The sequence below is a fragment of the Acaryochloris marina MBIC11017 genome (genome assembly GCF_000018105.1).
In the GTDB taxonomy this organism is placed as follows: domain Bacteria; phylum Cyanobacteriota; class Cyanobacteriia; order Thermosynechococcales; family Thermosynechococcaceae; genus Acaryochloris; species Acaryochloris marina.
In genome coordinates, this window is the sequence record NC_009925.1 from 4,324,938 (window position 1) to 4,382,608 (window position 57,671).

Below are 57,671 nucleotides of genomic sequence, written 5' to 3' on the forward strand. Positions count from 1 at the left end.
ACCCCGTTTGAAGGGATAACAGCTCAGGTCTATGCCGTGCCGAAACGGACCCCCAATGAAGTGATTATTGGCCTCAATGACCGTAATCCACAGGTCCATGATGTCTATCGTCTCAATCTCACCACGGGAGAGCGGACCCTCCTGATCCAAAACGATCAGAATATTGCGGGCTGGGTCACGGACTTAGATGGAACAGTTCGCCTGGCGGCCCGCCAAACCCTTGAGAAAGGCAATGAACTGCTCAAGGTTGAAAACGGCAAGCTCACCCCCCTGTATTCCTGCAAGGTTGAGGAGACCTGTGCCCCGATTCGCTTTCACCCAGACGGTCAGCGGGTTTATCTGCGCACCAACCGAGACGTGAATTTTACCCGGCTGGAACTGCTCAATGTGGACACTCAGCAGAGCCAACCCGTTGAATCCGATCCTGAAAATCAGGTGGACTTTGGAGGTGCATTATTTTCCCAGGCCACGGATGAATTGGTTGCCACCTATTACGTGGGCGATCGCCGTCGCGTCTATCCCAAAACCGATCAGCTCACTGCGGATTTGAAGTTTTTGCGCCAGCAGCTTCCTAAGCTGGAGCTGTCCATTGGGTCGGTCACTCGGGATGATCGATTGGCATTGATTAATGCCCAAAGTGATGTAAATCCTGGAGCCACCTACCTATTTGATCGCCAGGCTCAAACTCTGAAAAAGCTCTATGATGTGCGCCCAGAGCTACCCAGTCAACACTTGGCCCCTCGCCAACCGATTCGCTACCGAGGTCGCGATGGCCAAGAAATTCCAGCCTATCTGACCTTACCCAAAGGCGTTGAGCCCAAGAATCTCCCAGTGATTGTGTTTCCCCACGGTGGCCCTTGGGCGCGGGATTACTGGGGCTATGACGGTGCCGCCCAGTTCTTGGCCAATCGAGGCTATGCCATTTTGCAGCCCAACTTTCGCGGGTCGACGGGCTATGGAAAGGCGTTTCTCAATGCGGGAAATGAGCAATGGGGAACCGGCATTATGCAGCATGATGTGACGGATGGCGTCCAGTATCTCATTGACCAGGGTATTGCGGATCCTAAGCGGGTCGGCATTACCGGGATTTCCTATGGTGGCTATGCGACCTTGGCTGGGTTGGCCTTTACTCCTGAACTGTATGCAGCGGGGGCTTCGGTGGTGGGTCCCTCCAATATTATGACCCTGCTCAATTCTATTCCCCCCTACTGGGTACCGATGAAATCCATGTTTGCCCTCCGGGTCGGCGACCCAAAGGATCCAGCCGATCAGGACCGTTTGAAAGCTCAGTCGCCGCTATTCTCGGCCCAGAATATTCAAGCGCCGTTGCTGGTGATTCAAGGTGCCAATGACCCTCGGGTGAAACAGGCCGAGTCAGATCAGATCGTAGCGGCCTTAAGAGACCTCGGTCGCCCCGTGGACTATCTGATTGCCCCAGATGAAGGTCATGGCTTTCGGAAAGAGATCAATCTGTTAACCATGACTGCCTCTCTGGAACGCTTTTTTGCCCAGCATCTCGGCGGCCGCTATCAAAAGGAGTTGTCCCCTGAGCTGCAAACCAACATTGAAGCTCTGACGGTGGATATCAAGACGGTGCAGTAGGAGCCATCCATATTAGGGGTGAGACCGATTCAGTGTATTGCCCCGCAGTTTTTTGAATGTAGGTTATGGAGAAGATGGTTAACCACGCTGATAAAAAGTTGGGGTACAGGGTTGCCCGGTGTTTGGCGATCGCAAGTCTATCTGTAACCGCCATCCCCTGGGGCGAACTATCTGTTGCAGCCACTCCCCAATTGGCTCAGCAGACGGTTTCCCTGGCCCAGCCTTTTCAAGATCTCAAGGTCAACGGCTCGATTTTGATTTACGACCTCAAACGCAACCGCACCTATCAGCACAATCCGGCTCGCAATACCCAGCCGTTTTTACCTGCATCCACCTTTAAGATCCTCAACTCCCTGATTGCCCTAGAAACAGGGGTGATTGCTAATGACCTTGCTATTCTGACCTGGGATGGGGTGGAACGCAGTTTCCCCACTTGGAATCGAGACCTGAATTTGCAAACCGCGTTTAAGGTATCGGCAGTCTGGTTCTACCAGGTATTAGCGCGTCGCATTGGCTTTCAGCGGATGCAGCAATGGGTGACTAAAGTCGGCTACGGCAATCAATCCATTGGCAAGGCCGATGAGATAGATACCTTTTGGCTGACGGGAGATTTACGGATTTCACCGACGGAACAGATTCAGTTCCTCCAGCGGTTGTATCGCAATGAACTCCCTTTTTCAGAATCTGCGATCGCAACGGTGAAACAGATCATGATTGTGGAGCAAACACCTGAGTACACCATCCGAGCGAAGACGGGTTGGGCACTTCAGCCTGGCATTGGTTGGTATGTGGGTTATGTCGAGCAAAATGACAATGTCTATTTCTTTGCCACCAATCTCGATATCGGTGATCAGAAAGATTTACCCGCTCGGGCAGAAGTAACGCGTCGCAGTTTGAAAGCTTTAAATCTGTTGTAGATGAATTGTCATTCGTTTGATCCGATCCATCCTGTGTTGTCATCAGCATTAATCGTGAGAGTTTAAAGCTAGCAATTAGTCTGTATTGTCCACGAGAACGTCAATCGCAAATTCTAAAACTGCAGGCAATACTATTGGAGGGCCTCATAGATGGCTACGATTTTCGAATGCGCGACAGCGAGATCATGCTGCCATTCTGCGTTAGATGGATCGGCTGAAGTCAGGTTCTGACAGATAGAGAGGTATTCATTGAATGCTTGGAGTGCATCATCCAGTCGTCCTTTAGTTTGGTAGATGTCTCCGGTCTTCGAATACGCGACAGCGAGATCACTCTGCCATTCTGCGTTAGACGGATCGGCTGAAGTCAGATTCTGACAGATAGAGAGGTCTTCATTGAATGCTTGGAGTGCATCATCCAGTCGTCCTTTGGTTTGGTAGATGTCTCCGGTCCTCGAATATGCGACACCGAGTTCACGCTGCCATTCTGCGTTAGACGGATCGGCTGAAGTCAGATTCTGACAGATAGAGAGGTATTCATTGAATGCTTGGAGCGCATCATCCAGTCGTCCTTTAGTTTGGTAGATGTCTCCGATCTTCGAATACGCGATGCCGAGTTCACGCTGCCATGCTGCGTTAGACGGATCGGCCGAAGTCAGATTCTGACAGATAGAGAGGTATTCATTGAATGCTTGGAGTGCATCATCTAGTCGTCCTTTAGTTTGGTAGATGTCTCCGGTCCTCGAATATGCGATGCCGAGTTCACGTTGCCATGCTGCGTTAGATGGATCGGCTGAAGTCAGGTTCTGACAGATAGAGAGGTATTCATTGAATGCTTGGAGCGCATCATCCAGTCGTCTTTTGGTTTGGTAGATGTCTCCGATCTTCGAATATGCGACACCGAGTTCACGCTGCCATTCTGCGTTAGACGGATCGGCTGAAGTCAGGTTCTGAAAGATAGAGAGGTATTCATTGAATGCTTGGAGTGCATCATCTAGTCGTCCTTTGGTTTGGTAGATGTCTCCGGTCCTCGCATGCGCGACAGCGAGATCACTTTGCCATGCTGCGTTAGACGGATCGGCTGAAGTCAGGTTCTGACAGATAGAGAGGTCTTCATTGAATGCTTGGAGTGCATCATCCAGTCGTCCTTTGGTTTGGTAAATGTCTCCGGTCCTCGAATATGCGACACCGAGTTCACGCTGCCATGCTGCGTTAGACGGATCGGCTGAAGTCAGATTCTGACAGATAGAGAGGTCTTCATTGAATGCTTGGAGTGCATCATCCAGTCGTCCTTTAGTTTGGTAGATGTCTCCAGTCCTCGAATACGCGATGCCGAGTTCACGTTGCCATGCTGCGTTAGACGGATCGGCTGAAGTCAGGTTCTGACAGATAGAGAGGTATTCATTGAATGCTTGGAGTGCATCATCCAGTCGTCCTTTGGTTTGGTAGATGTCTCCGGTCTTCGAATATGCGACACCGAGTTCACGCTGCCATGCTGCGTTAGACGGATCGGCTGAAGTCAGATTCTGACAGATAAAGAGGTATTCATTGAATGCTTGGAGTGCATCATCCAGTCGTCCTTTGGTTTGGTAGATGTCTCCGGTCCTCGCATGTGCGACAGCGAGATCACTTTGCCATGCTGCGTTAGATGGATCGGCTGAAGTCAGGTTCTGACAGATAGAGAGGTATTCATTGAATGCTTGGAGTGCATCATCCAGTCGTCCTTTAGTTTGGTAGATGTCTCCTAGAAGGCGCTGTGCCCGGGCAATCCCCGATTGATGGGATGCTGCATGAGCAAGATTCACAACTTGAAGCGCTTGATCCTCAAGTTGGGCGGTGTCCCCGCGCAAACTGCGAACTTCAAAAGTAGCTAGTAGTGCTTCCACTCGGGCTTTTCCTTTGAGCCAGCCGGCATTAGCTAGTTCCTCCAGAGCTAGGGAGAGTGCAGTAGTATTCTCAGGCTGCATAGAGCATGTGATTTCCTGAGTTAGCAGTTCGCATTCGGCTGCAGCAGCTATTTGATCGGTTGCAAACAAGTGGTAGAGTGCTTCGATCCGAGCATGAACTTCTGTACGCTCGTTTAAGTAATTCCGAGCATTGGTGGACAACAAAAGCCAGCGAGCGGGATCTGTCTTCCGCAAATAATCCCGCAAGGTAAGGCGAGCAGACTCGTGGACATTCACGGCTTTCTCGCCCCGGGCAGGAAAGGGTTCAATAACAGTGAGTTTGCGCAAAGAATTGAATAAGATGTCTCCCTGATCGGGTGTTGTGTCCAGCACAGCCACAAGGAGGTCGCAATCGCACCAGTGTGGTATGGCAGCAGCGATTAATGCCTTTTTAATTGATAGGCGCCGTGATTCAGAAAGCGGGGAATGGGCTAAATCGACACTAGCAAGAACAAGGGCTGCTGGGTCACCTTTTGCGTTTTGGAGAATACGGAGTCGTTCAGTGAAATCCATTGGCTTTAATCCGAAGGCCCTAACAGTTGGGCAAGTGTTGTACTCTTGCCTTTAGAGTACTGATGGGCTGTGCGAACAAACTCAAGCTGGAGGCCCGGTTCGTAGGTCTGACCGTACTCAAACCATTCTTCAGGTGTAGGTAAGCTGAGCTCTATGGGTGAGATACTTGCTTCATCCCACGGTTCTCCGTGCACCTTCAGTGTATGTTGACCAACTACGATAACACGTAGCCAAGTTTCGCGAATGATCGAAAGGAGTAGACTTTGTTGCATCCAGGCCTCTGCTTCGCCAGCCATCTCAAACGTGTCGAAAATAAGGAGGGTGGGACGCGCAATCTTTTGGAGGGAAGTAAAAATTTGAGAAAGTTGACTAACAACCCTACCAGATGGGGCCTCAATCTTGAGGTTCTGAGCAAAAATCCGCAGTTCCGTGTCTATGTCTGTAGAACCTTTGAAGTCTAGACGTCCGCAAGTTAATCCCGGAATTTTAAATGCATTTCGGAGAAACTGCTTTGTTAAGTGGGTCTTACCTATTTCTGTCGGACCGTAGATTGGAAGTATTCTGAATGGTGCTCTATGCGTAATTAGCTTTGCAAAAGCAAGCTTCGCTTCACGATGATTTGCCACAGGCCAGTCAAGCGTAGGGGTGATATCAGGCCAACCCAGATCTTTAGAGTTTGTCGAAAGATAGTACTCCTTCTTACGCCCTTCATTAATCGCAAGGCGACTGAGAATAAGTACAGCTGTTTCTTCAGGTGTCTTATCATCCAGATCAACAAAACCTGCAAGACCAAACAATCCTGTAGGTTCGCAGTTGCCAAAGCGTAAGAGCATAACTTCTTCATTTTTACGCTGCATGAGAACACTATAAATAGCATTCCACTCAAGGCCGCACCACTTTTTCTCGTTGTAGTTATTGCATAGGATAGCAACGACCAGATCGGCTTCCTTCTCATAAAGCGAGGGAAGATAAAAGGCAAGATCGCTACGGGCAAATTCTCCCTCGTGAAATTTATCGTAAAGAAGTTGTTCTTTGCTGAAGCGATCTGCAAGAAAGTTTGCTATTCGGGCAACAAAATCTCTGTTTTCTCCTGCAAATGAAAATGCGATGCGAAAACGTTTTTGCATTTTAACTGAACTCTAATTGGTGTCGGTGCATAACGATGGCGTCCCAGTTTTTAGAATAATGCAGCATTTTGACTTGCCTTTTCCACTTCGAATAAGTTTAACTCGGTTGAGGTAGGTTAAGTAACTGTATCTGTCAGCCAAAAACGGCATGGAGTTGTAGTTGTAGTTCTCACCTTAATAGCTGTGGTTTCTGGAGATGCAATTAATTCACCTACTCATCAAATATTGTTATACATTCACATACGCAGATAAAGACTTGCAAGAGAATCGAGATATTCCTTTGGGAGAAAATCAGGGATTGCCCGAGATTAATTTTTGGAAATGGATCAATAATTCTGGAGTGTACGCAACAGCTATTACTTGGAAAAGTGAAATCGTCTCTGAATCAGTTTGCGGTAGACAGCAAATAACAGCAGTGAACTCATAATCAATAGGTGAACCTGAAAGGCAGCATTGGCAATATTCCAGACGGGAATCGAGGGTAGAACCAATAGCACGCTGAGGAGACTGGCAAAAAACATCGCGCCTGTCTCGGTATCTGGATATTTCCAGGTTTTAATTAAGGTGGGAAAAGAGGCAAAAATATCGCCGATGATGGCACAGAGGATGGCTAGTTGCGGAGATGCGATCGCAGCCCATAAAATCACCGCCAGTAACGAGAACGCCCCACAGCTCAAGTCAAAGACTCCCATTTTCCAGTAGCTGCGTTTATTGACAAATGAGGCGAAAAAAATTAGGAGTGGCAATAAACCCGCAATAAAAACGCGCAAAGTAGGCCAACCAGCTGCCCCTGCTGAGAGTGCAGCTGCGGTACTAATCAAGGGGGATAAGGCCCACATAGACCAAGACACCCGGTTTGGCTTGGTCTTACCCGCCAGGGTATCGCGAATATAGGCGAAGGCCCCAGCTGCACTAATCAGTACACTGAGGATAACTAACCAATGGATCAGCGATATACCTAGCATGTAGTCCTATTACCTCTAGCAATCAAGTCTGTTTATCGCCGTCTGTGATCATGCTGATTCCCAATGGCATCTTGTGAGCATTAGGGTTTGGTTTGCCCAGATTTTGGGTTTTGAAACTGAGTCAAAAAGTTTACGAACCTGGCATCGTAAAAAACGTTATGCAACCGCCTACAGGATCAGTTACCACAAATTCTTTCGGTCCCCAGGGTTTTTGTGCCAATTTTTCTTGGACAATGCTGTCGTCTTTGGCTTCATATTCAGCAAACAGTTGGTCAATCTCGTTGACCTGAATACGGATGCTGGTGGGACTGCCCAAATTTTGGTAGCTGTTTTTGCACAGATAGATCACGGCCATATCTCGCTGGACAATCGCCAACCTGAGCGGATCTCCTTCTCGGTGGATAACCTTGAATCCGAGTTTTTGTTCGTAAAATGCGATCGCAGGTTCCAGATCTTCCCCAGCGGGGACAAGGGGATGGATAGGACCTAAAGTTGGGGACGCACTCATCAGGAATGACCTCACTGGAATCTAGGACAATGGGGATCAAAGCAGATTAAGTATTATTGCCTAGCTCTTGCAATTCGCCGCATCGATCTCCTAAACATGATAGAACGGGGGACATGCTAAGTCTTAACGCCCTTCTCGACTTTTCCCGATGCAACTGCGTTGGCATTTGTGCATCCCTAGTCCCCATCAATATCCTGTCTACTGCCTTAACGGTTTATAAAGTCAGTCGAGATCATTCCCCTCGATCCATCCGCGCCAGTATCGGTTTCTCTAGCCTAGCGGCAGTTCTGCTAGCGCTCCACGATCTGTCCTGGCTGATCATCGGCGTGATTATGGCTCCTACCTATATTCTGTTCACCATTGCCGTGGTGTGTTTGAGCTTCAATGCTTGGGCGGGTTTCCATCCTCGCAGCATGAGACAAACCGTCTTGGCTATCGTGAGCTATTGTTGGCAGGGCCTGATGATGTTGAGGCCCTCTAAAGCAGACCCTCTACTGAACCTCGATCCCATCCCCCTCAATAGCACTGTAGATATCCGGCGATACCAACCCCAACCAGGGATCAGAACTCGGCGTTAGAAATAAGTCGGCATACACCTTCTCATTCAGCTGATATATCGTTCCGGTTTGGTTGCGTTCTACAAACCACTGGTGGATGCGCGAATGGAGAAGGTACTCGTTGCGGACCGTATCAATGGCCATAGCCTGTTCAAAGCTTTTGACGGTTTTGGCCAGCGTTTCAGGAGCATGGTAAGCGCGATGCTTACTTCGCATCAAGGACTTGCTATTCTCATCTAGCCTCGCTCTATCTGCCTGAAATTCAGCTAATTTCCCCCAGGTCTGAGGCTGGGTGGCTTCGTTGAGTTGATCGCGGTTTTGGTTGGCCAAAGTCGATAGACTCATGGACGAAGACACCAAGGGGATCTCCACCAGGGATTTGGTAACCGCAATGGGTGCAGCATCTACTGCATTGGGCTTCGTGGCATCAGGTAGTGCCTGCAGTACAGGAACATCCTTGATCCCTGCCGTTTGTAAGTCTTGAGTCCAATTCGTTTGAATGGCTTCTAGTCTTTGCTGATGATAGGTTTGCAGGGCTTGTTGGTATTCGCCTTCTTGTAGGCTAGCCGTTTGCTTCCAGAGTGCCTCGGCTCGCTGTAAATGCTGGAGAAAAGCTTGAGGGCCATAAAGTCCAGGCAATGCCTCAAAGGGACGGCCCTTAGCATCCAGAATATAGTGGATACTGTTGCCCGTGACGGTGCGCTTGAGCTGGCGACCATCGCCAAAATCAATAGTCATAACGGGGGCAGGACGCACGGACTCCCAGTGCAAAACATACCGTTCGCGTAAATATTGAGACACCTCGGCATTGGGATAGAGGGCGACTCGGAAGAATCGACTATTGGCACAGCTCAGCTCTTCATCTAAGTTGCCCAATAACCGTAAAGACAAAATGGGCTTATTGCTGGCTTGGGCTTCTGCTTGCGCCTTCGCTAAATCCGTATGCCAATACAGCTGAGAGGCGTGACAATCTCGCTGCTTACAGAGTGCATCCAGTTGAGTCCTTAGGTGTGGATCAGGCAGCGCGGTGGACTGTAGTGCCTGGGCATGGTCCTTTAAAAAACGTTCCAGTCCAGCAGGACCTTGGGCTCTCAGTTGGGTGATGCCCGGATTAGCCGTTTGCTGCACGGCCGATCCATTGGCGATAGCAGACTCAGCTGCAACCGATTGTGCCCCTAGCACAATGCCAATCCCAACCCATAGCCACTGAACTTTTAGACGCATACAGGAGACTCCAAAGCCCGACTCTCAGCACCATCTTGGCACGTCTCTGGGCCAACGTCATGGTTGGGATCACATCCAGGGGCAAGATGGGCTGATATAACGGTTGCCTGAGCGAAGTCCCTAAGCGGCTTCAAAAAACATCAAATGTTGCTGGGGCAATAGGTTTTTGGTTTCTTTCCAGACCAATCCGACTTTGAGCATCTCTTTGCGGACCTGCTTTTGGGTCATCTTGTGTAAGGGTTTAATCATCACCAGCGGGTTCTCAGCCCGATACTCGGCTAAAACAACTCTGCCACCGGGCTTGAGAGCTTTAACGATGCCCGTCATCATTTCGTTGGGAAACTCAAACTCGTGGTAAGCATCCACCATCAACACCAAGTCCACACTTTGCTCAGGTAAGTTAGGGCTCTGTTCATTGCCTAAAATTGCGTCTAAATTATCAACCTGGCGTTCTTCTTTGAAATAATTGAGGATTTCCACCATCTCAGGCTGAATATCGACCGCTAAAACCTTTCCTTCAGGTAGGAAGGGCGTCATCCGAAAGCTCATATACCCCGTCCCCGCTCCAATATCAGCGACGACGTCCGTCGGGCTTAAGTTGAGGGCTTCCACCAATCGCCGAGGTTGCTCACTGCTAGCCCGTCCCGAGCGCTCTAGCCATCCTGCCCCCTGATGTCCCATAACCTGGGCGATTTCTCTGCCCATGTAGACTTTGCCGATCCCATCTAGGCTATATCCTGATTTCTCTTGGTAAAGGGCGGAATCTGTAAAGCCTACCCCTGCTAGGGCTTCCGCATTGATGCCAATCGGACTCCATAGGACAGTACCGAGAACCCATAGCCCTGCTAATACCGTTGCGAGACGAGAGATTCGAGATCGCCATGCAAAGGGTGAGAGAACGTTAGAAAAAACGTTAGGTTTCGCTGCCATGAGGTCTCCAAAATATCCGGTGCTGATACTGCTATAGCCTAACGTGGCAATGTTGAACCTGTCTGTGAACTCGATGGCGATTCAATTTTTTCGACAGGAGTAAATCTTGAGTCTCAAATATTTTAATTTCTAGACAGAAAGAACGGGGTATATTTATTCGCTAATTTCTCTGTATGACGGGCCATTTGGGCGAATCGGTCTTTATAATTAATGGGTATTAACAGGTGAGCTTTATAACTAACCATTGAAGGACTGCTTGATCTCTAGTCTGGGTGTTATCCCGCTATTTTGTAGTCAGTAACAGCTAAAGACTACGATGCTTAATCTAGCAGTGAACGATTGGTTGTACTCTGCATTATTTTCCCTTGTGTGATTGCTGTAAATCGGAAAAGTTTGGTGTCATCACTGAGCTGAGGTTTGTCTTTGCTATCTCTGCAGGCTGAACTTTTGGGGGCTTGTCTAATTTGCAGCGATTTCGAAAGCTAACACTTTGGTTGTATCAACGGATAGCACTGATCCTGGTGCTGCTGCTTTGTATGGGTACGGGGGTTGCCCTCTCGGGCACCTTTGAGTTATCGGCAGATTTAGTGGATGCCCAAGCACTTCAACATGCGCGGGTTTCTGTGAATACGGTTAAGGAAGCTTGGCTCCTTTATAGCCAGTCTGTGGTGGGGCGCCTGGATGATGTAGATAATGTGACGGCAAGTCCTGAATACCATCAAATGGCAGGTGGTGTTCCAGTGCCTGCGACTTTCACAATTGAGTTGGGAGAACGGGTCAGCCAATCGGAAAGTGGTCTATCTTTTCGCTTGTTTAGTAACTACCCCTTTCCCAATCGCCAAGGGTCAGGGGGACCCCAAAATATATTTGAACAGAAGGCGCTGAAGTATTTACAGCGAAACCCGACTGGCTTCTACTACCAAAAAGCGAAAGAGAAGGATCACCTTTTGTTTCGCTATGCCGAAGCCGTCCAAATGGAACCGAGCTGTGTCAAGTGTCATAACACTTGGCCAGGGAGTCCTAAAACCGATTGGCAGGTGGGCGATGTACGAGGAGTTCTAGAAATCACTCAGCCCATTGATGCCTTTGTGGCTCAGGCGCAAGAGGGGTTAAAGAGTATCTGGACCACATTGATTGTGATTGGCTGTCTGGCGGTCACCAGCCTGATCCTAGTGATTAGCTACTTACAGAATAGTAATCAAATTTTGCAGGCTAAGGTTGAGGCAAAGACCGCTGCCCTAAATCGACTGGCCCATCTGGATGGCTTGACTGAACTGGCTAATCGGCGGTGTTTTGATCAGGTATTGGAGCAAGAATGGCGACGTATGCAGCGCCAACAGAAGCCTTTGGCTTTGATTATGTGTGATGCTGATTATTTCAAACGCTTTAATGATGCCTATGGTCATCAAGCAGGGGATCACTGTCTCCAAAAGATTGCTTGTGTCATCAACGCCAACGTCAGGCGGACGGGAGATTTAGCGACTCGTTATGGGGGCGAAGAGTTTGCAGTGATCATGCCCAATACCGATCATAAGCAGGCCTGTCTGGTGGCGGAAAAAATCCAGCGGGCGATGCTTGATTTGCGAATTGAGCATTTGCAGTCTGAGGTGGCCGATCATGTCACTTTGAGTATTGGGATTGCGAGCACTGTGCCCCAACCTATTTATCACCCCACTCACTTGGTGGCGGTTGCGGATGCAGCTCTGTATGAGGCCAAGGTCAATGGCCGCAATCAAATTATTGTTAAACTTCCTGAGATAGTGGCAAGTCGGCGGACTTAGCTTCTGAGGCTCACCTTGAACTGCTTTTCTAGGGCGTTACGCACCTTTTGGTGGATGGGGTTGACCTCTTCGTCCGTGAGGGTGCGATCGCACGCCTGATACAGCAATCGAAACGCCAAACTCCGCTGCCCTTCCGGCACATGTTCCCCTTGGTATTCATCAAACAGCTCAATGGCCGTCAGCAGGGATTGCTTACGACCGCCTGCTGCCTTGCGAATCACTTTTTCGATTTCGGCAACAGTTACCTCCGTAGGAATAAAGAAAGCCAAATCGCGATCAGCAGCTGGATAGGTGGAATAGGTAGAAAATAACGTTGCCTTCGTCTGCAAGCGGGCGAGCTGTTCTAGCAGTAAGTCTAAATTCAGCTCAAAGACATAGACCGTCGGCAAGTCTCGCTCCTGCTGCACTTGAGGATGGATCTGGCCGAAATAGCCAAGCTTCGCTCCCTGAGAAATCAGGGCCGCCGTGCATCCCGGATGGAGCCGCTGATCAGGACAATCGGATTGAAACGTCACTGACAATCCCAACTGGCTTAGGACTCGCTCCAATAATCCCTTGGCTTCGAACCAGGTCATGGCATAGTCTTGATTGGCGGTGCGCATCCATTTGCCTTGGGCGGGGTCGCCCCCCAGAATGCCTGCAATGGCCCGAGCCTCTTTTAGTTTCTCGCCCTCTTTCCAGAACACTTGGCCGATTTCAAAGCCATTGAGCGCTCCATTCCCCTGTTCCCAGTTGCGTTGACAGGCATTCAGCAAGCTGGTCAGCATTTCCGTGCGCAGAGCAGAGAACTCCACCAATAAGGGATTCACCACGACCACTTGGTCATCCCCCCCAGGTTTGACCCAGGAATAGTGGATTAGCTCAGTTAACCCCACTGCCCGGAAGGCTTCTCTGAGTTTACGGGCCAAAGCATCCTGACTGGATAGGGTGCCTAACTCGGTCTTAGCAGGTAAAGTCTCACAGAAATTGTCATAGCCATACAGTCGAGCAATTTCCTCTACCAAGTCGATTTCGCGTTCAATATCGCTATGGCGATGGGGCGGCACCTTGACAGTCCAGGTCTCAGGCCGATTGGTGGGGGTCGTGTCAAAACTGAGAGATTTTAAAATCGGCAGGATATCTTTGGCGGTTAAGTCTGTTGGCTCACCTTTCTTACCTTTGACTTTACCCAACACATGATTCACTCGATCCAAACGCAGCTCAATCGACCGTTCCAAAGACTTGCGATGGTCGGCTCGCTGTTGAGCAACCACCTTGGCCCCTGTCAAATCCACCAACAGCTGCAAGGCATGCAGGCAAGCAGTTTCTAATTGAGATTCATTGACCCCACGCTCGTAGCGGGCCGAGGCTTCACTGCGGAGGCTTTGACTACGGGCTGAGCGTCGAATGGTCAGAGAGTTGAATAGCGCAGCTTCCAGGACTAAGCGAGTACTCGTGTCTTTAACTTCAGTCTCCTCACCTCCCATTACGCCCCCTAAGGCCACTGGCTGATCATTAGCGGTAATCACCAGGGTTTGTTCCTGCAGCTTGCGCTTTTGGCTATCCAGGGTTGTGAGGGTTTCACCAGATTTGGCGAGACGTACGCCTAAGGTCAGGGGCTTTTTCTTTGCTAAAGTCTCCAAGGAATCAGCATCAAAGGCATGGAGGGGCTGTCCCCATTCCAGCAGGATGTAGTTGGTAATATCCACCACATTATTAATGGGGCGAGTGCCAGCGGCGATTAGTCGCTGCTGCAGCCAGCCTGGAGAAGGGGCGATGGTGACATTTTCTAGTACCGTGGCGATATAGGCAGGGCAGGCTTCTGCGTCAGACAAGTCCACTTTGACGTCCTTGCCGGAGGGAATCTCCAATTTGGGGGTAGCAGGAAGTTTTAGCTTTGCCCCTGTCAGTGCCGTGACTTCACGAGCCACTCCGACCATGCTGAGAGCATCGGCACGGTTCGCGGTGGAGGTCAGATCTAAGATGACGTCATCTAATCCTAAGAGGGGGCGGACATCATTTCCAACTGCTACCCCATCCGTTTCAAAGCTATGGATGCCATCAATCTCGCTTTCTAAGCCCAGCTCGGTAAGGGAGCAAATCATTCCGGCAGAAGGTACACCTCGGAGTTTAGCTTTTTTGATTTTTAAGTCCGGTGTGGGTAAGTAGGTGCCTAAGGTAGCGACAGGTACATATAGTCCGGCTTTGACGTTGGGGGCACCACAGACAATTTGAGATGGCTCTGCTTCACCAATATCAACGGTACAAACGCGTAGTTTATCGGCATTGGGATGGGACTCACAGGTCAGCACTTTCCCCACCACAACGCCATCCGCCCAAGTGCGCAAATCTTCAATATCCTCAACCTCAAACCCAGCCAGAGTCAGTTGTTCTGCCAAATCTTCGGGTGACAGATCGATATCGACTAGATTTTTAAGCCAATTGAGAGAGATACGCATAAATTTGGTGCTAGTTGAATTAAGAGTGAGATAGTTCGAATCAAGGTCCAGCCTAGTGTACGGGCTGAGATGATCAACTACAGAGCAAAAAAAGAAGCTGATTGAAATCTACATCGCAGGGATTCCATCAGCATGACGTTTGTCACAGTCTCTATTGTGCGGTAATCGAATCACAGAGTGCAAACATTCTTGTTTTTCAATGAAATGGTTATTTGCCATAACCATCAAATGATGGCTATGGAGCCTGTGTTATGCCAGATGTTCTGAAGCCACTTGAATGGACTAGTCTTTAGCTAGAATAAGAAAATTATCATTAGCCCAATCTTCAGGGTAAAGAGGTAATGGGCAAAGATGCCCAAAAAGATCAAAGATTTGAAGCGGCTGTTGCAAAAGGCAGGGTTTGTATTGCTGCCCAAGCGGGGTAAAGGAAGTCACTCTTACTGGATTCATGAACTCTTGCCTAAGCCAGTTGTTTTGTCTGGCAAGGATGGTGGAGATGCAAAGCCCTACCAAGAGAAGCGAGTAGATGAAGCATTAAAGACGGTAGAACGGTTACAAGGTGAAGAAGATAAATGAAAGACGGTAGAACGGTTACAAGGTGAAGAAGATAAATGAAATACAGCATTCTTATTCAGTGGTCTGATTCTGATCAGTCTTATATTGCAAGCTTGCCAGAGTGGGGAAGATTCGCATCAACCCACGGTGACACCTATGAAGAAGCTTTGGAAAATGCCAGAGAAGTTTTAGAGGATCTCATCTACGCCTATGGGCAAATGGGGAGGCCCTTACCTTTACCAAAAGTTCTACAGGTTGCGTAATCTTTAGATTGGGTATTTTAGTGTTCAAAGTACTTGTAACTAATCAAAACTAAACTATCCCAGACTTGGGACTAACGGCTGAACAAGTGCTGAAGGCAGGGCGTTGACATTGCTTTAACTCAGACACCCTCATAAATATGAGATCGAATGGTTGTTATTGGACGAGCCACATAATCCGTTTTATTTCAATACAATTCCACAGAAAGTTGTAGTGTCTAATTTCGTAGGAAAGTGTCCATATTGTTCTCATCGAATTAAGGCTTGGACAGATACCCCACACGGCTCAGAGTATAACTGTCCTCGATGTTCCAGGACCTTCGATGTCTTGCTGACAGACTTCAACAATCATTCTCCACACGAAATTAGTGAGCACTTCCCTTGCTTAGTGTTCAAGATGGGGGAACTTACAGCTTTTACGGTGAGAAAAGAACAGAGATTTTGTGAAGTGTGTGGAACTTTCTATAGGCAAGACGAGAATGTGTGTCCCAATCTACTTGAGGAGATTGTGTATTGGTACCACCACCCCGAAGTGATTTCCAACAAGACAGACGAACTAGACCCAGATTTAGTACAGGGAGAAATCAAAGTGTATCTTGCCGCTAATTTTAAAGACAGAGTTGTACGTAGAATCATTAACGGAAACTTGAAAAAGAAGAAAGAGTAGAGCGCCTTGTCAGGAAACAGTTAACGTCAGAGCCGTTTCAAGTTCTTGAGAGCAAATCTGAAGCGGGTATTATTTCTCAAATGCTCTTTGTATCTAAAGAATCTTAGTTTTCCTGAATAAGCTCTGGTGAGCTGGGAAAGGCCCCATATTTATTTAGGTGCAAAAAGCAGAATTAATAGGTGCAAAAATCAGCGATAGATGCTGATTCAACTCATCATATTAAAGTCCCATTTCTGCAAGAGCTAGTACCGATGCGGGAAGCCTGAGGTTATGTCAGCTAACAACGATATGTTTGAGCAATCCCATCGCCAGGCCGGAGATCTTATCGCGGAGCGATACCGCCTCCTTTCTGTACTCGGTAAAGGAGGGGCTGGCATTACCTATGCCGCAGAAGATATTTATACCCAACAGGAGTTTGCCCTCAAAGAACTATCCCTAAAGGGCATGGGGGATTGGAAACAGCTAGAACTGTTTGAACGCGAAGCCAAGGTTTTGTCTCAACTCAATCATCCAGCCATCCCCAACTATATCGACTACTTTCAAACCGATACTGAAGAAGATCGGTGGTTCTATATCGTTCAGGAATTAGCCCCCGGTCAGTCCCTAGCCGACTTGGTGAAAGAAGGATGGCGGGCTAGCCAAGCTGAAGTGCGTCAGTTAGCCTTACAAATTCTGGACATTCTGAAATACTTACATGAGCTAACCCCACCGATTATTCATCGGGATATTAAGCCACAAAATATTATCCGCAGTGAAGAGGGTCAGATTTACCTGGTGGACTTCGGTGCTGTCCAAAATGTCTATCACAACACGATGGTGGGCAGTACAGTGGTGGGGACCTACGGCTATATGGCCCCTGAGCATTTCCGGGGGAAAGCGGTTCCCGCCACCGACTTGTACTCTCTCGGAGCAACGCTGCTGTTTTTGCTCACCCACTGTTCCCCTGCTGACTTGCCGCAAAAGCGACTCAAGATAGATTTTCGTGCTGCGGTGCAGCTCAAGCCAGACTTTGCGGACTGGCTCGATCAACTGCTGGAACCTGCCGTGGAGGATCGGTTGGCCTCGGCCCAAGACGCGATTGACGCGCTTAAAGCACCGCCACGACGGGCGCAGTCTACATCTATTACCCCACCCAAAGCCAAAGCCCTGCAGCGAAAACCGATGGGCAGTAAGGTAAATCTACAACGCACAAGGACCCATCTAAACATTGACATTCCCCCCATTGGCTTACGGGGAGAAACTTTGGGGATTGGCTGTTTTGCTGTGTTTTGGAATGGGTTTATTTTTGTGTGGACTGCGGGTGCGCTTGCGGCTGGCGCTCCTTTTATCTTTCCCTTATTTTCCATTCCGTTTTGGATTGTTGGTCTTGGTATGGCGGGAGCGGCCATCTTTGGGATGGCTGGACGAACGCACCTAGAAATTAATCCGCAAACCTTTGAGTTAGTTTGGCAAGTCAAGTCTTTAGGATTCCGATATCGTCGCAGTGGACGCACAGAAGATATTGAAGGCATTAAGCTCACGGTTGCCTATACCAGTAATGATCGCCCGGTTAAGGGCTGTACCCTATTGGAAGGCGTTAACACCCATCGATTTGGTACCATGCTCAGCCCTAGTGAAAAAGGATGGTTAGTGGATGAAATTGGTGATTTTTTAATGTCACAGCAACACTGAGCTGTTGCTTAGGAACTGCTAACCGACCCAGGCCACTATTCTCTCAATCAAGGTAAGACACAATGGAGATATCTCGTTTAGGACAAGTAACTCCATGCTTGAGCCGATGTCTCACCAAATTGGAGATCTGATTGCTGGAAGGTATCGCGTGCAATCCATCTTGGGACAGGGTGGTACGGGTATAACCTTTGCTGTGAAAAATGTTTACAATTACCAGCATTATGCACTCAAAGCATTGTCTCTTAAAGGAATCCAAGAGTGGAAACAGTTAGAACTGTTTGAGCGAGAAGCTAAAGTTCTATCTCAACTGAATCATCCAGCGATTCCGAACTACATTGACTACTTCCAAATCGATATTGAAGCGGATCGGTGGTTTAATATTGTTCAAGAACTGGCACCAGGCAAATCTCTCGCAGATTGGGTGAAAGATGGATGGAACCCTAGCCAAGAAAAAGTGCGTTGTTTGGCATTTCAAATTCTGGATATCCTGAAATATCTACATGAACTAACACCACCGATTATTCATCGGGACATTAAACCGCAAAACATTATCCGCAGTGACAAAGGTCAGATTTACTTAGTGGACTTTGGTGCTGTGCAAAATGTCTATCAAAGCACGATGATGGGCAGTACGGTGGTGGGCACTTATGGTTACATGGCTCCTGAACATTCTCAAGGGAAAGTTGTGCCTGCCACCGACTTATATTCTCTAGGGGCAACGCTGTTATTTTTGCTCACCCATTGTTCCCCTACCGATTTACCTCAAAAAAGGTTGAAGATTGATTTTCGCTCTACTGTCCAACTTGAACCTCAGTTTGCTGATTGGCTCGACCTGATGCTAGAGCCTGCTATAGAAGATCGCTTAGACTCTGCTCAAGCAGCGATTGACGTTCTTCCAGTTCTACGACGCGTTTCTCCCTTATCAATTGCCCCACCCAAAGCCATCGCTCCTCCTCGGCAACCAATGGGGAGCAGGGTCAAGTTAAAAAGAACAAGAACCCACCTTGTACTTGAAATCCCCCCTGCAGGTTTAAAGTTTGAAACCGTTGGATTGGGCTGTTTTGCCCTATTTTGGAATGGGCTAATTCTTCTTTGGACTTTAGGTGCCGTGGCTGTTGGTGGTTCTTTCATTATTCCCTTATTGTCTATCCCGTTTGGACTTATGGGTATTGTGATGGCCGGAGCTGCACTCTATGGGATGGCAGGATGCGAACGTCTAGAAATTAGTCCCCAAACCTTTGAATTGGTCTGGCAAGTGGCGACATTCAGACTTCGATATCGTCGTAGTGGTCGAACAGCTGACATCGATGGTATTAAGCTGACAACGACCCATACCAGAAATAATCGCCCTGTTAAAGGCTGCACTTTGCTAGAAGGTGCTAACGCACACATATTTGGCATTATGCTCAGTCCTCGTGAAAAAGTATGGCTAGTTGCGGAAATTGGTGACTTTTTAACGTCACGGCAACAATAAATTAGGAAATCATGCAAACAGAGTTAGCATGATTTTGAACGGGCGAAGGTGAAGGTTAGGAGTAAGCCAGAATGATAGGGCACTTCTTTGATGACCTATTTCGTGTTTGAGAACCTACCTCACCAAGCTGGAGATTTAGTTGCAGAACGATATCGCTTAATATCTGTGCTGGGTCAAGGTGGATTTGGAGTAACTTACACAGCTGAAGATATTGATACTCACCAACAATTCGCTATCAAGCAAATGTCTTTAAAGGGCATGACCAATTGGAAGCAATTGGAATTATTTGAGCGAGAGGCACAAGTCTTATCTCAACTGGAACATCCAGCTATTCCCAATTACATTGATTATTTTCAAACCGATACTGAAGGAGATCGTTATTACTATATTGTTCAAGAGCTAGCGTCAGGTAAATCTCTGGCAGAATTAGTTGGTCAAGGCTGGCAAGCCACCCAAGTAGAAGTAAAACAGATAGCCTTGCAGGTTTTGGAAGTTTTGAAGTACCTGCACGCGTTAACACCCCCGATCATTCATCGAGACATTAAACCCCAAAATATCATTCGAAATGATGATGGCCAGATATATCTAGTTGATTTTGGTGCTGTGCAAAATGTCTATCACAGCACGATGATGGGTAGCACAGTGGTGGGTACTTATGGTTACATGGCGCCTGAACATTTCCAAGGGAAGGCTATCCCTGCGACCGACCTTTATTCTCTGGGGGCAACGTTGCTGTTTTTACTCACCCATTGCTCTCCTGCTGATTTACCTCGAAAACGTCTGAAAATTGATTTTGGCTCAGTTGTAAAGCTTGACCCTGCCTTTGCCGATTGGCTTGATCTTATGCTGGAGCCAGTGGTCGAGGATCGTTTCTGCTCAGCTCAGGACGCCATCTCAGTTCTATTACAGCCAACAGTCAGTCGCTCTCTTGCTGGTGATGTAGCACAAACCATTCAGCAGCCACCTGGCAGCAAAATTAATTTGTATAAGACGAAAACTTCGGTGACCATTCATATCCCACCAGTTGGCTTGCCCTGGAAATCTGTTCAACAAAAGTGTTTGAAGCTTTGGTTTGATTTGTTAATGCTAATTATCTTGTTAATGCTACTTGAACATATTATGCCCCCGCTTGTTTTAGGGGGTGTATCCATTATTAGCGGGATGATTTGGGTTGGAATGATGGCTTCTGTGTTGTTTGATATTGTTGGACATACTCATCTCAAGATTGATCCAAAGCATTTTCGTTTGCTCTGGAGGTTAAAGTTCCCAGGTCTTAAGTATGTTCGTGGAGGGCGCACTGCAGATTTGATAAGAGTTAAGTGTATAACGACCTCAAGAAGTAAGGCCAAATACTGCGCTCTTATCACTAAAGGTAATCAATATAATTTTGGAATGCAGCTTAGCTCTAGCGAAAAGAACTGGTTAGTGAAAGAAATAGGTGATTTTTTGATATCTCAACAGAACTGAACGATGGACTGGAGAACGGCTGATTGCTCTAGATTCTCCATCTATGCCAAGGTACAAGACACAGCAGAATTGCGTTTCTAATGTAGCGCTTCATGAGCATGAAGATTTCACATCCGATGGGTGACCTTATCGCTGAAAGGTATCGTGTGCGATCCGTTTTAGGGCAAGGTGGTGCTGGTATCACCTTTGCCGTGGAGGATGTTCATACTCACCAGTCTTATGCCCTTAAAGTCTTGTCTCTCAAAGGGATTCAGGATTGGAAACAGCTAGAACTGTTTGAACGAGAAGCCAAGACGCTATCACAGCTGGATCATCCGGCCATTCCCAATTACATTGATTACTTTCAAGCTGATACCGCAGGCAATCGGTGGTTTTATATTGTTCAAGAATTAGTTCCTGGCCACTCCCTCGCAGAACTTGTGCAGCAAGGATGGCGGGCAAACCAGACTGAAGTGCGTCAATTAGCTTTGCAGATTCTGGACATTCTGAAATATTTACATGAGCTGACCCCACCGATTATTCATCGAGATATTAAGCCGCAAAATATTATCCGTAATGGCGACGGCCAGATTTACTTGGTGGACTTTGGTGCTGTACAAAACGTCTATCACAACACGATGGTGGGCAGTACGGTGGTGGGCACCTATGGCTATATGGCTCCAGAGCATTTTCAAGGAAAGGCAGTGCCTGCGACCGACCTCTATTCTCTGGGGGCAACGCTGCTATTCTTGCTCACTCATTGTTCTCCCGCTGATTTACCTCAAAAACGTCTAAAAATTGACTTTCGCTCCGTCGTTCATCTTGAACCTGCTTTTGCGGATTGGCTGGATCAAATGTTGGAGCCTGCTCTAGAAGATCGGTTTGTTTCGGCCCGGGATGCGATGGATGGGCTTACTGCTCCACCCCGACGAGTGAAGCCACCTGCCAAGCCTCGCTCTCGGACTCCACGTCGGCAACCGAGGGGTAGTAAGGTTACCTTGAAACGGACAGAGACTCAGCTAATTGTTGATATTCCTCCCACTGGTTTGCGAGTACAAACGTTAGGGATGGGTTGCTTTGTGGTGTTTTGGAATGGGGGTGTTTTAGCTGGGACTTTCGCGTGTTTTGCAGTGGGTAATTTTGCCATTCTCCCTTTTTTCATTCCATTTTGGATTATGGGGAGTATTTTAGTTGGTCTGACCCTCTGTGGGATAGCTAGCAGTACCCATCTAGAAATTAATCCTCTAACCTTTGAATTAGTCTGGCAAATCAAGTCTTTAGGGCTTCGATATCGTCGTAGTGGACGCACGTTGGAGATCAAACAAGTAAAACGAACGGATGCCTACAACATTAATGATCGCCCTGTGCAGGGGTGCACTCTCTTGGAAGGTTCTAAAAAACATAAATTTGGGACCATGCTGAGCCCTAGTGAACAAGCATGGCTCATGGAAGAAATTAGTGACTTTTTGAGATTGCGAAACCGCTGACCAATTTGCTTGAAAAGGACTGATTGCGCCAGATCACCAACTTATTATTTGGGGCAAGACACAATGGAAGCATTGCGTTGTTACCCTAGCGCTTCATGATCACGCAAATTTCACACCAGATTGGCGACCTTATCGCTGAACGGTATCGTGTGCGATCCGTTTTGGGGCAAGGTAGCACTGGTATCACCTTTGCTGTGGAGGATGTTCAGACTCATCAGCAGTATGCCCTTAAAGCTTTGTCCCTCAAGGGAATTCAAGATTGGAAGCAGTTAGAACTGTTTGAGCGAGAAGCGAACGTTCTCTCGCAACTCGATCACCCATCAATTCCCCATTACATCGACTATTTCCAAACGGATACTGCAGAAGATCGGTGTTTTTATATTGTTCAAGAATTAGCACCAGGTAAATCTCTTGCCTGTCTGGTGGAGGATGGATGGCGAGCGAGTCAGGCGGAGGTCCGTCAACTCGCTTTGAAAATTTTAGAGACATTGCAATATCTTCATGAATTACACCCACCGATTATTCATCGGGATATTAAACCGCAAAATATTATCCGTAATGGCGACGGCCAGTTCTATTTAGTCGATTTTGGAGCAGTGCAAAATGTCTACTACAACACGATGATGGGCAGTACGGTTGTAGGCACTTATGGGTATATGGCTCCTGAACATTTCCAAGGTAAGGCTGTCCCTGCGACGGATCTCTATTCTTTGGGAGCAACGCTACTGGCGCTGCTCACCCATTGCTCTCCTGCTGAATTGCCCCGGAAACGTCTGAAAATTGACTTTCGCTCAGTCGTAAGGCTCGACCCTGCTTTTGCCAATTGGCTGGATCATCTCATCGAACCTGCGGTGGAAGATCGGTTTGTTTCGGCCCGGAATGCGATCGCAGCCCTAAGACAACCAGGCATCCCACGACAATCTTCTTTACCTCAAAAAGATAGATCTGCCCCGATTCAGCCAGTGGGCAGCAATATCCAATTACACAAAACGCAGACTACACTGACTGTTCATATTCCCCCCGTCGGTTGGCATTGGGAAACGTTGAAACAGGAGTGTCTACAACTTTGGGTTAATGTCTGTGTCCTCGTTGTATTTTTATGGGCCTTTAAAGCGGCCATGCCCCCACTAATATTTGGAGTTGCGGCCTGTCTCGGCGGCATGATTGGGATTGGAATGCTGAACTCTGTGGTGTTTGCCATTGGGGGCCATACGCATCTCAAAATCGCTCCTCAGGCTTTTCGGTTATCCTGGCGGGTTCATATACCTGGTCTACAATACTCTCGCAGAGGGCGCACTGTAGACTTGATCGGGATTAAGTTAACCACGTCTCCTAAGAGTAAAGTCAAATACTGCACCCTATTCACTACAGATCATCAATATAGTTTTGGAACACATCTAAGCCCTTCTGAGCAGGCTTGGTTAGTGGAGGTCATTGGTCATTTTTTGAGGCCAGAATAATCCTGGCTCGGCCCAGCGGGTTGTGCTAGATCACCCACCGCTCTTGTGGGGCAAGCCACAATAAAGACAGCCCATTACCTATAAGGCAGCTCATGCTTCAGCGGACCTCACACCAGATTGGCGACCTCATTGCTGAACGGTATTTAGTGCAATCCGTGTTGGGGCAAGGAAGCAGTGGCATGACCTTCGCAGTTGAAGATATTCAGACTCGTCAGCTGTATGCCCTTAAGGCTTTGTCCCTTAGAGATATTCAGGACTGGAAACAGCTTGAACTGTTTGAACGAGAAGCCCAGGTCTTATCCCAGCTCGATCATCCAGCAATTCCTCACTACATTGACTACTTTCAAGCGGATACTGACCAAGACCGATGGTTTTATATTGTCCAAGAATTAGCGTCCGGTCAATCCCTGTCAGACTGGGTTAAGGAGGGCTGGCGGGCCAGCCCGGCTGAAGTGCGTCAATTGGCAGTGCAGATTTTAGGCATTCTTCAATATCTCCATGCATTGAGTCCACCCATTATTCATCGGGATATCAAGCCCCAGAATATTATCCGTAGCGAAGATGGTCAAATTTATTTGGTGGATTTTGGAGCAGTCCAAAATATCTATCGCAATACGGCGGGCAGTACCGTTGTTGGTACCTATGGCTATATGGCTCCCGAGCATTTCCAGGGTCAAGCAGTCCCGGCGACGGATCTCTATTCTTTAGGGGCGACGCTTCTCTTTCTCCTGACCCATTGTTCTCCTGTTGATTTGCCCCAACAGCGGCTCAAGATCGATTTTCGCCAAGCCGTTCAACTCCAGCCAGGGTTCGCCGATTGGCTGGATTGTCTGCTCGAACCTGCTGTGGAAGATCGCTTGAGTTCGGCTCAGGAGGCATGGGATGCATTGGCAGCGTTAACTCGGCCCTCTGCCAAGCCGGTTCGTCCCAAATCCTTATCCCAACGGAAAGTAGAGGCATTGCGGCAACAGCCCAAAGGCAGTAAGGTGCGGCTTCAAAAAACATCGTCTCAACTGACCGTTGATATTCCTCCGAGTGGGTTGCGGGGCAAAATTCTAGGGATTGGCCTGTTTGCCTTGTTCTGTGAAGGGATTGCCTTTGCGATCGCAGCCAGTGTTGCCACCAGTCTATTCAACGGTCAAGTCCCTCCTCTGTTTGCGTTTGTCGCGATTCTACCCCTACTGATTTCAGGATCAGGGCTGTTGATAGCGGTCTTGTTCGGTATTGCCGGGAGTATCCAGTTACAGATCAACTCTCAAACCTTTCAACTGTGTTGGCAAATTCAGCGCTTGGGGCTGCGACATCAAATATCGGGCAGCACAGCAGCATTGGATGGGGTTAAACTAACGACGGCCTATAAAAGTAATGACCGACCCGTTGCCGCCTGCACCCTGATTGAAGGAGACAAACTCCATAAATTTGGTACTCTGCTTAGCCTGCCAGAAAAAGAATGGCTCGTTCGGGAAATTAGTGATTTTTTATGGTGTCAGCCACGCCAGAAACAGACCGTCTAAAAGGCTCAGCGGCTTCAGGTGTAGCGTGACCTGCTCAAAAATCCAAGATGTCAGAAGCTCAGCGCTATCTGTGCAACCTGAATTAAAGGGTTCAGGCGTCTGACTGATATAGATCTCCCTGATAGCGCTACCCTAGAGATCTCGCGAGGAGCGGTATTCTCCAGTCATTCCCTATGAACTCCGGTTTCCCTAACCCTTATGCCTTTGAACATTCTGATCCAGAGACCTTAGAAGCTGAACTGGATCAGACCATTCAGGACTTTGAGCAAATGCAGGCAGAATTGGGGTATCAGCAAGCCCATTCTGCTCTAGAGACCTTGGTGGATAAGCTGGATCTCTCTCCCCGAGAGCGAGCGGGACTAGAAACCGAAATCAATTCCCTGCAATCCATGCTCGACAAGCTAGAAAAACAGGTGGTTCATATCGCTGTGTTTGGCATGGTCAGTCGAGGCAAATCTTCCCTCCTCAATGCCTTGTTGGGACAGGCCGTGTTTGCCACCGGGCCGGTGCATGGGGTGACGCAACAGAGCCAGCAGGCCAGCTGGTTTGTGGATCAAGACTCTGGCGAAGAGGCCATTCGCGTCTCTTTGCAAGGGGTGGGGCAATCCCGGATTGAGCTGATAGACACCCCTGGGATTGATGAAGTCGATGGTGAGGTGCGAGAGCGGCTGGCCCGCCAAATTGCCCAGCAGGCCGATTTGATTTTATTTGTGATTGCGGGGGATATGACCAAAGTCGAGTTTGAGGCTCTATCGGAGTTGCGGCAGGCCAGTAAACCGATTCTGCTAGTGTTCAACAAAGTCGACCAATATCCCGAAGCAGATCGCAACGCCATTTACGAAAAAATTCGAGATGAGCGAGTGCGAGAGCTGCTGTCTGCCGATGAGATTGTCATGGCCTCGGCAGCCCCCCTGGTGGCCCAAGCCATCCAATATCCTGATGGGCGCTTGGGGGCAGAACTGGTGCCCGGCCCCCCCCAAGTCCAGGATCTAAAGTTGAAAATCCTAGAAGTGCTGGAGCGAGAAGGTAAGTCACTGGTGGCCCTGAATACCATGCTCTATGCCGATGATATTAACGAGCAGCTGATTGAGCGGAAGATGCGGATCCGCGATCGCAGTGCGAATCAGATTATTTGGCGCGGCGTCATGGCCAAAGCGGTCGCCATTGCCCTTAATCCCGTTACCGTTGTGGATGTGCTCAGCAGTGCCGCCATCGACATCGCCATGATTCTGACCCTTTCAAAGCTTTATGGCATTTCCATGACCCAAAAAGGAGCCGTCGATTTACTACGCAAAATTGCCTTAACAATGGGCGGCGTTGGTGCTACGGAACTATTAACCACTCTAGGGCTAAGTTCCCTCAAAGGACTCTTAAGCTTAGCGGCTCCAGCAACCGGGGGAGCCTCCCTGTTGCCCTACGTTTCTGTGGCCGTTTCTCAAGCAGCTGTGGCGGGGGTTTCTTCCTATGGCATTGGTGAAGTTACCAAACGGTACCTCGTCAATGGGGCCTCCTGGGGACCCAATGGGCCAAAAACCGTGGTTAATGAGATTCTCTCTTCCCTCGATCAGGCCACTATTTTGAACCGGATCAAAACCGAGCTGCAGGAAAAACTAGATATTGCTGATGACAGCACATCTATGGTGGAAGAGGGCTAACCCCTATTCTGGAGGAGTGGCCGCGTCTGCTCCTGTAATTTCGATGGTGTCATTAACTTGAAGTTTGCCCTGGTCATCAATGCTCCAAATGTCATAGCTTCCCGTGACGTCGCCTTGAGGGTTTAGATCAACGGTGCCGCTGGCCCCCTGATAGTTGATGGTTTTCCCTTCCCGTAATAAGGCTAAAGCTTCACAGACATCCGTCACTTCTTCGCCCGGGGCATTGGCGACTGCTTGTAGCTGTTCTCGGATGCCAGTACCGGTGGGCTCCTTGGCGGCCTCGGCAGCCAGAACTAGAAGGGCCGTCGCATCCCAAGTATTAGGGTCAAAGACACTGGGCTCTCGCTGAAACGCGTCTTGATACCGTTTTTGAAAGGCTACTAAGGCAGGGCCACCCGCACTGGGAGCCGTCCCCAGCATCCCGGACACTAAATATTCCCCTTGGGCATTTTTACCCACTAAATCGGCAAGACTGGTCTCTTTCATGCCATCAGTGGTGATTAATGCCGTGTTTCCATCTAAGAACCCGAGTTCTTGAGCAGATTTGAGGATTAAACTGCCCGTTTCTGGATAGGAAACCAGTAGTACTGCATCGGGTTGGCCCTTAAACACCTGATTCACTTCTGTATCAAAGGTGGAGGTATTCGGATCATAGAAGGTGGGCCGAGTTTCATTGACCACCGTCCCTCCCATCGCTTTAAATGCGGGGATAAAGGCAGACACTAAGCCATTGCCATAGTCATTATTGATGGCCAAAATAGCGACAGACTTGTACCCTTTCTGCTTGGCCAATTGGGCGAGGGCCTGACTCTGAAAGGTGTCAGGCGGTGCCGTTCGGGCCCAAAAGCCTTCAAATTCGCCTTTTTCGGCCCGTTCAGTAAACACAGGACTGGTACTGGCCGGAGAGATTTGGACAACTTGACCCCGAACTGCAATGGGAAGTGCCGCGCTAGATGATGCACTAGAGGCTGCTCCCACCACTCCCACGACCTGATCAGCCTCAACGAGTTTAGTCATGGCTTGGGTGCCTTGGGCGGGATCCGTTTGAGTATCCGCACTGATAAGGGTGACCGGTTTCCCCAACACTCCATCACAGGCATTCACGGTTTTGATTAACAAGTTGGCCGTTTCTTGCATCGGTGTGCCATATTGCGCCAAGTCGCCGGTAATCGGCAATAGCGTGCCTAGTTTGAGGCCGTCTCCGGTCGAGTCAGGGGCGGATAATTGACATCCTGAGATGGCAGCACAACAAAGCCCTAAAGCTGCCCCTGAAACTAAACGTTGACGAAGCATGACCAACCTCCCGAGCACCGAATATCAACCATGAGTTGATGAGACCAGAAAATTCAATCACCAGCTTAGTCGACTCACTTCCGCTTCTCCTAGTCCTGCTACAAAGCTTTAATTTGCCCTAGCTTGACGAGAGGCGCTTGGAGACCCGCATGGCCCCAAATTGCGACCATTCACCATATTTTCACTGGGGGTTTGTATCGTAATACACAGTTTTGATTTGGGATATCCCCCGGAGGATCAGCATGAAAATAAAAGCGCTTGCCGCTATGAGTCTGGGCCTGTGTTTGCTGCTACCGACAGCCTCGACCCTGGCTCAATCTGAATCGGATTCGATGCCCATCACTCCTACTCCTGATGGTTCGATGACACCAGATGCGCCCCCCGAGGCAGCTCCCCCTGTAGAAACCGAAGCTGCGCCCCCCGAAGAAAGCATCACACCAGAGAGCGCTTCACCCACTGAAGGCGCTGAACCAGATGCCAATATTGGTGGTGCAGAAGATGGCGCTAAGTTAGTCACCTGTGGCCCTAATGGTTCTGCTGTGGTCGCGATGTCGGTTCGCCCTGGCTGCCACTTGCTGAAGGTGAACTCCCCCCCCGGTGTTAAGTAAGCACTCCTGAATCATCAGAGCAAAGCTAATGAATTGGCATTCTGGTGGTCTGGAAATGTTATTCACGTTTTCTTCACAAAGTTAGATAACTATCTCTAGGCTTTGAGTAGAAACCCATCGCCTGAATTGTTCTGAAGGCTTTGATGTTTATGTAAGCTATCTTTACTGAACAAAGGTCTAATCTTTCGGCCACAAGACTATACCTTTGTTCAATAAAGAAAAACTTATTCGTTAGTTTTTAGTGATTACTTTTTTTTACTATCAAAAATGGCCGGACTTTGATCAAATGGCGCAAAGTAGCTTTGTAGACTGAGCATCCGAGTAACGCAGGATTAAATATATCAATCTCGCTACTGAAGATTTTATTTACAAAAATAAATAATTTGCTGCCCTTATTCTTGCATAATGCAAATTAATGAGTGCTTTCAGAGTTTTCTAAGAAAACTCTAATTTTTTTCCTTAGAAATTTTTGCTAGGCTAAGAAGAGTGAATCAAAGATTTGAGTATTAATCAGGCCATCGCTTATCCCCATGTTGAATCCGCGAAGTGGCGATGCCTAAATTCATCTTAATTAAAGATCAAGGGGTATGACTATGAACGTTCAAGACATCCACCAATATTTCAAAAACCCTCCTCCCGTTTACATTACTAAAGAAGTAGCTGTTTGCTATATCTTGACGGTTTTGTTGGAAGAAGGAGATTCCTATGGCACGGCTCTCCTGAAGCATATTCGAGCCAATCACCCTCCCTATCGAATTTCTGATACGGTGCTGTATGCTGCCCTCAATTTCCTTATTGATGAGGAGATGCTGAGTGGCTATTGGCAAAATGAGTCCGGTCGAGGTCGACCTCGGCGGATGTATCAAGTTGCCGAGGGACGGGAAGAGGATGCTAAAAACTTGTCCCAATTGTGGCTAAAGTTTCTAGGGAAGGATCCTGCCTTAACAGAGTCTTTAGTGTTGACTTAATTCCCCTTAGACCTTGATTGAATGAGCTTTCGGCTGGAACTTACCTGGGTTCCAGCCGTCTTAATATCAACGTGGGATTTGAATATTTTATTCCCCCGGGGCATGACTTGACAGACGAGTGATCGATGTTAAGGTTTAACTCTGCTATGTGCATACTCAAGGCATATAAGCACGGGTTTGAGGTCACGAATATCGGGTTTGCTTGAACTCACGCACATTCAAATTTCTGAGCAATTAGAGAGGAGCTATGAAAGGATTAATTCGCTGGGGTCTGATAGTTAGCCTGGCTGGAGGTGGCTTTGTCGGTACCTCTCTAGTGCAGCAAGAAGCTGCGATCGCAATTCCTGAAGCGGAAGCAGTAAAGCGCCTCGAAACGGTTCCTACTTTTGCAGTGACAGATGAGAAAGGATCCCCCGTTCTCGCCGCTGTCCCGAATCCAAAAGATAAGACCAAAAAGATCCAGGTGGCGACGTTCTTTATGAGCCAAACGGATGCTCAAAATTTGGTCAATAACTTAAAAGCTAACAAGCCTGACATTGGTAAGTCGGCCCGAGTGACGCTGATTTCGCTACGGGATGCCTATGAAATCACAAAGAAGAATAAGGATAAGCAGGACCAACTGGTGTTCCAATTTATCCCCAATAAAGAGCAAGTCGATCTGGCCAAAGCCATCCTCAAGCAGGAAGGTCAAGATGTTAAGCAGTTTCAGGGCGTTCCCATGTTCTTCGCCATTGGCGGCAAAGAGAAGGGATTGCTGACGATTGAGCAGGGCAAAGAGAAGATCATCCCCTTCTATTTCCGCAAGCAAGATTTGCAGGGCATGATCGACCAGCTCAAGAAGCAAAATAACCCCCTGAGCGGTACCACCAAAATTCAGGTGACGTCCTTGGATCGACTGGTGGGTTCTTTGTTCAAGTCTGAAGATGCTACCGCTAAGCAAATTGTGCTGATTCCGGCCCGAGATGCCTTAGAGTATGCTGTTCAGCAGCAGAAGAAAAATGGCGCTCAGCAGAAGCCTAGTGCAACCCCAGCGGCAACCCCTAAGAAGTAACGCCTTCCAGGTCTCGGGTCAGAGACTTTGGCAATGGTATCAACAAGCGATCGCAAATCTGTCTCAAGAACAGGAGCGATCGCTTGTTGATTTAAGGCAGGAATTGGATTGGCTGTTGTTAGAGATCTCTAACCTTACCCCTCTAGATTTGAAGTTAACGCCATCTGCGCCCCCGATCGTTCAGATGCAGGTGTCTTTAGAAGAACTGCAGCAGCTCTGGCAGCAACGACTGACTGAGAATAAGCCGGTTCAACATCTGACGGGGACAACCCATTGGCGTCAGTTTCATTTACAGGTATCAAAGGATGTCCTGATTCCTCGTCCAGAAACAGAATTGTTGATTGACTTGGTTGTGGATGCCGCTCAAAATTCTGCGCGTTTAGATCACTTGAATTTATGGGCCGATCTGGGTACGGGGAGTGGGGCCATTGCTTTGGGGTTAGCGACGGCTTTTCCCCAAGGGACTGTGCATACTGTGGACTGTAGTCGGGAAGCGTTAGCGGTTGCTCAACGTAATAGCCAGACCTATGGCCTAGATCCGCAAATCCACTTTCATTGGGGACAGTGGTTTGGACCTTTAGTAGGGTTAGAAGGTCAATTTTCTGGGATTGTCAGTAATCCGCCCTATATTCCGACGGAGATTTTACCGACCCTGCAGCCTGAAGTGTTTGAGCATGAACCCCATCTGGCCTTGGATGGTGGTGAAGATGGATTAGATGCGATACAGGAGATTGTTGCGATCGCACCCCAATACCTCCAACCTGGTGGTTTCTTACTCCTGGAGATGATGTGTGGCCAAGATGCAGCCGTTAAAACACTCCTTATCAACCAAGGCCAGTACGAACAGATTCAAATTCATCCAGATTTAGCGGGTATTCCTCGATTTGCCCAAGCCTATCGAATATAAGTTACGGTTCGAGTAGCAGTATTTGTGACGACCATGACCATTCTGGAGCGCCTTCAAGCAGACTACGACCGTTTCCCCGAGAATCAGTCTTTTGACTTGTATGCAGAGGATGTTTACTTCAAAGATCCCCTCAACCAGTTCCGTGGGGTTGCCAAGTATCAAGAAATGATTGGCTTTATCCAGAAGTGGTTTATCAATACCCGGATGGAAGTGCATGGAATTGAGCAGCAGGACAACGAGATTAATACCCGTTGGACCTTGTATTGGCAAGCACCCTTCCCCTGGAAACCGCAGATGGCCATTACGGGCCGTAGCGAACTGAAGCTCAACGATGCAGGGTTAGTGTGTAGCCATATCGATTATTGGGATTGTTCGCGTTTCTCGGTGTTTAAACAACTCTTTTTCCCAGTCTCATCGTCTACCTTGTAGATAGGCGGTTAGCAAGGTGGGGTATGGAAATCGGTTTACCGAAAGAAATCAAGGATCAAGAATTTCGTGTTGGTCTTAGCCCTGCTAGCGTTCAATCTTTATGTCAGCAAGGTCACCAAGTTTTTGTCGAGACCCATGCTGGGATAGGGGCAGGCTTTCCAGATGAGGACTATTTGCAGGCTGGGGCCAAGATCGTCACCACTTCCGATCAAGCCTGGAACCGTGAGCTAGTCGTCAAAGTTAAAGAACCTTTGCCAGCAGAGTATGGTTTGCTGCAGTCGGGGCAACTTCTATTTACCTATCTGCACTTAGCGGCAGATCGCACCTTGACGGAGCAGTTAATACAAACCAATGTGAGTGCGATCGCCTATGAAACGGTAGAAGTAACCTTACCCGATCGCATTTCCCTCCCCCTACTGACTCCCATGAGTGTGATCGCCGGTCGCCTCTCCATTCAATTTGGCGCGCGGTTTCTGGAGCGACAACAAGGCGGGCGAGGCGTCTTACTAGGGGGAATTCCCGGGGTTAAACCTGGCAAAGTGGTGATTCTCGGTGGCGGTGTGGTGGGCACAGAAGCGGCTCGTATTGCCGTTGGCATGGGGGCTCAAGTCACGATTTTGGATATTAATGTGGAACGGCTTTCCTATTTAGAGACCCTCTTTGGCTCTCGGGTAGAGTTACTGTACAGCAGCTCCCGACATCTAGAGCAGGTATTACCCACTGCTGATCTATTGGTTGGTGCTGTTCTTGTACCTGGCAAACGGGCTCCAATCTTAGTGTCTCGTGCATTAGTCCAGAAAATGGCGGCGGGTTCGGTAATTGTGGATGTGGCAGTCGATCAAGGCGGCTGTATCGAAACACTGCACACGACCTCTCACACTGATCCAGTCTATGAAGCCGAGGGGGTTCTCCATTATGGAGTTCCCAATATGCCGGGGGCAGTACCGTGGACAGCGACGCAAGCTTTAAACCACAGTACCTTCCCGTTTGTGGCCAAGCTTGCCAACCATGGCTTAAAGGCTCTTGAAAAAGATGCTGCCTTGCAAAAGGGTTTGAATGTTTATCAGCAACGTTTGGTTCACCCGGCAGTTCAGCAAGTGTTCCCCGACTTAGCTGCCTAAATCAGCTCTGGGGGAGCGGCTCAACGGTATGCTGAAAGGGAAGTCTTGAGTGGTTGGGCGCGAACCTATGTCCCATGCTGGTGAATTAAATCCTGAGTCTGATTTGGTCTTGGTGGTTGGTGCCACAGGCGGGGTGGGGCAATTGACAGTGGGAGAACTCCTAGCCCAAAACATCAAGGTGCGAGTTCTATCCCGCAGTGAAGATAAGGCCCGGCAGATGTTTGCCGATCAAGTCGATATTGTGGTGGGAGATACCCGCGAGGCAGACACTTTACCGGCGGCGATGCCCGGTGTAACCCATATTATTTCCTGCACCGGCAGCACGGCCTTCCCCACAGCTCGGTGGGAATTTCGAGCAGCGTCAACTCGGTGGGAATGGTTTAAGCGATATGCCAGACCCAGCTATTGTCGAGCGCAAGCAGACAATAGTCCTGAAAAGGTGGATGCAGTGGGTGGCCAACATTTGGTTGATGCTGCGCCTCAGGATCTGAAGCGGTTTCTGCTGGTCTCTGCTTGTGGCATTGAACGTAAAGATAAGCTGCCCTTCAGTATTCTCAATGCTTTTGGGGTTTTGGATGCCAAGCTGGTGGGTGAAACGGCGCTCCGTGAGTCAGGCTTGCCCTATACGATTGTGCGTCCTGGCCGCCTGATCGATGGCCCCTATACGTCCTACGATTTGAATACGTTGTTGAAAGCGAAAACGGAAAGTCAGTTAGGGATTGTCGTTGGCACGGGAGATCAGCTCTCAGGAGAAACGAGTCGGATTGACTTGGCAGCGGCCTGTGTCGCCTGTCTACAGAATTCCCACACGGAGGGCAAAGTTTTTGAAATAATGAGTGAGGGGGCTCGACCTAGCACCATTGACTGGAACACTCTATTTTCGGAACTGATCTAGCCCCAACAATGCAGCGTGTCGCTCAATTTTTTTCGAGGCAACCTCCCAAGACCTATAACATTTTGAGTATTGGCTTCCGTGGAGCTGGGAAAACCGTTTTTCTGGCAGGTAGCTATACTTCTCTGCACTTCAATCGAAAAAAAGCTCGATTGCACCAGGAATGGCTGGACTGTCAAGATGCTGAGTCTCACGAGAAGATGAATCAGCTGTTGGACTTTATCACCCAGTCTCGTCAGTATCCGCCGCCAACGCTAAAAGCGACTGAGTTTAACTTCAGTGTTAAGACTCGGACTCTCTGTGGGGTCAAAACGCGCTGCCATTTGCACTGGTGGGATATTCCGGGAGAATTTTGTCAGCCCAATAATGCCGATTTGCAATTGCTGCTATTTAGCTCCCATGCTTGCTGCTTACTGATCGATGCCCCTGCATTCGTCAATGATCGTCCCTATCAGCAGAAAGTGAAATCGGTGCTCCAACAATTAGCGAACTTCCTTCCCCAATCCCAAGCTAATCGTCCTAATTATCCGTTGGCAGTGATTCTGACCAAGTTTGATTTATTGCAAACAGAGCTGAGTCGGGGGCAGCTCAAGCAGCAACTCCAACCATTTGTTCAGGATTTACGCAGTCATCAGATTAACGCTCACGGGTTCACCTCTGCGATTCCGCTAATCTCCTTTGGGGCTAGCGTGACACTGCATCCTCAAGGTACAGGTGCGCCTTTTCGCTGGCTGATTACGGAATTGAATAAAACTGAACAGGCTGTGAGACGTTAATTCTATTTGGTGAAGCTTTGCATATATTCTGGGATAAAGGCTGATAAAAACCTAGTAATGTTTCGGGATTAGAGATAGAAGGTATATTCGTGAATAAAATCCTGATTTTGGCTTCAAATTCTAAGAATACTCAGTCTCTGTGTTTGGATGAAGAGGTCCGCACCATTCAAGAAAGACTCCAGTGCTCCAACGGGGAGCTGCTGGCCACGCTCGGAAAAGATGGCATGGCGCGGGTGTGGGACTTGCAGGGACGGCAAATTGCGCAGTATAAGGCATCTCGATTTGCGATTAATTCTGATTGGTCGAAGATTGCGACAGTGCAACAGCCGAATGCTTTTCGGAAGCAAGCTGAAATTATCTTTTATCGAATGGATGGGTTAGAAGGGCTGCTGGCCAGGGGGTGCCGTCGGTTGCATTGGTATTTGGTTAATAGCCAGCAGGTGACGGATGAGGAGCGGGCGGCTTGTAATTTGTAGGCCATCACCCCCCGGCCCCCTCTCCCAATTTTGGGAGAGGGGGCCGGGGGGTGATGCTGAGATTTTCAGTTGTTCTGGGGGGGGATAATGCAGGGTTGGATAGGGTTTGGGGTTTGAAGGCAGAGTGTTGGAAGAGCTTTGGATGGGGGTAGGTTATGGCAAAATCTAGTGATCGAATTCGAGGGACTACTCGTAAGGTTGAGCGGGCAGCTCGTCAACTTCGTCACCATCCGACTGATGCAGAAGCGTTGTTGTGGGAAGCTTTGCGGAATCGGCAGCTCAATGGGCTGCGCTGGCGACGACAACATCCGATTGGTCGCTTTATCGTGGATTTTTACTGTCCTTCATGCCGTTTAGTTGTGGAGGTTGATGGCGAGATACATCTGCAGCAACAGGATTACGATTTGGCTAGAACGGCCCATTTGGAGGAGTATGGGCTTACCGTTCTGCGCTTTAGTAATGCGGCAGTGGAGTCCAATCTACAGGAGGTTTTGGCGGCGATTTGTCACCATATATCGAGTCGAGGGTGATGAGTGGTGCAGGGTATTTTGGCCCTCACCCCCCGACCCCCTCTCCCAACCTTGGGCGAAGGGGAGAATGCAGCGTATCAGTGAATTCTTACTCCCCTCTCTCAATACTGGGAGAGGGGTTGGGGGAGAGGGCCTAGTCCTGGCTTGAGCTTCAATATAGGCTTGCTCTTTGAGTGCAACACTTGTCCGCTTTGGCTAGCAGTGTTGGGTTCAACCAGTTGAATCAATAGGGATGCTGGCCCTCACCCCCCGGCCCCCTCTCCCAACCTTGGGCGAGGGGGAGGAATTCAGCGTATCGGTGACTTCTTGCTCCCCTCTCCCAAACCTGGGAGAGGGGCTGGGGGTGAGGGCCATGACTTACACAGTCGCTTCCATCTCAGCAATGCATTCCTTAATCCGTTGAGGCATCTCCTCCAAGCTGGCATGATACCGTCGCCCATGACCCGGTAAAATCCAATCAAAATCGTAATCAAGGAGCTTGCGCATAGACTGAATTTGCTCTTCCCAGGAATACCAACAGTAGCGCCGGAACCCAACCAAACGCTGTGCACCTGCAGACCACGCCAAATGGTCTCCCGTAAACAGAAAATGCTTATGCAGCAAAACTGTATGGCCTTTGCTATGGCCGGGTACGGGAACAATCAGGAGGTCTGAAGCCAAAGGATAGGGTTCAGTCCCTTCAATCTGTAATTCCACATCTTGGGTTCCTGTGGAAATATCATCCTGGTACAAGATGCGAGTGCAACCAAAATGGGCTTGAAACTGAGCATGGTCCGCCACATCATCCTGATGGGTGAGATACATATACTGAATGCCGCCCATCGCTTCTAACTGTTTCACTAATGGCGGGGTGAATCGGGGGGAGTCCACCAGAACATTGCCCTCATCCCGTTGAATGAAATAGCTGGTCGCGCCAAAGGACTTTTCAGAATGGTAGCCACAGTGGTAGACATTCTCAGCAATTAGAATAGGTAGACTCTGCTGTACCTGTTGAATCTCGGTGGGTTTATTGACGGTGCCAATTGAAGCTGTTGGGCAAGCGAGTAACGCTTGTAGGGCATGCAATCGCTCTTTCTCTTGCGTAGGTTGGACAAACACGGCGGATTGGCTACCATCCCGATGAAAAATATTGGGGGCCATCCATCGGCAGGTATCACAGTCAATGCAAGTACTATCAACGTACAAATCACCCGTAACGTTTTGCGATCGCCTTTTCTGTATCTGAGCCATTTTTAACTCTCTTGAAACACCGCTTGTCTCCAGCCTAGCGTGAGCATTAGGTCTTCAGTCGCAGTGATAGGCTGTAACCGTCCGTGACTTCTCATATCCCCTATGCGTACGATTGCCGAGATTAACGACAAAATCGAAGCGGGCAAAGCCGTGGTTTGGACCGTCGAAGAACTAAAAGCCAAAGTGGCCGATATGGGGATTACTAAAGCCGCGAAAGCTGTCGATGTGATTACCACGGGCACCTTTGAACCGATGGAATCTTCCGGGGCCATTCTCAACTTGGGGCATACGGATCCACCGATCAAAATTCGCCAATGTTGGCTGGATGGAGTGGCGGCCTATTCAGGGTTTGGGGCCGTTGACCTTTACCTTGGCGCGTCTCAAGCCCCGGATCGCAAGCAGCCCTCAGAGTTGATGGAGGGGGAAGATATCCAGATGCAAGGGGGCGGCCATGTGATTGAGGATTTGATCGCCGGTAAAGCGGTTCATTTACGGGCTCTGGGACAAATGACCGATTGCTATCCCCGAGCTACCCTGGACACGATGATTACCAAGGAGACCATTAACCAGTTTTATCTGTTCAATCCCCGCAATCTCTACCAAAACTTTATTGTGGGGGTGAATGGGGGTGATCATCTGCTTTATACCTACTTAGGGCCTTTGCAACCGCGTCTAGGCAATGCCATCTACTCCAATCCAGGGGCCTTATCTCCTCTCCTCAATGACCCCAACCTACGGTTGATTGGCGTAGGTACTCGCATCTTTTTAGGGGGAGGCGTGGGCTATGTGACTTGGGAAGGTACCCAGCATTTCCCGTTACAAAAGCGATTGCCGAATGATACGCCCATTGGGCCAGCGGCGACCCTGGCCCTCATTGGAGATGCGAAGCAGATGGAGTCGCGATGGGTGCGAGGCTGCTATTTCAAGCAGTATGGCCCTTCTTTGATGTTAGGGGTTGGTATTCCCTTACCGGTAATAGATGATGAAGTCGTCCGCCGATGTGCGGTTACGGATGAAGACTTAGTGGCCCCCATTATCGATTTTTCGATTCCTCGGCGGGTGCGACCTACTTTTGGCCTCGTCAGCTATGCCCAGCTTAAATCTGGAACCATTCAAGTGGAGAGCACCAAAGTCCGTTCTGCTCCATTAGCCAGTATGGCCCTAGCTCGTCAGGTAGCGTTGGAACTGAAGCAGTGGATCGAGTTGGGGACGTTTACCTTGACGGAACCCGTGGCGTCTATTGCGTGCGATCGCACCTTCGTTCCCCAGGATGCTTGGGGGTCGCAAATTAGCCTGGATTAACCTCAGGCCCTTCGAAGAATCTGGAGGTTTCAGTCAGTAATCCGATTGAAATCAGGAATATTTTTATTGTTCAAACAACGAATAATTCTTGTTGGCAGCCTGAACAACTTTTTGCTCCTATTTTTTTCAGCAAGTTAAAAAAAATAGGGCATTCACAAAAACTGAATTCAGCAAAATTTAGCATAAACAACATCTCAAGCTTGGGTCACCCATGAGGTAAAAGAGCTTCATTATTGACTCGGAATGCTATCAGCCAGCGTCAACCTATCAGTGCAAGGGAATATTACAGTGAGTGGATCTTCAACAGCATCTCAAACCTGGCCATCCTTTCCCAAAGCGATCTTGTCGGTCAGTCGTAAGGAACATTACCACCAGCCATTAGGTTTAACGATTCTGTCTAGGAAGAATGAGGGAGAACCAGTAGACCCCAGCAGTACAGCCTTCCTAGATCCACAATATTGGCATAGCCATTCTCCTCGGCCTGAAGGGCCAGGACCTCTTCCCTCCACTTTGAAGGGCCATGTGTTTGTGATTGGCACAGCTGCCTCTTTTGATTCCAAAAAGATAGAAAATACTGAGATTTATTTACCTACCCAAGATGGTTGGCAACATATTTATTCTGGCGATGGCATGATCTATCGTTTAGACTTTCATAACTCAGTTCATTCAACCGCTACACCAGAAAACCCCCACCCTGAACAGCCTTGTGCCACGACCCAACAACCGGGATGGGCTCATTTAGCGACTCGCTTGATCAAAACCCCTGATTACTATGCAGACTGGGCTTTGGAATCCGACCCCAAATACCAAAAGCCGAAGTCAGACTATCAGCAACTGACGTTTCGGGATGCAGCCCTAACGCGTCTATCGATCGGGTTGGGCGGCCGGAATTATCTCAATACCGCCTGGCTACCCTTAAAGCCGAAACAGAAGGACAGTGAGCGGTTACTAGTGACTTGGGATGCTGGACGGCCCTACGAAGTTGACCCTTGTTCCTTAGGATTGGTTGCTCCCGTCGGACTCAATAAAGATTGGAAACCCATTTTTGATATGCCAGCGGTTTCACGGCCCCTGCAAAAGTGGTTTGGGTTCCCGATTTTGTCCCAGGTCTTTCCCATGATTTTGTCGTCGGCCCATCCCGTCTATGACGACCATGAAGATGCCGTTTATATGGTCAATGGCACCAAATCCATGGGGAGCATGATGCAAGTTTCACGGCTGCAGCCCTACTTCCTCAAAGGGGTTTTGGAATTCATCAATAAACTAGAGGGAGAAGACCCCAATGCCCCGCGAACGTCTTTCTTTGACTATGTTGTGTTGGGGGTCGTTAATGTTGCGCTGTGGCTAGTCGGGATATTGCTGGCTATTTTGAGTTTCTGGGAAGTGGGGGGGACCGATCGGCTTTTCCTCTATCGATGGCAGGGGGAGCAAACAGAGATTGATAAATCCAATCAATGGGAAGTGGTCACGGAAAAAGGGCATTCAATTCCTATCTATCAGTCCGTTCATCAAATGTCTTTGACGAAAGACTACATTGTTATTTCCGATTCCAGCTTTAAATTTGTGGTGGCTGATGTACTGCCCAGCCTCTTCAATCCCCAAGATTTTACAAAAAACCTACGCAAGATCGTTCGGTTTGTTGCTCGCTCCAAACAGAAGGGGACCGAAAAGGCTGAATCCACTGCCCCTTCAACTGACTCTCCCGATAAAAGTCCAGAGGAGATTAAACAAGAGGTTAAAAGGGACTGGCGCCAGGATTTTCAAGATTTATTCTCATTCCTTAACTATGCCCAAACCCCCTACACCGATGTGTACGTTATTGTCCGCTCTGATCTGGAGTCTGGGGATTCCAGTCTAGGTGTCCGCAAAGTAAAGGCCAAGCATTTTCGTCTTCAACCGGAAACCGCCCATTTCCTGTCGAGCTATGACAATCCAGCCGGTAAAGTGGTGCTCCATGTTGGTCATATCAAGGGTCTCGATCCAGCTGAGTTTGTCAACAAAATTGATGAGGCCGTTTGCCACTATTCCACCACCAGCAACTCAGGACAACCTTGTCCAGAAGATATCAACGACATCCTGCAGCAGCGATCCGGGGTTTTAGCCAACAGTATGGCGCCAAATCAGTTAGGGACGTGGACCCTAGATATGGAAACGGGGCAATCCGAAAAAGTCATTATCGAGGACGAAGATAAGTTTCAACTGCTGGCCTTCTTTACCCTCAACGAAAAGACAGCCAATCAAGTCACAGATGTGTATTGGAATTGTGGCGGTGTTTGGCCTAATCATCACACCCTTAACCATCTTGATTTATACAAAGAACAAATCGATCCTCAGGTACTCGATCAACAAATTAACCGGATTGCCAAGGAAGGTAGACCGGCCAATCTGCTGCGAGTCAGTCAAACTCCTGCTCTAGACGGACAGACCTCCACGCCTCCTCAACTCAAAGTTGAAGACTATTACGCCTTTCCGCCAGGCTGTTATGCCAGCTCTCCTCAGTTCGTCCCCAGAGAAGATGGCCTCCCCAGTTCTACCCATGGCTATATTGTTTGCGTAGTTGTGGCGACGGATGATCCACAAACAGACCATGCAACCCATCCTAAGTTGAGTGAATTATGGATCTTTGATGCCGCCCACCTCAGCCAAGGGCCGCTATATCGGCTGAATCACCCGGAGTTAAATATTGGGCCAACCCTACATACCGCCTGGCTGAGCAAGCTGGAATCGCCCCCCTCGCGGACGGACTATGACGTGCGGGACGATTACCAAGAGGTCCTCGATCAAGTGGAACCTGCGAGCCTCAAACAACGCATCCAGGATCTATTTGACCAGGATGTCTTCCCTAAGGTTCTGCATGACAGTGCAGATGCGAGTGCAAAGCAAACCTTTAAGATGAGGATTTTTGATGCTAATGGCGTATCTTCGGCGGTCCATCGTGGTGTTGAACAATATGCGATGGCCTGTGGATACCATGATCCGGTTGTGCTTCGAGCTGAAGAAGATACTTTAGTTCAAGACGTTCAATATCAAGATACGGATCAACTTTCCTCCCATCAGTTCGCTGAAATTGCCCAAGCGGGGGTTGACTTGTTTCGTGGTCATCCACCCAAGCAACAATATGATGAGCCATCACTACTCCTCCACCAGAGTGCAAAGGCCCTCGCAGCTCTGTTAAAAATCATTGCTGCTGTAGAAAATGGAGTTCTGCTGCTGGGCCAACTGATCATTATCAAATCGAGTAATCCAGAGAGTCTTCCCCAGACCTATGTGAAAGTTGTTTCGGAAGAGTTAAAACAGACTCTGGCAGAGACCCCTGAGCTGTTGGATAGCTCCCAGGCAATGGTCAATTTTCTTTATAATCGAGCAGAATTACCGGATGCCATTGCTTAGGCTTGGCCAAACGATAGGCCAACTTGACTCGGATCAGACTGGTGACAACCTTCATCTCTTGATAAGTTAGTGGGTGACTTAATGTCTGACCTGCTCCATTTAATATATTTTTTCTTGTTAAACCTGGCTCAAACCAATCTCAATAAAGCTTTGCTGTGGGCAACGATCAGTGTTCTAGGGTGGATGGGCCTGTTGCCTTCAGCTTCAGCCCAAATTCGCCCTGATGCTACTTTGCCGATTAATTCCGAAGTGCGTTCAGAAGGCGCAATCCAGCGAATTCTGGGCGGGACTCAGGCGGGGCAAAACTTATTCCATAGCTTTCGGCAGTTTGATTTGCCCCCTGGCACGACTGTCTATTTTGATCAGAATCCTGCTCTGACCAATATCTTTGCCCGGATTACGGGAGGACAGGCATCGAGTGTAGATGGTGTGCTCCGAGCCAATGGAGCCACGAATCTATTCTTGATTAACCCCAAGGGGATCTTGTTTGGCCCCAACGCTCAACTGAATGTGGGGGGCTCTTTTTTCGCTACAACAGCAAATCGTATCCTATTTCCGAATGGCAACGCTTTCAGCACAATGCCTACCGCCCAGTCTGCACCGTTGTTGTCCATTAATCAGCCCCTGGGATTAGCGTTTAACCAACAGCCAGGTCCGATTACGGTACGGTCTGGCCTTACCGTTCAACCGGGTCAAATGTTGAGCCTGTTGGGGGGCGATGTGAATATCAGAGGCAATTTAACGGCTCCTGGGGGGCGAATTGAGTTAGGTGCCGTTGATGTGAATCAACAGGTACAGTTGAACCCTTCATCTAGGGGACTCAACTACAGTGGTGTTCAGCGCTTTCAAGATATTCGCATTGATAATTTAGCGATTGTTGACACCAGTGGTCCAGGCGGTGGATTGATTAATGTGCAAGGCGATCGCATCACCTTAGCTGAGGGAGGACGACTGCAATCCATTACTTTGGGGAATCTTGATGGGGGTGGCATCACCGTCAATGCTGACACTTCGCTAGAGGTTTTGGGGAATCTTTCGCCGAATAGCCCGATCGATCCCTTTATTGCCCAAAGAGGATTCTTTCTACCCCAAACAACTACTATTCTCGCAACGACCATAGGAGCGGGGCAGGCCAGTTCTATTGAAATTAATACGGGTACTTTACGGGTTATAGATGGCGCTAAGATTACCGCAGCTACCGATGGATTAGGCCTCGGTGGCAACCTCACGATTAATGCAGCTCGTTCCATTGACGTCGCGGGGGAAACGATCCTCCTGGGATTCGTCCCGGAAGCCGTTCCTTTTACTGAACCTGTGACTCGGAACTTCCTGATTGACCAGACCAGTACCAGTCAAATTAATGCTCGCAGTGCCTTTATCCCTAATAGTGGTCCTAGTGGCAATATCACCATAAATACAGGCGATCTAACCATACGGGATGGCGCTAATCTGACTGCAGGATCAAACCTAGGCCCTGGTGGAACAATTACCCTCAATGCTATCGGCACCGTTGAAATTGTTGGGTCTAGTCAAAGCGGATTTTCAACAAGTAATGTGTCTACAGCATCTATCAGTCAAAATAATGCCTTAGATACTATTATTCGAGCTAATAAGCTAATTATCCGGGATGGAGGTGTGATTACGGCCAGTACTTTTGGTTTAGGACAAGCTGGGGATATCCTGATCACCACAACTCAATCCGTTGAGATTTTAGGTATAAGTCGGTCAGGTATGATTCCTAGTCAAATTAATGCAGGTACCTTCAGCGCTGGTGATTCTGGTGATATCAAAATCGATACTGGCAGGTTAAGCGTTAAGGATGGGGGAACCATTCGGCTGAATAGTGTAGCTCAAGGCCAGACTGGCGCTTTAACCGTAACGGCTAACTCCGTATTTCTAGAGAATCAAAGCCAAATTAGTAGCAATGCAGTCGCAAGCCCTGCAGGCAATATCAATATCGATACCAATCTATTGCTTCTCAATAATGGCAGCAACATTACCACCAATGCGTTTGGGCTGGATGCTGGAGGTAATATCAATCTCAATGCTGATGTGATTGCGGCTCTCCCTTTAGACGGTGATAGTAATATCACGGCGAATGCAGTGAATGGGCCGGGAGGGCAAATTACGATTACCACTCAAGGTCTATTTGGTATTGCGATCTCGGACCGCAATACTGACCTAAATGATATTACAGCGATTTCTCAAAACAATCCTCAGCTCAATGGTGTGGTGGAACTCAACACCCCCGATGCTGACCCCAGTGAAAACCTGGCGGAACAACCCGATGAGGTAGAGGCTCCTCAACCTATTGCTCGGGGATGTCAAACTCGGCAATTTGCGAACCAAAGCCGATTTAAACGTTCTGGGCGAGGGGGGTTACCCATTAATCCCCACAGCGCTCTGTCTTCCTTGGCGGTTTGGCAAGACCTGCGTACGGATCCTGAGCCTTTGTCTCAGGTCAGTCCTGCCTCCGACCTGACGGCTACTTTGCCTACAGATACTCCAGTGCAGGAGATTACGGAAGCTCAAGGCTGGCAGCAGGATGAGCAGGGACGCACCGTGTTAACAACTCAGCGTCAAGGCCCATCCCATTATGCTTTCCAACCCTCTGCTCCCAACTGCTAGCTCCGAATCACATCCACGGGACCAGCAGACACAATAACCATTCGGTCAGGATGGATAAAGGCTTCAATGGCCTGATTGATCTCGGCCATGGTAACAGCACCGATGCGTTGGGGAAGGTGACGGATTTCTTCGATGGGTAAGCCCAGGACTTCATTCATCAAAAACCGCTGGGCCAGAATATCGGGATCAGCCAGATCAACGGGATAGCTGTTGAGGATGGAGCGCTGGGCTGTTTCTAGTTCGGACTGAGTAATTCCTTCTGCTTTCACTTGTTTGAGTAAGGCGAGGGTACTGGAAATAGCGGTTTGAGTATCTTCGGGAGACGTTTGCATCTGTACGGCAAAGGGACCCGCATGGAGTCCGGCGGCAAAATAGCTGTAGATGCCGTAGGTGAGTCCTTTGCGATCGCGAATTTCAGTACCTAAACGACTCGATAACGTATCGCCTCCGATAATTTGGTTCAGGAGCATGGCCGCATAGTAGAGGGAATGGTGGCGTTCAATACCGGGATAGCCCATATAGGTCACCACTTGAGTTTTGCCCGGTAAAGGCGCATTCACTCGCTGGATCGTAGGAGGCATCTGAGGTTCAGGAAAGTTGAGCGCGGTAGAACTCCGGGGATTTTGCCATTGGCCTAGGGTTCGTTTGAGGTGCGATCGCAACTCCGCACCCTCAAAATCTCCCACCAAGGTCAAAATCATATTGTCGGGGCGATAATGCTGCTCATAAAACCGCAAAATCCCTTCTCTACTGATGTTCTTTAGACTATTGGCTGTGGGGAATCCATGAAATGGATGGTCTTGGGTATAAATTTTTTGCTGAAAGGTCCGACGGGCTAACGCCCCTGGATCATCTAGCTCTAGCTGTAGGTGGGTCAGCATGCGCTGACGAGACAAGTCTAACAGCTGTTGAGGGAAGATCGCATGCTGCAGGACGTCCGCCAAGGTCTCTAGCACCACGGGGAGGTCAGGAGATAAGGCATAGCCAGAGACATCAACACCTTCTCGCAGAGATAGAAAATCTAAACTGGCCCCGCGATTCTCTAAGGCTTTAGCAATCGCTAGATCATCTTTGCTCGTTGTGCCGCTCATCAGGTTGTCAGCCGTCATGCTGGCCACCCCGCCCAAGGTCAGATAGTCCCACTGATTGCCTGCCCGAATATGGCCACTCAGGGTCACCGTGGGCGTACTGTGGTCTTCTAGTAACAGCACCGTTAGACCATTATCTAAAACCCACCGCTCCGGTAAAGACTGGGTATCGGAGCCAGCGGAGGTCGCCAGGTCCGGCAGATATTTGGCGACCTGAGCCGGATCCACCGGCTCGCTGGGCGTAAAGTTTTCTGCCGTTTGGGTAGCAGGAATGCCAGCAGGCATCGGTTGTCCTTCTAACTGCGTGGGCTCAAATAAGCCAACTGTTCTCTGGGTAGGGGTGAGATAGGTCTGAGCGACTCGCTGCACATCGGTAGGGGTTACCGCTTCAATCCCCCTCAGATAGCGATCGCTAAAGCAGTGATCGTTGGTGACAATTTGGTTATAGGCCAACTGGCTCGCCTGATTCTCAATCTCTCGATTACTGAGAATAAAGCCAGCCTTGACCTGAGTTTTGGCTCGTTCCAGCTCTTCAAGAGTAATGGGCTGGCTCCGCAGCTGCTCCAGGGTTGCCTCTACCACCTGATCAATCTCTGACAGTTCCCCTGCAGCAGCGGTCACCGAAATGTTGTACCAACCTCCATCCATCAGGGAGGCAACATAGGCATGGGCATTAGTGGCTAAGCCAGACTCAATTAAGGCGGGATAAAACCGTGAATTGCGCCCAGCCGACAGAATGGAATCCAAAATCTCTAGGGCCGGAATATCTGGGTGTTGGGCATCAGGGATGGGGTAGACCGCATCCAGCAGAGGGGCACTGCCAGGTTCTTTCAACACAATCGGTGCTGAAGGGGCCGTTTTTGTAACCACGGACATGGGGGCAGGGGCCGTTGCGACTGGATGACTAGGAATGGGACCAAAGTAGGTCTGAATTTGTTCTAGAACCGTACTTTCGTCAAAATCCCCCGTGATCACCAATGTGGCATTACTCGGTTGGTAATAGGTTTGGTAATATTCCTGCACTTGATCCAGGGTAAATTGCTCCACGTCCGACTTGTTTCCCCCAACGGATAGCCCATAGTTGGACTCCGGAAAAGCCTGCTGCATCACGGCTTTGCTTAAGCGATAGTCGGGACTATTCTCATAGCCCTGCAGCTCTGAAATCACAACACGCTTTTCACTGGCTAAATGTTCAGCCGTCAGCGCTACGTTCTGCATCCGGTCGGCTTCCAGGATCAGTAAGGTTTCTAATTTGTCGCTACCCACGGTGCCGTAATAGGCGGTCATGTCATAGCTGGTAAAGGCGTTGGAGGCACTGCCCAGGGCACTGAAGAGTTTGCCAAATTGGACTGGACGAGAGTGGGTGCCTTTAAACATCAAGTGTTCTAGCTGGTGGGTGATGCCATTGAGCCCTAAGGCCTCATTTCGGGAACCCACTCGATACCACACTTGCACACTGACGACTGGTGCCGTATGCACTTCCTTCAGTAAGATTGTTAAGCCATTTTCCAGGATTGTTTTGTTGACGTCTTTGGTCAACACATGTCGTAGGTCAGGGGTACTAGAAATAGTCACGTTGGTAGATGTCAAATGGATTAACAGAGGATAAACCGCAGGAATAATATATAGTCTTCAGATCTTAGTATCGCCTACCTCCTTCGCTTGTGGTTGAGGGGAAAGATTTGGGGGCAGGCATTGACAGTAGGCAACGGCCATCCCACTTTTACCGTGCTCGTCAGACAACCGCCTCCCAAAGGGAATTATCATGACAGGAACGTCCGGTTGTTTAGCTAAGCGTCCTATATGACCATCAACCCAGCCTCTGAGGAGCAGTAATGGACTTCAATCAACTGTTGCTGTGGATGGTCTATGTATCCTGTATTAGTTTGTTAATCGTTGGTTTCAAACGAGGCAAGGCGGCTAGAGGTTGGCTGCTGATTGCGGCATTGCTCCTGGGATTAACGCTCTTTCTCCAGCAAGTTTTACCCAATCATGTTGGGCTCATCAGTGGTGCCCTTTGGTTCCTCGTGATCCTGATCCCTCAACGAGGCTCGGTTCGCATCAATCAACTCGCCTGGCAGCATCGATTTAAGCCTGCGCGTCAATGGGCTCAAGTGCTACGACTGTTGCATCCTATGGATAGTTTTTGGCAATGGCCTCGTTATCTCCATGCCATGGAACTCGCTCAAGCGGGTCAACTGCCGGAGGCGGAAACCAAACTGCGACCGTTTAGCCAATCGCAATCCCTGATGAGTATTGTGGCTCGCTGCCAAGTCTCTCGCTTTCGAGGAGATTGGCCAGGAATCTTGGACTGGATGACCCAGGAAATCCCCAAAGTCACGGTTATGAGTAGCACTTCGCTAATGGTGACCTACATGATGGCCCTAGGAGAGACCAATCGCCTCAATGAGATGATTCTGGAGTTAGAGCGATTCCAGCCTCAACTGGCCAATGCTGCTAGCAAATACTACTGGGATTTCAGTCGCCTGATCGTGTTTGCTTTTTGTGGACAGCCAGAACTGGTTGCTCGCTTGCTCAAAGGCCCTCTGGCGAAAATAGCGGATTCAGCCCAACAATTTTGGACTGCAACAGCGGCCATGGCAGCGGGTGAAACCGAGTTTGCTCAAACAGAGTTCGATCGATTGATTGCCAGTGGCAATGGTCTCTATGCCAATACGCTACGCCAGCGTAATCCCCAAGCCTGTGTTGATGACGCCTTAGATGATCATTCACGCCACCAATTAAAGGTGTGGGGAGATGCCTTATTCGTAGAATTGCCAGATCGGGAACGACAACGCGTCAAGATCTGGCAGTCGCCGATAACTCTAGGCTTGATTGTCATAAATCTCGCCTTCTTTGTTGCTGAGGTCATTCTGGGCAGTCGTGCGAATGGACTCAATTTGGGGACAGATACCAATGCGTTGTACACCTTAGGAGCACTTATCCCGTCAGAAGTGGTCGCCGGGGACTGGTGGAGACTCTTGGCAGCAGCTTTTCTGCACTTTGGCATTGAGCACCTTAGCCTCAATATGTTTGGGTTAGGGCTGCTCGGGCCGTTTGTGGAGAAAATGTTGGGCACTTGGCGCTTTATCGTCTCGTATTTGATGACAGCGATTGGCTCAATGCTGACATTAACCCTATTAACGATTACCGGTATTTTTGTCACCCCAGCAGCAGTGGGGGCATCTGGAGCCATTATGGGTTTGATTGGGACTGAAGCTGCGATTCAGATGCGTATTATCAGACAGCAATCTTCTAAGGTGGCAGCGACTCGTTTAAGGCTGATTGGTCTGTTTGTGGTTATCCAAATGATCTTCGATGCTGTGACTCCTCAAGTGAGTTTTATCGGCCATGCCTCCGGTTTAGTGATTGGATTTGGGGTGGGTTGCATACTGAAGCTAAATGATCTGGTATCTGTTACTAAGCCAACGGCACTGAAATCTTTCTAAACCCAGGGGGCCTCAATGGTAAGGCTAACTATGAAAAGAGGAATCTCTATCAATCTGGTGCGGATTATCATGTTTTGCTGCATGGACTTGTCGTTTCCTTTGATCAGTGTCTAGATTCAGGACGCAAGGGTATGACAAGGTCACTTATGCGGAAACTAAAGTACTATATTGCATCCACGATTGATGGTTTTATTGCCCATGAAGATGGTTCTTTTGATGGCTTTTTGATGGAAGGAGAGCATGTCTCAGATTATTTAGCGGCTTTGCAGCAGTTTGATGCTGTGTTGATGGGACGGAAAACTTATGAAGTGGGTGTCAAAGAGGGAGTCACCAATCCCTACCCGCATATGAAACAGTTTGTCATTTCTCGAACGTTACCCACTAGTCCAGATGAAGCTGTGACCGTGGTTGCGGATGAGTTGAATGACTTGGTCCGCAATCTGAAAGCGGAATCTGGCCAGGACATCTATCTCTGCGGTGGTGGAGAGTTGGCTAAAACGCTGTTAGCGGCTCAACATATCGATGAAATTATTCTCAAAGTGAATCCAGTCTTATTTGGCACCGGAATTCCTTTATTTGCAAGTGGCCAACCCTCTATTCCCACTACTCGTCTGCAGCTAACGGATCACAATATCTACGGCAATGGGCTAGTGTTGTTGTTCTATAACGTCCTTTACGATGCAGCGAATTGAAGTAAAGCGATGACGCTATGGCTCTCAACATGGACGAGTAAGCGTTGGGCTTTTGAAAAGTTCTTTGGCATTCCTGGTACTAAGGCTGAGATTTTCTTGGGAGCGCGTGCCAAAGGGACCAATTTGTATTAAGTTTTGTCAAAGGGGCCTTTAGCTCTCGCCTTACTCTAGAAATTGACTTTAGAAACTTAGAAAATATGTTCCGGATTCGCACCGCTATTTTATGTACGCTTTTAGCATTGTTTTTATTACTGCCTTTACCTGCTCATGCCGCCAGTTCTGCCGCAACTCGCGCAATTGATGATGAGGACATTGTCACCCAAGATTTTTCGGGGCAAGACTTACGAGAGGCTGAATTCAGTAATAATCAATTGGCGGGGGCCAATTTTAGCGAGGCTGACCTCACAGCTGTCGTGTTCAATGGGGTTGACTTAACAGGTGCCAGTCTAAAAAACGTAGATATGACCGGTGGAATGGCCTATCTGAGCAGCTTTGCAGAAGCCGACCTCAGTGGAGCCATCTTAACGGAAGCGATGCTACTGCAGTCCAGTCTTCGCGATGCTACCGTTACGGATGCTGACTTTAGTTTTGCCGTGATTGATAAGGACCAAGTCAAGATCCTCTGCGAGACGGCCAGTGGTGTGAATCCTGTCACAGGAGTTGATACTCGCGATTCATTGGGTTGCCCTTAACGAAATTAGAAATAGAAGTTGCCCTACTCCCTGCTACCTAATAAATCTTGGGTAGCAGGGAATTTTTTGGTACGCCACTGCCAACGATTACCCAGCCAATGTTGAGAGACTGGTCTTTAATGGCCAAGGTAGTTCTGGATTTTCTTGTGGCAGGCTGGTTGAATTGACTTTGGCTTATCTCATCTGCTGAACAGGCCTGCGGAATGGGCGTTTTCCGCAGGCTAACTTTGTATGCGGTTGTTGATTTATCCCTTGAGCCTCCTGGTTGGGCTAGGGTTACGAATGGATAGGTTTTTAGCTTGAAGAGTCTGTGTCGGTTGGTTTAGAGAAATTACTGTAGCAGTACCAACTGCCATTCACACAACACTCTACAAAGCAGAACAAAGAATTTATAAGACAAGTTAAAGAATGTCGCCTAATTTTGGGGATCAAGCTTAGGATTTTAATACATTAGTATGTGCTTTTTATTAGGTGAACCCATCCTTTGGTTAGTGTTAAGTCCAGTTAGTAAAGCCTTGCGCTGATTACGCTTCAATCCCTTGGCAAAATTTCCAAAACTCGTTGTTCACGTCTCACTTCCGCTTTCTAGTTCGATCGCTCTCGGAACTGCATTTTCTGTCTGTGGCAAAGAAGCTAAACCGCTCTCAGGACAATTATTCGGAGGGCATTGATCATCTCTGTGAACCATTGAGTTTTTTGAAAACTATATCCCGCCTCTATATTCCTAGGGAGGTCAGACGCACCGTAATTTTTAGTTTCCGTTGAAGACTTACCACCGCAAGGAGCATTCATGACTGTTGCCGACAAGAAATTAGCGAACGCTGATAACCCTCAAGATCCAAAAACAGGCCTAAAAATCGGCATCCCGAAAGAAGTCTTTCCCGGCGAGCGCCGAGTCGCAGCGACCCCCGATACGGCTAAAACCCTGCAAAAAATGGGATTTGAAGTCTTAGTGGAATCTAAAGCAGGCGCTGGTGCCACGTTTTCCGATCAGGTCTATCAACAGGCTGGCTGCCAAGTCGTGGCAGATACCACTCAACTCTGGGAAACCGCCGATATTATTCTCAAGGTGCGGGCACCCCAGATGCACCCTACCCTGAATCGCCATGAAGCAGAACTTTTAAATGAAGGCAAAACCCTAATCAGCTTTATTTGGCCTGCTCAAAACGAAGACTTATTGAAGCAGTTAGCTGAGCAAAAAGCCAATGTTCTGGCGATGGATGCGATCCCTCGAATTAGCCGCGCTCAGAAAATGGATGCCCTGAGCTCCATGGCCAATATTGCCGGCTATCGGGCTGTGGTGGAATCGGCGAATAACTTTGGTCGCTTTTTTACTGGACAAATCACCGCTGCGGGGAAAGTTCCTCCCGCTAAAGTGCTCGTGATTGGAGCTGGTGTTGCCGGTCTTGCCGCAATTGGTGCAGCTCGAGGTTTAGGCGCTGTGGTTCGCTCCTTCGATACTCGACCTGTGGTCAAAGAACAGGTGCAAAGTATGGGGGCTGAATTCCTAGAGCTGGAATTTGAGGAAGATGGCACCGGAGCAGGGGGCTATGCCAAAACCATGAGCCCTGAGTTTATTGCTGCTGAAATGGAGCTGTTTGCTCAGCAAGCTGAAGAAGTAGATATCATCATTACCACTGCCTTGATCCCAGGTAAGAAAGCGCCGTTGCTGATTACCAAAGATATGGTGGAGAGCATGAAGGAAGGCTCTGTCGTCGTGGATATGGCAGCAGAGCAGGGGGGCAACTGCGAAGTCACCCGACCGAACGAAGTTTATCAACATCATGGTGTGACGATTGTTGGTCTGACGGATTTGCCCAGCCGCATGGCCAACCAATCAAGTCAGCTCTATGGCAACAACCTGTGCCATTTGCTTAAGGATATGGGTGGCGCTGAAGACTACAAAATTGACTTTGAAGACGAAGTGGTGCGAGGCGCAACCGTTCTGCAAGAGGGCAAAATCACTTGGCCCCCACCTCAAGTCAGTCAGCCTTCTCCCCCTAAGCCTGCTGCCGAGGCTAAGCAACCCGCAATGCCCGCTGAGCCGGAAGTAAAAGAAAAATCGGTGATTGGCCAATGGCTCCCCTTGATTGCAGTGGGTGCAGCCTTATTTGGCATTGGCTTAACCGCTCCTCCTTCTTTCCTGACTCACTTCACCGTGTTTGTGTTGGCCTGTTTTGTGGGTTGGCAGGTGATTTGGAATGTGGCCCCTGCGTTGCATACGCCTTTGATGAGTGTCACTAACGCTATTAGCGGCATCATTATTCTCGGGGGCATGCTGCAAATCTCGGGTCCCTTGGGTTCACCGACCACGATACTGGGTGCGATCGCAATCCTAGTCGGCACCATCAACATCGCCGGGGGATTCCTCGTTACCCAACGGATGCTGCAAATGTTCCGCCGTTAGTCTCTGTTCTATTTTCCACACCTCTTTCCGCTGTCCTCAACTGGCTAGGACAGCGACTATCCCTTTTTTAGGAGTCCACTATGACCAATAGCCTTGTCACCGTGGCTTACATCGCGGCAAGTGCATTATTTATCTTGAGTTTGGCCGGTTTGTCGAATCAGGAAACCGCTCGCAAGGGCAATGTTTACGGCATTCTCGGCATGGTGATTGCCTTAGGCGCAACGGCCCTCAGTGCCGAAGTGACTAGCTATAGCACCCTGGCTGCCGTGGTCATTCCCGGTGGCATTATTGGCGCGATTGTGGCGTCGCGTGTAGCCATGACCTCCATGCCTGAATTGGTGGCTATCTTACATAGCTTTGTCGGCTTAGCTGCGGTTCTAGTCGGCATTGCCAACTACCTGCAACCAGAATCAGGCTTATCTGGTGGTGAAGAAGCCATTCACCATATCGAAATTTACCTGGGCGTCTTTATTGGCGCGGTTACCTTTACCGGGTCGATTATTGCCTTTGCCAAACTGCGAGCCATTATTGGCAGTAAGCCGTTGATGTTGCCCGCCCGCCATTTCCTGAATATTGGCATGTTGGTGGGTTCGGTGATTCTGGGTGCTCAGTTTATGGGTGCGGCAGGTACCAGTGGTTTGCAACCCTTACTGATCATGACTGCGATCGCAAGTCTGTTGGGTATCCATTTGGTGGCGGCAATCGGCGGTGCAGATATGCCTGTGGTGATCTCCATGCTCAACAGCTATTCCGGCTGGGCGGCTGCTGCAGCTGGCTTTATGTTGGGGAATGACCTCTTGATTATCACCGGTGCCCTAGTGGGCAGTAGCGGCGCTATCCTCAGCTACATCATGTGTAAAGCCATGAACCGAGGGTTCTTCAGCGTGATTCTGGGTGGATTTGGCGCAGCACCGAAAGGCGGCTCCAAGTCAGCGGATGGTCCAGTTGGTGAAGCCACCTCCACCACAGTTGATGACACAGTGGAATTGCTCAAAAATGCCAAGAACGTGATTATTGCCCCAGGCTATGGCATGGCCGTGGCTCAGGCTCAGCATCCCGTGGCTCAAATCACTAAGATCCTGCGGGATCAGGGCACCAATGTCCGCTTTGGTATTCACCCGGTCGCAGGTCGGCTACCGGGTCATATGAACGTGCTGCTGGCAGAAGCCAATGTGCCTTACGATATCGTGCTGGAAATGGACGAAATTAACGATGATTTCGCCGAAACCGATCTCGTGCTGGTGATTGGGGCTAATGATACGGTTAATCCCAGCGCCCTCAGTGATCCTGAAAGTCCCATAGCCGGTATGCCCGTGCTAGAAGTCTGGAATGCTGAGAATGTTGTGGTGATGAAGCGAGGGATGTCCAGCGGGTATGCAGGGGTTGACAATCCCTTGTTCTACAATGACAACACCGAAATGCTGTTTGGAGATGCTCGTCAAAACGTTGATGCTATCTTAGGGCAACTCGCTGCTACCAAGACCAAGACAGCCGTCGCCGCTTAACGGCTCTGACTCAATATTCTGCCTAAAGTAGAGAATGCCTGTTTCTATTAGGTGTTCTCTACTTTTTTTATGGATAAACCTCTGCTTTTGACACAAAACCTTCCAGAAAAGACAGTGAACTTTCTAGATAAAAATACCGTCTACACTGTTAATTAATATCCTCTGAATCTCTCACTAGCCCTATGCTTTCCAGCCTTGCTCAGGAACATTGGTCCTTTAATCGACGTAGGCTTGTACCCTCGCTGCTGCTCTCAGTAAGTTTGGCCACAGGGCTGGGCTTGACGGCATCTCAACCCGCTACCAGCCAAACCCTGCGCCAAAAAGTCAATTTTGCGAATTCAGATATTAATGCCTTTTGGGATGAGGCGTTTCGGCAAATGGGTCGTAAATGGTATCGCCCCAAATCCTACACATACTATCGGGCGGTCCGCACGGCCTGTGGCATCTCTGGTCCCTTTAATGCCCTCTACTGCCCTCGTGATCATGGCATCTACCTCAATATCCCGTTTTTAGTCCGGGCTGATCGGCGCTGGGGAGATTTTGCTGCGATTACAATCATGGCCCATGAATATGGTCATGCGGTTCAGCGCCAGCTCGGGCTAAGTCGCCTCAATCGCTACCTATACCAAGAAGAGCTGCAGGCGGACTGTTTTGCGGGGGTTTATGCCCAATATGCGAGTCGTAAAGGCCTGCTTGATCCCAATGATGCCAAGGAAGGCTACTATCAGTCCTACTCCAGTGGTCATGCTCGCTTTAATCCCAATACCCACGGCACTCGTGCTCAGCGGGCTCAGGCCTTTCGGACTGGCTATAGAAACGGGTTCAGGAGTTGCTTAAGATATACCGTGATGAGGCTTAGGCGTTAGTCTAACTCTTCTGTGATCTGTTACTGACTCAATAGTTTTAAGCTTGTGACCCAACCTGACACCCTTGCTCAACTGCTAACGGCTATTTCCACGGGTGAGGTCAGCCCAGACCTAGCCTTGAAAAAGCTGAAGTACCTCGCCTATGAACCCGTCGGTGATTTTGCCAAAATTGATCACCATCGAACCTTGCGAACGGGTTTCCCTGAGGTGATTTGGGGGCCAGGCAAAACCCCTAAGCAAATGATCGAGATTTTCAAAACCATGGAGGCCCAGGCCGATTGTGTGATTGCCACGCGGATAGAACCTGAGGTCTTTGCCCAGCTGCAGCCAGCCTTGCCCCAGCTCCAGTACTTTGACAAAGCCAGAATTTGTTCCACGACCCCATTACCAGAGACCTCGAAACATCCCGGTCAGATGGGGATTGTATCTGCGGGGACTGCCGATCAAGCCGTTGCGGAAGAAGCGGCTGTGGTGGCAACTCTCTGGGGATATGAGGTGACTCGATTTTGGGATGTGGGAGTGGCGGGTATTCATCGGTTGTTGAGTTGCCGAGATGAGATCGCATCCATGGATGTCCTGATCGTCGTGGCAGGGATGGAAGGAGCCTTAGCCAGCGTGGTGGCGGGTTTAGTCGACTGTCCCGTCATTGCCGTTCCTACGAGCATTGGTTATGGGGCCAGCTTTAACGGCCTAGCCCCCCTACTAACGATGCTGAATTCCTGCGCCCCTGGTATTGGTGTGGTCAATATTGACAATGGGTTTGGTGCGGCCATGTTAGCGGGTCAGATTTTGAGGACAGCCGTTCAGCTCCAGACTTCACAGTCGGAAAAGTCTGAGTAGATAGATGCCCATTCTCGATTTACCCCCCGATCATCCTCAGATTCACAGGGACGTCGCGACTTTGTTGGTGGATGGCTTTCGTGAAAATTGGCCCGAGGCTTGGCCCCATCTAGAGGCTGGTCTGCTAGAAGTACAAGCATCTTTACAGCCAGGTCGGATTAGTCGGATTGCGATCAACCGGGAAGAACAGGTCCTGGGTTGGATTGGCGGCCTGCCCAGGTATGCGGGCCATGTTTGGGAGCTGCATCCCCTGGTCGTTAAGGCATCAGAGCGGGGCCAAGGGTGGGGGCGTCGCTTAGTCGCCGATTTAGAAACCTGCGTGCAGCAACGGGGTGGCTTGACCCTCTGGGTGGGGACTGATGATGAGACCGGCCAAACGAATTTGAGTCATGCCAACCTCTACCCCAATGTGCTGGAACATCTGGCCCAGCTTCAAAACCTGCATCAGCACCCCTATGAGTTCTACCAAAAGTGTGGATTTTCGGTTGTTGGGGTGATGCCGGATGCCAATGGACGGGGTAAGCCGGATATTTACATGGCGAAAGCGATCACGCCTAAACCCTAATCTCTATTTTTGGTGGTGGACTTCAATCACTGTGTGAACGTTTCCTCTGGGCAGGAAGTCACCTTTTACCGTGATCTCCAAGGGATCACAGGCGGCCACAATATCATCCAAAATTTGGTTCACAGATTCCTCATGGGAAATATAGCGGTCGCGATAGCTGTTGATGTAGAGTTTTAACGCTTTCAGCTCCACAACGCGCTGATCTGGGACATAGGTGAGATGAATGGTGGCGAAATCAGGATATCCAGAAAACGGGCATTTGCAGGTAAATTCTGGCAGCGTAATGTGAATATCATAACGACGTCCCACGCGAGGGTTCGGGAAAGTAATCAGTGTTCCTTCTGCAATTTGGCGTTCCCCATATTTGGATTCTGAAGTCTCTTGTACAGACTGGGCGTTGGGGTCAGAAGTAGGATTTTGGATGGGAGATTGGCTCATGAGGTTTGGTAGCAAGTGTGGGTCACCCCACTGCTATTTAAGAAGGTTACAGTTAGAAACGACTAAACTTGTTATAGCGTAGACGGTGGCAGCAAAGCAGCAAGAAACCCATGAAAATGCTTTTCTCAAAGTTCTTTCCAGAATTATGCTCTTTTCCCAGGCCAATACAGCGGCCTGAATGGCTCAAGAGAGTTCTCTCGGCGGTGTTGGTTATGGGCCTGACCCTGGGATTGATGTTGCCTGCCCAGGCAGAAGTCGCTCCTGCTAGCCCTGCTGCTAAGATCCTCACCAGTGCAACCACTGGAGCCCCCCATAACTTTATTTCAGATGTGGTGCAAAAGGTGGGAGATACCGTCGTTAGGATTGATACGGAACGGACCGTGGTTCGTCCTGCTGCCGATCCCTTTTTCGATGATCCCTTTTTACGCGATTTCTTTGGTCCCGAAGGGTATCCCCGCAGTCCCCGAGAAGATCGGCTTCGAGGGCAAGGATCCGGGTTCATTATTGAGAGTTCCGGCATTATTCTTACCAATGCCCATGTGGTCAGCAAAGCCGATACCGTTTCCGTTACCCTCAAGGACGGCCGAATTTTTGAAGGTGATGTCCGCGGAGTCGATGAAGTCTCCGATTTAGCCGTCGTCAAGCTGAAAGGAGTCAAAGATTCGCTGCCCGTTGCCGCCTTAGGTAATTCGGATCAAGCCCAGGTGGGGGATTGGGCCATTGCTGTGGGTAACCCCGTTGGCTTAGACAACACCGTGACGTTGGGGATTATCAGTACCCTGCACCGTACCAGTGCTGAGGTGGGCATCCCCGGCAAGCGACTGGACTTTATTC

The 57,671-nt window shown here is 49.1% G+C and carries 46 protein-coding genes (2 of these 46 cut by a window edge); 35 read left to right on the forward strand and 11 right to left on the reverse strand.

The genetic code is table 11. The features are described 5' to 3' along the window. On the forward strand, positions 1–1,602 hold the 3' portion of the coding sequence (locus AM1_RS19485) for a S9 family peptidase (protein WP_012164610.1). 426 nt of this gene lie to the left of the window's left edge; only the last 1,602 of its 2,028 coding nucleotides appear in the window; its start codon lies off the left edge, out of view; it ends in the stop codon at positions 1,600–1,602. Between the two features lie 74 nt (positions 1,603–1,676). Further along, positions 1,677–2,519 carry a class D beta-lactamase gene (blaOXA, locus tag AM1_RS19490; RefSeq protein ID WP_148215780.1) on the forward strand — a complete coding sequence of 281 codons (843 nt, stop codon included), beginning with the start codon at positions 1,677–1,679 and terminating at the stop codon, positions 2,517–2,519. A 131-nt stretch (positions 2,520–2,650) separates the two neighbouring features. Here the strand turns inward: blaOXA and AM1_RS19495 are convergent, their stop codons facing one another. The 4 genes from AM1_RS19495 to AM1_RS19510 form a co-directional block, all read right to left on the reverse strand. Next, positions 2,651–4,975 carry a tetratricopeptide repeat protein gene (locus AM1_RS19495; protein ID WP_041660023.1) on the reverse strand — a complete coding sequence of 775 codons (2,325 nt, stop codon included), beginning with the start codon at positions 4,973–4,975 and terminating at the stop codon, positions 2,651–2,653. 5 nt (positions 4,976–4,980) lie between these two features. Then, entirely contained in the window at positions 4,981–6,102 is a 1,122-nt protein-coding gene (locus AM1_RS19500; protein ID WP_012164613.1) for a toll/interleukin-1 receptor domain-containing protein, read from the reverse strand. A 356-nt stretch (positions 6,103–6,458) separates the two neighbouring features. Beyond that, positions 6,459–7,067, reverse strand: a complete 609-nt coding sequence (locus tag AM1_RS19505) for a hypothetical protein (RefSeq protein WP_012164614.1) — start codon at positions 7,065–7,067, stop codon at positions 6,459–6,461. A gap of 130 nt (positions 7,068–7,197) precedes the next feature. Continuing rightward, entirely contained in the window at positions 7,198–7,575 is a 378-nt protein-coding gene (locus AM1_RS19510; protein WP_012164615.1) for a VOC family protein, read from the reverse strand. Between the two features lie 113 nt (positions 7,576–7,688). Between AM1_RS19510 and AM1_RS41115 the strand changes: the two genes are divergently transcribed. After that, entirely contained in the window at positions 7,689–8,153 is a 465-nt protein-coding gene (locus AM1_RS41115) for a hypothetical protein (protein WP_148215781.1), read from the forward strand. Here the strand turns inward: AM1_RS41115 and AM1_RS19515 are convergent. Together AM1_RS19515 and AM1_RS19520 are read right to left on the reverse strand one after the other, a co-directional pair. Continuing rightward, a complete protein-coding gene (locus tag AM1_RS19515) occupies positions 8,067–9,356 on the reverse strand; it encodes a hypothetical protein (RefSeq protein WP_012164616.1) in 1,290 nt (429 codons plus the stop codon). The genes AM1_RS41115 and AM1_RS19515 overlap by 87 nt on opposite strands. Positions 9,357–9,476: 120 nt before the next feature. Next, positions 9,477–10,286 carry a class I SAM-dependent methyltransferase gene (locus AM1_RS19520; protein WP_012164617.1) on the reverse strand — a complete coding sequence of 270 codons (810 nt, stop codon included), beginning with the start codon at positions 10,284–10,286 and terminating at the stop codon, positions 9,477–9,479. 464 nt (positions 10,287–10,750) lie between these two features. Between AM1_RS19520 and AM1_RS19525 the strand changes: the two genes are divergently transcribed. Then, positions 10,751–12,067, forward strand: a complete 1,317-nt coding sequence (locus AM1_RS19525; RefSeq protein WP_041660024.1) for a diguanylate cyclase domain-containing protein — start codon at positions 10,751–10,753, stop codon at positions 12,065–12,067. Here AM1_RS19525 and pheT read toward each other — a convergent pair. Continuing rightward, on the reverse strand, positions 12,064–14,505 hold the full coding sequence (pheT, locus tag AM1_RS19530) for a phenylalanine--tRNA ligase subunit beta (protein WP_012164619.1): 2,442 nt from the start codon (positions 14,503–14,505) through the stop codon (positions 12,064–12,066). The genes AM1_RS19525 and pheT overlap by 4 nt on opposite strands. 351 nt (positions 14,506–14,856) lie before the next feature. On the opposite strand from pheT, the gene AM1_RS19535 reads away from it, so the two are divergent. The 9 genes from AM1_RS19535 (at position 14,857) to AM1_RS19580 (ending at position 26,694) form a co-directional block, all read left to right on the forward strand. Then, positions 14,857–15,081: a type II toxin-antitoxin system HicA family toxin gene (locus AM1_RS19535; RefSeq protein WP_012164620.1), complete on the forward strand. Its 225-nt coding sequence runs from the start codon at positions 14,857–14,859 to the stop codon at positions 15,079–15,081. Between the two features lie 35 nt (positions 15,082–15,116). Continuing rightward, positions 15,117–15,323, forward strand: coding sequence for a type II toxin-antitoxin system HicB family antitoxin (locus tag AM1_RS19540; protein ID WP_012164621.1), 207 nt, complete (start codon positions 15,117–15,119; stop codon positions 15,321–15,323). Positions 15,324–16,275: 952 nt separating this feature from the next. After that, on the forward strand, positions 16,276–17,658 hold the full coding sequence (locus AM1_RS19550) for a serine/threonine protein kinase (RefSeq protein ID WP_012164623.1): 1,383 nt from the start codon (positions 16,276–16,278) through the stop codon (positions 17,656–17,658). Positions 17,659–17,752: 94 nt separating this feature from the next. After that, complete coding sequence (locus AM1_RS19555) at positions 17,753–19,132, forward strand: serine/threonine protein kinase (protein WP_041660025.1); 1,380 nt, start codon at positions 17,753–17,755, stop codon at positions 19,130–19,132. A gap of 90 nt (positions 19,133–19,222) precedes the next feature. Then, a complete protein-coding gene (locus AM1_RS19560) occupies positions 19,223–20,599 on the forward strand; it encodes a serine/threonine protein kinase (RefSeq protein ID WP_041660026.1) in 1,377 nt (458 codons plus the stop codon). Positions 20,600–20,715: 116 nt separating this feature from the next. Continuing rightward, a complete protein-coding gene (locus AM1_RS19565) occupies positions 20,716–22,065 on the forward strand; it encodes a serine/threonine protein kinase (protein WP_238549018.1) in 1,350 nt (449 codons plus the stop codon). 95 nt (positions 22,066–22,160) lie between these two features. Continuing rightward, complete coding sequence (locus AM1_RS19570; protein ID WP_012164627.1) at positions 22,161–23,525, forward strand: serine/threonine protein kinase; 1,365 nt, start codon at positions 22,161–22,163, stop codon at positions 23,523–23,525. Between the two features lie 92 nt (positions 23,526–23,617). Next, positions 23,618–25,039: a serine/threonine protein kinase gene (locus AM1_RS19575; protein WP_012164628.1), complete on the forward strand. Its 1,422-nt coding sequence runs from the start codon at positions 23,618–23,620 to the stop codon at positions 25,037–25,039. A 173-nt stretch (positions 25,040–25,212) separates the two neighbouring features. Then, positions 25,213–26,694 carry a GTP-binding protein gene (locus tag AM1_RS19580; protein WP_012164629.1) on the forward strand — a complete coding sequence of 494 codons (1,482 nt, stop codon included), beginning with the start codon at positions 25,213–25,215 and terminating at the stop codon, positions 26,692–26,694. Between the two features lie 3 nt (positions 26,695–26,697). Here the strand turns inward: AM1_RS19580 and AM1_RS19585 are convergent, their stop codons facing one another. Beyond that, positions 26,698–27,987: an ABC transporter substrate-binding protein gene (locus AM1_RS19585; RefSeq protein WP_012164630.1), complete on the reverse strand. Its 1,290-nt coding sequence runs from the start codon at positions 27,985–27,987 to the stop codon at positions 26,698–26,700. Positions 27,988–28,229: 242 nt separating this feature from the next. Here AM1_RS19585 and AM1_RS19590 point away from each other — a divergent pair, with 242 nt between their 5' ends. The 10 genes from AM1_RS19590 (at position 28,230) to AM1_RS19635 (ending at position 35,745) form a co-directional block, all read left to right on the forward strand. Then, positions 28,230–28,595 (forward strand): hypothetical protein, encoded by a 366-nt coding sequence (locus AM1_RS19590; RefSeq protein ID WP_012164631.1) that lies wholly within the window; start codon positions 28,230–28,232, stop codon positions 28,593–28,595. A gap of 593 nt (positions 28,596–29,188) precedes the next feature. Beyond that, positions 29,189–29,563, forward strand: coding sequence for a PadR family transcriptional regulator (locus AM1_RS19595; RefSeq protein ID WP_010475419.1), 375 nt, complete (start codon positions 29,189–29,191; stop codon positions 29,561–29,563). 247 nt (positions 29,564–29,810) lie between these two features. Continuing rightward, positions 29,811–30,614: a Tic22 family protein gene (locus AM1_RS19600; protein ID WP_012164633.1), complete on the forward strand. Its 804-nt coding sequence runs from the start codon at positions 29,811–29,813 to the stop codon at positions 30,612–30,614. Next, entirely contained in the window at positions 30,583–31,521 is a 939-nt protein-coding gene (gene prmC, locus AM1_RS19605) for a peptide chain release factor N(5)-glutamine methyltransferase (RefSeq protein WP_012164634.1), read from the forward strand. The genes AM1_RS19600 and prmC overlap by 32 nt, the downstream gene beginning before the upstream one ends. A 33-nt stretch (positions 31,522–31,554) precedes the next feature. After that, entirely contained in the window at positions 31,555–31,950 is a 396-nt protein-coding gene (locus AM1_RS19610) for a DUF2358 domain-containing protein (RefSeq protein WP_012164635.1), read from the forward strand. A 23-nt stretch (positions 31,951–31,973) separates the two neighbouring features. Next, a complete protein-coding gene (gene ald, locus AM1_RS19615; RefSeq protein ID WP_012164636.1) occupies positions 31,974–33,071 on the forward strand; it encodes an alanine dehydrogenase in 1,098 nt (365 codons plus the stop codon). Between the two features lie 67 nt (positions 33,072–33,138). Then, positions 33,139–33,966, forward strand: coding sequence for an SDR family oxidoreductase (locus AM1_RS19620; protein WP_012164637.1), 828 nt, complete (start codon positions 33,139–33,141; stop codon positions 33,964–33,966). Positions 33,967–33,974: 8 nt separating this feature from the next. Continuing rightward, positions 33,975–34,739, forward strand: coding sequence for a TRAFAC clade GTPase domain-containing protein (locus AM1_RS19625; RefSeq protein WP_012164638.1), 765 nt, complete (start codon positions 33,975–33,977; stop codon positions 34,737–34,739). An 89-nt stretch (positions 34,740–34,828) separates the two neighbouring features. Beyond that, positions 34,829–35,215 (forward strand): hypothetical protein, encoded by a 387-nt coding sequence (locus AM1_RS19630; protein ID WP_041660028.1) that lies wholly within the window; start codon positions 34,829–34,831, stop codon positions 35,213–35,215. Between the two features lie 155 nt (positions 35,216–35,370). Further along, a complete protein-coding gene (locus AM1_RS19635; protein ID WP_012164640.1) occupies positions 35,371–35,745 on the forward strand; it encodes an endonuclease domain-containing protein in 375 nt (124 codons plus the stop codon). Between the two features lie 357 nt (positions 35,746–36,102). On the opposite strand, the gene AM1_RS19640 is transcribed toward AM1_RS19635, so the two are convergent. After that, complete coding sequence (locus AM1_RS19640; RefSeq protein WP_012164642.1) at positions 36,103–36,975, reverse strand: MBL fold metallo-hydrolase; 873 nt, start codon at positions 36,973–36,975, stop codon at positions 36,103–36,105. A gap of 102 nt (positions 36,976–37,077) precedes the next feature. On the opposite strand from AM1_RS19640, the gene AM1_RS19645 reads away from it, so the two are divergent. From AM1_RS19645 to AM1_RS19655, 3 genes are all read left to right on the forward strand, one after another. After that, positions 37,078–38,277 carry a homocysteine biosynthesis protein gene (locus AM1_RS19645; protein WP_012164643.1) on the forward strand — a complete coding sequence of 400 codons (1,200 nt, stop codon included), beginning with the start codon at positions 37,078–37,080 and terminating at the stop codon, positions 38,275–38,277. Between the two features lie 243 nt (positions 38,278–38,520). After that, positions 38,521–41,667 (forward strand): carotenoid oxygenase family protein, encoded by a 3,147-nt coding sequence (locus AM1_RS19650; RefSeq protein ID WP_012164645.1) that lies wholly within the window; start codon positions 38,521–38,523, stop codon positions 41,665–41,667. 81 nt (positions 41,668–41,748) lie between these two features. After that, positions 41,749–44,295 carry a two-partner secretion domain-containing protein gene (locus tag AM1_RS19655; protein WP_083776730.1) on the forward strand — a complete coding sequence of 849 codons (2,547 nt, stop codon included), beginning with the start codon at positions 41,749–41,751 and terminating at the stop codon, positions 44,293–44,295. Here AM1_RS19655 and AM1_RS19660 read toward each other — a convergent pair. Beyond that, positions 44,292–46,958, reverse strand: coding sequence for a M16 family metallopeptidase (locus AM1_RS19660; RefSeq protein ID WP_148215782.1), 2,667 nt, complete (start codon positions 46,956–46,958; stop codon positions 44,292–44,294). The genes AM1_RS19655 and AM1_RS19660 overlap by 4 nt on opposite strands. A 260-nt stretch (positions 46,959–47,218) precedes the next feature. Here AM1_RS19660 and AM1_RS19665 point away from each other — a divergent pair, with 260 nt between their 5' ends. The 8 genes from AM1_RS19665 (at position 47,219) to AM1_RS19700 (ending at position 56,399) form a co-directional block, all read left to right on the forward strand. Then, positions 47,219–48,832 (forward strand): rhomboid family intramembrane serine protease, encoded by a 1,614-nt coding sequence (locus AM1_RS19665; protein WP_012164648.1) that lies wholly within the window; start codon positions 47,219–47,221, stop codon positions 48,830–48,832. Between the two features lie 146 nt (positions 48,833–48,978). Continuing rightward, the gene (locus tag AM1_RS19670; protein WP_012164649.1) at positions 48,979–49,524 is read left to right on the forward strand and encodes a dihydrofolate reductase family protein; all 546 of its coding nucleotides are present in this window, start codon (positions 48,979–48,981) and stop codon (positions 49,522–49,524) included. 197 nt (positions 49,525–49,721) lie between these two features. After that, positions 49,722–50,216, forward strand: a complete 495-nt coding sequence (locus AM1_RS19675) for a pentapeptide repeat-containing protein (protein WP_012164651.1) — start codon at positions 49,722–49,724, stop codon at positions 50,214–50,216. A 790-nt stretch (positions 50,217–51,006) separates the two neighbouring features. After that, on the forward strand, positions 51,007–52,623 hold the full coding sequence (gene pntA / locus AM1_RS19680; RefSeq protein ID WP_012164652.1) for a Re/Si-specific NAD(P)(+) transhydrogenase subunit alpha: 1,617 nt from the start codon (positions 51,007–51,009) through the stop codon (positions 52,621–52,623). 80 nt (positions 52,624–52,703) lie between these two features. Next, positions 52,704–54,128 carry a Re/Si-specific NAD(P)(+) transhydrogenase subunit beta gene (gene pntB, locus AM1_RS19685; RefSeq protein ID WP_012164653.1) on the forward strand — a complete coding sequence of 475 codons (1,425 nt, stop codon included), beginning with the start codon at positions 52,704–52,706 and terminating at the stop codon, positions 54,126–54,128. A gap of 182 nt (positions 54,129–54,310) precedes the next feature. Further along, positions 54,311–54,994 (forward strand): neutral zinc metallopeptidase, encoded by a 684-nt coding sequence (locus tag AM1_RS19690; RefSeq protein WP_238549021.1) that lies wholly within the window; start codon positions 54,311–54,313, stop codon positions 54,992–54,994. Positions 54,995–55,039: 45 nt separating this feature from the next. Next, on the forward strand, positions 55,040–55,834 hold the full coding sequence (larB, locus tag AM1_RS19695; RefSeq protein WP_012164655.1) for a nickel pincer cofactor biosynthesis protein LarB: 795 nt from the start codon (positions 55,040–55,042) through the stop codon (positions 55,832–55,834). Between the two features lie 4 nt (positions 55,835–55,838). Further along, positions 55,839–56,399: a GNAT family N-acetyltransferase gene (locus AM1_RS19700; protein ID WP_012164656.1), complete on the forward strand. Its 561-nt coding sequence runs from the start codon at positions 55,839–55,841 to the stop codon at positions 56,397–56,399. Positions 56,400–56,402: 3 nt separating this feature from the next. Here the strand turns inward: AM1_RS19700 and queF are convergent, their stop codons facing one another. Next, entirely contained in the window at positions 56,403–56,837 is a 435-nt protein-coding gene (gene queF / locus AM1_RS19705) for a preQ(1) synthase (protein WP_012164657.1), read from the reverse strand. A 116-nt stretch (positions 56,838–56,953) separates the two neighbouring features. On the opposite strand from queF, the gene AM1_RS19710 reads away from it, so the two are divergent. Further along, positions 56,954–57,671, forward strand: partial view of an HhoA/HhoB/HtrA family serine endopeptidase gene (locus tag AM1_RS19710; protein ID WP_012164658.1) — the 5' portion only. The gene runs 503 nt beyond the window's last position; 718 of the gene's 1,221 nt are visible here — the first part of the coding sequence; the start codon lies at positions 56,954–56,956; the stop codon falls past the right edge of the window.

Coding starts and splice junctions, on each gene's coding strand:
- blaOXA (WP_148215780.1), top strand. CDS start 1,677: ATGGTTAACCACGCTGATAAAAAGTTGGGGTACAGGGTTGCCCGGTGT.
- AM1_RS19495 (WP_041660023.1), bottom strand. CDS start 4,975: ATGGATTTCACTGAACGACTCCGTATTCTCCAAAACGCAAAAGGTGAC.
- AM1_RS19500 (WP_012164613.1), bottom strand. CDS start 6,102: ATGCAAAAACGTTTTCGCATCGCATTTTCATTTGCAGGAGAAAACAGA.
- AM1_RS19505 (WP_012164614.1), bottom strand. CDS start 7,067: ATGCTAGGTATATCGCTGATCCATTGGTTAGTTATCCTCAGTGTACTG.
- AM1_RS19510 (WP_012164615.1), bottom strand. CDS start 7,575: ATGAGTGCGTCCCCAACTTTAGGTCCTATCCATCCCCTTGTCCCCGCT.
- AM1_RS41115 (WP_148215781.1), top strand. CDS start 7,689: ATGCTAAGTCTTAACGCCCTTCTCGACTTTTCCCGATGCAACTGCGTT.
- AM1_RS19515 (WP_012164616.1), bottom strand. CDS start 9,356: ATGCGTCTAAAAGTTCAGTGGCTATGGGTTGGGATTGGCATTGTGCTA.
- AM1_RS19520 (WP_012164617.1), bottom strand. CDS start 10,286: ATGGCAGCGAAACCTAACGTTTTTTCTAACGTTCTCTCACCCTTTGCA.
- pheT (WP_012164619.1), bottom strand. CDS start 14,505: ATGCGTATCTCTCTCAATTGGCTTAAAAATCTAGTCGATATCGATCTG.
- AM1_RS19535 (WP_012164620.1), top strand. CDS start 14,857: ATGCCCAAAAAGATCAAAGATTTGAAGCGGCTGTTGCAAAAGGCAGGG.
- AM1_RS19540 (WP_012164621.1), top strand. CDS start 15,117: ATGAAATACAGCATTCTTATTCAGTGGTCTGATTCTGATCAGTCTTAT.
- AM1_RS19550 (WP_012164623.1), top strand. CDS start 16,276: ATGTTTGAGCAATCCCATCGCCAGGCCGGAGATCTTATCGCGGAGCGA.
- AM1_RS19555 (WP_041660025.1), top strand. CDS start 17,753: ATGCTTGAGCCGATGTCTCACCAAATTGGAGATCTGATTGCTGGAAGG.
- AM1_RS19560 (WP_041660026.1), top strand. CDS start 19,223: ATGACCTATTTCGTGTTTGAGAACCTACCTCACCAAGCTGGAGATTTA.
- AM1_RS19565 (WP_238549018.1), top strand. CDS start 20,716: ATGGGTGACCTTATCGCTGAAAGGTATCGTGTGCGATCCGTTTTAGGG.
- AM1_RS19570 (WP_012164627.1), top strand. CDS start 22,161: ATGATCACGCAAATTTCACACCAGATTGGCGACCTTATCGCTGAACGG.
- AM1_RS19575 (WP_012164628.1), top strand. CDS start 23,618: ATGCTTCAGCGGACCTCACACCAGATTGGCGACCTCATTGCTGAACGG.
- AM1_RS19580 (WP_012164629.1), top strand. CDS start 25,213: ATGAACTCCGGTTTCCCTAACCCTTATGCCTTTGAACATTCTGATCCA.
- AM1_RS19585 (WP_012164630.1), bottom strand. CDS start 27,987: ATGCTTCGTCAACGTTTAGTTTCAGGGGCAGCTTTAGGGCTTTGTTGT.
- AM1_RS19590 (WP_012164631.1), top strand. CDS start 28,230: ATGAAAATAAAAGCGCTTGCCGCTATGAGTCTGGGCCTGTGTTTGCTG.
- AM1_RS19595 (WP_010475419.1), top strand. CDS start 29,189: ATGAACGTTCAAGACATCCACCAATATTTCAAAAACCCTCCTCCCGTT.
- AM1_RS19600 (WP_012164633.1), top strand. CDS start 29,811: ATGAAAGGATTAATTCGCTGGGGTCTGATAGTTAGCCTGGCTGGAGGT.
- AM1_RS19610 (WP_012164635.1), top strand. CDS start 31,555: ATGACCATTCTGGAGCGCCTTCAAGCAGACTACGACCGTTTCCCCGAG.
- ald (WP_012164636.1), top strand. CDS start 31,974: ATGGAAATCGGTTTACCGAAAGAAATCAAGGATCAAGAATTTCGTGTT.
- AM1_RS19620 (WP_012164637.1), top strand. CDS start 33,139: ATGTCCCATGCTGGTGAATTAAATCCTGAGTCTGATTTGGTCTTGGTG.
- AM1_RS19625 (WP_012164638.1), top strand. CDS start 33,975: ATGCAGCGTGTCGCTCAATTTTTTTCGAGGCAACCTCCCAAGACCTAT.
- AM1_RS19635 (WP_012164640.1), top strand. CDS start 35,371: ATGGCAAAATCTAGTGATCGAATTCGAGGGACTACTCGTAAGGTTGAG.
- AM1_RS19640 (WP_012164642.1), bottom strand. CDS start 36,975: ATGGCTCAGATACAGAAAAGGCGATCGCAAAACGTTACGGGTGATTTG.
- AM1_RS19645 (WP_012164643.1), top strand. CDS start 37,078: ATGCGTACGATTGCCGAGATTAACGACAAAATCGAAGCGGGCAAAGCC.
- AM1_RS19650 (WP_012164645.1), top strand. CDS start 38,521: ATGCTATCAGCCAGCGTCAACCTATCAGTGCAAGGGAATATTACAGTG.
- AM1_RS19655 (WP_083776730.1), top strand. CDS start 41,749: ATGTCTGACCTGCTCCATTTAATATATTTTTTCTTGTTAAACCTGGCT.
- AM1_RS19665 (WP_012164648.1), top strand. CDS start 47,219: ATGGACTTCAATCAACTGTTGCTGTGGATGGTCTATGTATCCTGTATT.
- AM1_RS19670 (WP_012164649.1), top strand. CDS start 48,979: ATGCGGAAACTAAAGTACTATATTGCATCCACGATTGATGGTTTTATT.
- AM1_RS19675 (WP_012164651.1), top strand. CDS start 49,722: ATGTTCCGGATTCGCACCGCTATTTTATGTACGCTTTTAGCATTGTTT.
- pntA (WP_012164652.1), top strand. CDS start 51,007: ATGACTGTTGCCGACAAGAAATTAGCGAACGCTGATAACCCTCAAGAT.
- pntB (WP_012164653.1), top strand. CDS start 52,704: ATGACCAATAGCCTTGTCACCGTGGCTTACATCGCGGCAAGTGCATTA.
- AM1_RS19690 (WP_238549021.1), top strand. CDS start 54,311: ATGCTTTCCAGCCTTGCTCAGGAACATTGGTCCTTTAATCGACGTAGG.
- AM1_RS19700 (WP_012164656.1), top strand. CDS start 55,839: ATGCCCATTCTCGATTTACCCCCCGATCATCCTCAGATTCACAGGGAC.
- queF (WP_012164657.1), bottom strand. CDS start 56,837: ATGAGCCAATCTCCCATCCAAAATCCTACTTCTGACCCCAACGCCCAG.